This window comes from Pseudalkalibacillus sp. NRS-1564, assembly GCF_050467905.1.
GTDB classification, from domain to species: domain Bacteria; phylum Bacillota; class Bacilli; order Bacillales; family Guptibacillaceae; genus Guptibacillus; species Guptibacillus hwajinpoensis_B.
The window spans coordinates 1-57671 of record NZ_JBITPM010000003.1 but is presented as its reverse complement, the minus strand read 5'-3'; the positions used below and the strand labels follow the sequence as shown (position 1 = coordinate 57671).

The window sequence follows — 57671 nt, the reverse complement described above, 5'->3', positions numbered from 1 at the left end:
TTTGTAAAAGCTCATCTAACTGATTGCGAACAGCTTCATTGATTCGTTTTGCACCAAGACTTCCGCCCATAATTAACATAACAGGCTTTGTCCCAGTGAATCCGGCAAAAGAAAGGCCAGTGGAGCGTTTGCCACTTTTCAGTTCATCACGAACAACTGCGCCGATATATTCCGCTTTGCTTTCAGGTAAATGGTTTACCGTTTCAGGGAAAGTTGTACATACCTTTGAGGCGAAAGGGATGGCTACTTTGTTAGCGAGTCCCGGTGTTAAATCAGATTCATGAATAATGACAGGAACTCCATTCATCTTTCCGGCGATTACGACAGGTACAGATACAAATCCCCCTTTAGAGAAAATGACAGAAGGCTTTTCACGTTTAATAATGGAAAAAGCCTCTCCTACGCCTTTAATTACTTTAAAAGGATCTTTGAAGTTATTCCAGTCAAAATATCTTCTTAGCTTTCCGGTAGCAACATGATGATAAGTAACCCCTTTGACAGGTTCAATTAACTGACGTTCAATGCCGTTCTCAGAACCGATATAATGGATATCCCAGTCGTCTTTTAAAAAACGAGGAATTAGTGCTAAATTAACTGTAACGTGCCCGGCAGAGCCGCCACCTGTAAATAAGATTTTCTTTTTCAACGAGATTTCCTCACCTTCAACAATTGTCTTGCATATACTCTTTGTTATTCTTATTGTATCATGATTGAAAAATCAACCAAGAGTTTGATGAAAAACCAGAAGATTCACAGTTTATATGAGGAATGATACAATTAGCTCACAATTTACATTTACATAAAGGAGAGAACATCAGTGGGAACGCTTTGGTTTGGTGGTAAGATCTATACGCTTGAACATGAAAATGAAACGGTAGAAGCCGTCTATACAGAAAATGGCCGTATCAAAAAGGTCGGGTCTAAATCAGAACTAACCTCTATGTTTGAGAAAGAAATGACAGAAAAGCATGATTTAAAAGGGAATGTCATGATTCCAGGTTTTGTGGATAGTCATCTCCACATGATTGGACATGGAGAAAAACTTCTGCGTCTCGATTTATCGGAGGCTACGTCAGCGGAAGAGATGAAAAGACATCTGATTAACAAAGTGAATGATACAGCCTCATTTGACTGGGTGATTGGGGAAGGTTGGAATGAAAACAACTTTCAGGATCGCAAAATCTTCCACCGTGATGAATTAGATGATATTGCTCCAAATAATCCAATGATGTTAACAAGAGTGTGTAGACATGCCATACTTGCGAATTCGATAGCCCTTGATCTTGCAGGTATAACGGATGATACACCAGATCCTGAAGGTGGCGTAATCATGAGGGATAATGAAGGCAGAGCAACTGGTTATTTATTGGATCGTGCCCAGGAACTAGTAAAGGATGCTATGCCTGAAGTAAGTGTTGAATACCTTGAAAAAGCTCTATCTTGCTCAGTCGATGACCTTGTAGCGAAAGGCGTTACAGGTGGCCATAGTGAAGATCTAAATTACTATGGTGGTTTTAAACGTACTTATGAGACCTTCGTAAATGTCATCAACGGACAACGTAAATTTAGAGCTAATTTATTAGTCCATCATGAAGTAATCGAGCAGATGCGCAAGCAAGGGTTAGGTTTCGGTGATGGAACAAATTATGTAGAGCTAGGTGCGATGAAGATTTTTGCTGATGGCGCACTTGGTGGACGTACTGCTCTATTGAGCGATCCATACAATGATTCTCCTGATACGTCAGGAGTTGCGATTCATAGCATTGAAGGACTTACCGAACTTGTGAAGAAAGCAAGGGTTCATGATATGCCTGTGGCTATTCATGTGATTGGTGATTTGGCACTCGAGTATGCAATTGAAGCGATTGAACAGTATCCTGCTCCACATGGGCTTAGAGATCGCCTTATCCATACGCAGGTCATGCGTGATGATTTGTTAAAACGATTAAAAGAACTTTCAGTTATTCTTGATATTCAGCCAAGGTTTGTCGCTTCGGATTTTCCATGGGTAATGGAGCGTCTCGGCGAAGCAAGAATGACACGGTCATTTGCGTGGAAAACGCTGCTTGATAGTGGCGTTCCAATTGCAGGTGGATCAGATGCTCCGATTGAACCTGTGAATCCATTGTTAGGTATTCATGCAGCAGTTACGCGAAAGCGTCCTGAGGAAACACATGGTGGATATTATCCTGAACAGAAATTATCTGTGTTTGAGAGCGTCTCACTTTTTACTAAAGGAAGTGCGTTTGCAATTGGAAGAGAACGTGAAAGAGGTATGATTAAAGAGAACTTTGCAGCGGATTTCACTGTATTAAATCGCGATATTTTTAATTGTGATCCAGACCTTATTATTCAAACAGATGCTGTTATGACAGTCATTGATGAAACAATCGTTTATCAAAAAGAGCGTGGTTCTCTCTCATAAAAAATTCTTTACTAATAAAAACCTATGTGAATTTATATTGTTGATAACTCGTTTTTTTAGCTCAAGACGATTGGTTATTACAGATCGTAAATGAGCCGAAGTTCAACGATGTTCGTTAACATAGTCAATAAAAAAAGAAGCGCCGCACACTTTTGTGGCGCTTCTTTCGTTTAGAGGAAGCTTCTTTGAACTTTATGCCAGAAAGAATTGTTTTTAAGCTTAACCGTTTTAATGCGTTTTTCTGGGATATGAATTTGAATTTCTTGAGCATGCTGAATGCTCATTGCTTCATTGTCAATACCAATAACAGGATAATCATTACCATCCTGAATAACTTGAAGAGAAAGCGTTCTCTCATCACTTAATATAAAAGGAGAGCCGAGCGTGCGGTAATGATTATTGTTTAGTGAAGCGAGTTCACTTACTTGCATACAAGCAAGCTTAGGATCTACCACTGCACCGTTTACGGACTTATTATACGCCGTGCTTCCTGTTGGTGTGGAAACAATGAGACCATCTCCACGAAATGTTTCAAAGTGAAAATCTTCCACATAAACTTCCATGGCAAGTGTCTTAATAATTGACGAACGAATGGTGCACTCGTTCAAGCAATAGAAGGATGATTCATTGTTCACTTTTACTTCAATCGTCGGGTAGCGACGAACTTCAATGCCTTCTGACAAAATGTCTCCCACCATATTTTGGATGTTATCGATGTGGAAATCACAATAAAATCCGAGCTCACCAGTAGAAATTCCTACATAAAGGCAATCTTCTCTGAAACCTGTTTTTCTTACGGCTTGAAGGAAAGCACCATCTCCTCCAATACTTGCAATAATACTAGCTTCTTCAGGGTTTTCTACGATATGAAAATCGTTTTTTTCTGCTAGTGCCTTTAACGGTTCTACTTTCTCCTGAATTTCTTTTGACTGCTTATAGAAAAAAACAAATTACGTCGATTTGGCATGTGAATTCCTCCCTGTCTATCTGTTTGTCTTCTTTACTTTATCATTATCGCTTTTTAGAAAAAAGAAAAAATTATGATTTCGCTCATTTATTCAAGACTATGAACGATTGCGGAAAGAAGAGTAAAGTGTACTTTCTATGGTTCCCTCTCTCGTCACATTAAATTTGTTCAAAAGCTTCTAAGGAGTGCGATTCCTTATTTTGTATGGTATTCTCAAAAATATGAAACCAATAAGTTGGCTTCATCGTACATAAGATAGCATCAGGATATAGAGGAGGCTTACTATGAATGGAAAACGATGGATCGCCCTCGGCATTACCGTTGTTCTGATTATCGTATCAATCGGGTTTAATTTTGTTTCTAGTCTGGCATTTGGAGGATGGCAGGAAGAAATGAACACAACAGACCAATTTGCAGAGACGGTTATTGAGGAAGGTAGTAGTTCGAATAAGATTGCGGTTTTGAATGTGGAAGGAGTTATTCAAGATACTGGAACAAACACTAGTTTCCTTCCACAGTCTGGATACAATCATGCTGTGTTTATGAAACGTTTGGAGCATGCTGGGGAAGACAACAGTGTTAAAGGCATCATTTTAAGACTTAATACGCCGGGCGGCGGGGTAGTAGAAAGTGAAGAAATTCATGATAAGCTCTTAGAGATTAAAGAGAAAACGGATAAACCCATTTATGTTTCAATGGGAAGCATGACGGCTTCTGCGGGTTATTATGTTTCAGCTCCAGCTGATAAAATCGTTGCGAGTCCTTCCACGATTACAGGTTCCATCGGTGTTATTATGCAGTCGATGAACTATGCAGAACTAGCTGAGAAGGTAGGAGTGAAATGGGAGACAATTAAGAGCGGTCCACATAAAGATATTATGTCTCCTAGTCGTGAAATGACTGATGAAGAACGGGACATTCTCCAATCAATGATTGATAATTCATATGATGAATTCGTTCGGGTAGTTAGTGAAGGTAGAGGAATGGATGAAAGCAAAGTAAGGGAGCTTGCTGACGGAAGAATTTATGATGGCAGGCAAGCGAAGGAAGTTAACCTTGTTGATGACCTGGGAAATCTTGAAGATACAATTGCCGGTATGAAAGAAGACGTGGGGGATCGTAAGTTACAAGTGGTGCAATATAAGCAAAATTTAGGATTAAACTCTCTCTTTGAAATCACGGCCGCTAAGCTCATGGGGCCAGATAAAGATCTCTTAGGCATCCAGCAGTTATTATCCACTCCACAATCCCCTGAGTTAATGTATTTATATTCTGAATAAGGAGGCAGGCAGAATGGATGAAACAATGAGTACGACTGCCTCTCCCGCATCTTTAGAGAAAGAAGTGAAGCACGAGCGTTTTGCTGGCTTCTGGATGCGCTTTTGGGCATATTTAGTTGATATTATTGTTGTAGCAAGTTTGAATGGAATTTTGATTACTCCTATGATCAAGGGGTTTGATCTTCCTGCTAATGAACCTGCCTATCTGCCGCTACAGGCGATATTAACAGGTATCGTGTATTACGCTTATTTTATACTGATGACTAAGTTCTTATCTCAAACGCTAGGGAAAATGCTTTTTGGTTTAAGGGTAGCCTCTGTTAAAAGCACGACTTTAACATGGGGAACGGTTATTTTTAGAGAAGGCATTGGACGATTTATTAGTAAAACAATCTTATTTGTTGGTTTCCTTGTCGTTGCTTTTACGAAAAAAAAACAAGGAATCCATGATTTGTTTGCTGATACAATTGTTGTGCACGAAGAATAAGAACATACTGAATGAATAAACCTGTCCATATTGGGCAGGTTTATTTTATACTCTATTTTCATGAATACTGTCTCAAAATAGAAAGGTATATGGGAGGAGGCTATTCATTGATTATTATTCTTGTTGCTATATTTGGCTTATTAGTGATCGCCTCCTTACCCCTTATTGTTTTTTCGACAGTAAGAGTAACGTTCACAATAGAACACTCTTCTTCAGTTGAAGAAATTCAAATAGCTGTGAAAGCCCTCTTCGGATTAGTTATTTATGAGACAACCATACCACTTGAAACGTTATTAGAAGGTGGGGAAGAGGCTGTCAAAGCAAGCAAAGAAGAAGAGGGGCTGAAAGGTGACCTCAAAGAGGTCATCCAGTTACTGAAAAAAACGCTTGGGGCTAAAACATCTGTTTTGTTTTTTCTTAGGAAGACACGATTTCGAACGATTCAATGGGAAACAAATTTTGGAATGGGAAACGCTGCAAGTACTGCAGTAGTAGCTGAACTTATTATGAATACAAAAGTCGCTATCTTCACACTTTTATCACATTACTCTAATCTTCATTCAGTCCCTCAACTCATCGTAACACCAATTTATGAAGTGAAAACGATTCAAACTTATATACGATGCATGATTACATTTAAACTGGGGCATGCTATGATCGCGGCAATTAAATTAATGAAGTCTCAAAAGAATGTGCAGGAGGCTTAGCGGTTTAGTAAGTGAAGGAGGAAAACACAAAATGCCTGAACATCCAATTGAAGGACTTATGCAGACTGCAATGGAAAATCTGAAAGACATGATTGATGTAAACACGATTATAGGTGATCCTGTCGAAACCCCTGATGGAAGCGTCATTCTAACGGTGTCAAAGGTTGGATTTGGATTTGCTGCTGGTGGTAGTGAATTTATGCTAAAGCAACAGTCCAATCAGCGTGATCAGCAAGGGCAAAGCAAAGGCGATCCTTTTGGTGGAGGTAGTGGTGGTGGTGTTTCCATAACGCCAATTGCGTTTTTAATTGTAAGTGCTGGCGATATAAAGATGATACACCTTGATAACACCACACATCTTTATGAGAGATTGCTCGATCTTGCCCCACAGGCAATTGAAAAAGTACAAAGCATTCTTCAGAATATGAATCATGAGACTAAGGGAAGAAGAGGAAACGATCACCAAAGCGATTCACAATCTTCGCGACATACATCCCAAGGAAAACACCTCTTCCGTGGTCATAAGAGACAGCAGGATGACGATAAGCAGGATTTGGATTTTTAAGCTACTTTTAATTAAAGTAGCTTTTTTATATGGTCTTTAGATTCGATTCTTCTGCCATTGTGGGTTATTCTAGAAAACTAAGTTGCATTAATCGAACATAAATACCTCTGATTCATAAAAACTGAGCTAGAAAGCCTTAGCTGATTTCTTGAAATCAGAAGCGATGGCATATATGATGAAAACAGTCGTACATACGACCAATTATGAAGGAGGTATGAACATGGCTAATATTACATTTAAAGAAACGCCGATGACACTTTTAGGGGAAGAAGTAAAAGCGGGGGACAAAGCGCCTGATTTTACTGTTCTTGCTAATGATCTATCTGAAAAAACGCTTGATGATTATGCAGGTATTCGTCTCATTAGTGTCGTACCATCACTAGATACAGGCGTTTGTGATGCTCAAACACGTAAATTTAACGAAGAAGCTGCTAAGCTTGATAACGTGAAAGTGTTAACAATTAGCGCTGACCTCCCATTTGCACAGAAGCGCTGGTGCGGTGCTGCTGGAATTGAAGATGCTATTACTTTATCTGATCATCGCGATCTTTCATTTGGTAAAGCTTTTGGCGTAGCGATGGAAGAGCTTCGTTTATTAGCAAGAGCTGTTTTTGTAGTAAACAGTAAGGACGAAGTTGTATACACAGAATATGTTAGTGAAGCAACAAATCACCCAGATTATGACGCTGCACTTAACGCCGCTAAGCAAGCTGAATAATGTAAACAAACATGGCAAGGACTTCGATGACGTGATCGGAGTCCTTTTTTAACGGAATTGTATTGTGATCTATAATTCATAGACGTTAGTGTAGAAAACTCTCGATTAGCCATAAACTTTTGCAAAGTATAAAAAGTCTCTCTCGTAACAGATGATCTTCCGATGTTGCGAAAGAACTCAAGACTGTTTACAATAGAGACGGCGAACTGATAGGAGGCCAATCAATGACCGAACTAACTGTAGAAAATTTATATAACGTGCTTGATGAATCGACGCTAGTTATTCAAAATAAATTGGAAATGTCGTATCTTGAAGCTCTCGTTGAGACAGGTTTAAACATATTCGAAAATAAAGTATTACAAGAGGAACTAGATACGGATACCGTTGTCCGTCTTAAAGCTCTTTATGATTCATGTGATCTTGAGGATGCTAAGAAAGAAACAGTGCGTAAAGGGATCCAGCTTGCACTTCTGAAAGGGATGAAGAAAGGAATTCAGCCTCATCATGCCATGACTCCAGATAGTGTTGCGCATTTAATCGGTTATCTTGTGAAAAAATATAAAGATGTATTAAATATAGAGGAAATGAAAATTCTTGATCCTGCAGTAGGAACAGGAAATTTACTCACTTCTGTTTTAAACCAATTAGAAGGTGAGAAAGTTGAAGCATTCGGGGCGGAACCAGATGATCTTTTATTACATTTAGGTTTTGTTAATGCGAATTTGCAAAAACACCAGGTAGAATTTCTTCACCAGGATAGCGTAAAGCCACTTTATATTCCCCAGGTTAATACGATCGTAACTGATTTACCTGTTGGTTACTATCCCCATGAGGAAGCATCTGCAAAATACGAATTAAAAGCAGAAGAAGGGATGTCTTACGTTCACCATCTTCTTATCGAACAAAGCTTAAATATGACGGAAGAGTCTGGCATGCTCTTCTTTATGATTCCAAACTTTCTCTTTGGAGATGATGGAGCCAAGCAAGTGAGGAATTTGCTAAATGATCGCTCTGTTATCCACGGCATTATTCAATTGCCTACAAGTTTATTTGCGAATGAGTCGCAAGCTAAAAGTATTCTTGTTACTCAGAAAAAAGGAGAACATACGTTAAAACCTAAACAAGTTATGATGGCAAAGCTTCCATCCTTCTCCAATCGTGAAGCGATGTTGAACATGATGCAGCAGATTAACGGTTGGTTTTCACAGCTTTCTTAAAGGTTATGAAACGTTTACAAATCTGAATTGGCGGAATACTTGAATGTAAGCGGTTTTCACCTTGAATAAAGTAATGGACGATGTTTAAATAATAAGAGTGCTAAAGATAGAAGGGTCTTACCCTTCTATTTTCGTGTCGTATTCTAATTTTATTGAATTAAAGGAGCTGTCACATATGGCGAAAATAATCGCAATCAACGCCGGTAGTTCTTCGTTGAAGTTTCAACTATTAAATATGCCGGAAGAAACTGTTATCACTAAAGGACTCGTGGAGAGAATCGGCCTTGATGACGCCATTTTTACAATAGAAGTGAACGGTGAAAAGAAAGAAGAAATTACTGATATTCCTGATCATGGAGTTGCGGTTAAAATGCTATTAGATAAGCTGATTAGCTTCTCCATTATCTCTTCCTATAATGAAATTGAAGGTGTTGGACACCGTGTGGTTCACGGCGGTGAGAAATTTGATGACTCTGCATTGATTACGGATGATGTACTAGCTAGCATTGAAGAAGTATCAGAGCTTGCGCCATTGCATAACCCCGCTCACCTTGTTGGGATTCGTGCATTCCGTGAAATTCTACCAGATGTTCCATCTGTAGCCGTATTTGATACAGCTTTCCATCAGTCTATGCCTGAGCAGTCGTTCCTATATAGTCTCCCTTACGATTATTATAAAGATTATGGTATTCGTAAGTACGGCTTCCACGGTACTTCTCACCAGTATGTTTCAGAGAGAGCGGCAGAGATGCTTGGTCGTCCGCTTGATCAATTGCGTCTCCTTTCTTGCCACCTTGGTAACGGTGCAAGTATTGCAGCTATTCAAGGCGGAAAGTCAATTGATACATCAATGGGCTTCACTCCACTAGCTGGTGTAACAATGGGAACTCGTTCAGGTAACATTGACCCTGCTTTGATTCCATTTATTATGGATAAGACTGGTCAAACAGCAGAAGAAGTAATGAATACATTGAATAAGAAAAGTGGTCTTCTTGGAGTGTCTGGTTTCTCAAGTGATCTTCGCGATATCACTAGTAAAGCAGAAGCTGGAAATGAACGTGCTGAATTAGCACTAGAAGTATTTACTTCTCGTATTCATAAATACATTGGGTCTTATGCAGCTCGCATGTCAGGACTAGACGCTATTATTTTCACAGCAGGTATCGGTGAAAATAGTGATGCTGTTCGTGCACGTGTACTTCGTGGCCTTGAATTTATGGGCGTATATTGGGATCCAGCTCTAAATAAGGTGAAGGGGAAAGAAGCTTTCATTAGCTACCCTCACTCACCTGTCAAAGTAATGATTATTCCTACTAATGAGGAAGTCGTCATTGCGCGTGATACAGTTAGGCTTTCAAAATAAACTTTAGAGAAACAGCGTATCTTAACAGATGTGCTGTTCTTTTTTTACTCCTTATTCCACCTTTGTTGGAAGTTTTTGATTGGAAAAGCTACAATATAAGAAAGAGTTGTAAGGGAGTGAATTTGAATGGTGTGGACAGATAGAGAACAAAAAAGAATGAACGGCATAATTCAATGGGAGGAAGAGCACTTTACGCATCATGCAACGGACGTAGAGCGCACTTTCCAGAAATGGTATGACTATCAGCTTAATCAGCTAGAGTCACCAACGAAAAACCGTTTGTATGCTGTAATTGATTCAGCTCTTTTTCATATGCATTCGCTTATACAAAACTCACAATCGCAAGTGGATGCCAGTCATCGATTGTTAACGGATGCAAGGTTATTTGATCCTAAAATTGAACAAATTCAGGATATGAAAAACCTCTCGATTGATCACCTTGTTTACATAGCAGATCAACAAATTGCCCGTCAGCGAATGGTATCATTTGCTCAAGGGGGACTTGCTGGAACGGGGAGTTTTCTACTGCTGGGTCTTGATATACCTGCTGTACTTGCTATTAACTTGCGTACTGTTCAGCTAATAGCGATGACATATGGCTATCCAGTAAACTATCCTTCCGAAATGATGATCGCTCTTAAAGTATTTCACATGGCAACATTACCGAAAGTGCTACAAGAACAAGCCTGGAAAACGTTAGAGGAAGAGATAAAGCATGAGCAAACGCATCCTTATTTTTATGAAGGGCCTGAAGAAATTGCAGACGGAAATTGGCTACAAGGACCAATGAAGCAAATTATAAAGGGAACTGTTCTTATGATGTTAAGGAAAAAAGTAATTCAAGGAATACCGCTTCTTGGAATTGCCATGGGAGCGGGAGTGAACTATAGATTTGCGCGAACTGTAAGTGAAACCGCACATAAATTTTATCAGAAACGTTTCTTGAATGAGCTTGAAAAGGGGGACGTAGGATGAGTGCAGAAGATCACAAAAAAGATGCACCATTGATTCGAGCTCTCATTGTAACCGTGAGCGATACAAGGACAGTTGAAACGGATAAAAGCGGAGATGTTATTTATTCCTTACTTGAAGAAAACAATCATATGGTGGGGCAAAGGAAAATCGTAATAGATGAACAAGAAGAAATCCGCCAGGCGATTCAAAAAGGTATAGATGATAAAGACGTTGATGTTGTGCTATTAAATGGTGGAACTGGAATATCCAAAAGAGATGTTACGTATGAAGTTGTTGAAGCTATACTCGAAAAGGAGCTTGCGGGATTTGGAGAACTATTCCGCATGATTAGCTATACAGATGATATTGGTACTCCAGCGATGCTTAGTAGAGCCATTGGTGGGGTGACAGGTGAAACGGCAATATTTGCTATGCCTGGGTCTTCAGGAGCAGTCAAATTAGCAATGTCGCGATTACTGCTACCGGAGTTGCCGCATATTGTCCGTGAGCTCCATAAATAAAGAATCTCTTGTAACGAAATTTATGTGACCATCCATTCCGATTTCAGATTCAATCATCCTATTTTTAGGAGCATTTTTCATCCTTGCTTTGGAAACAATATAAGCGCAAGTCCGAAATGATAGGAGGATGTCTTATGGCTGATAAGAAAAAGGAACTGATTTACGATGAGAATGGCGAAATGGCCGTGCATCAGCAGTTGAGTGAATCATACCAGAGTGGTGTCATTGATCAAGAAGAAACTAAAAAAACAAAAGAATTACCACGGAAAGCTGACAGGAAAAGTTATTATTAAAAAGCAAAAAGTTCATGCTGAGCGCATGAACTTTTTTTATTTATGATCGTTTTGAATTGCTGTTTCTAATGGAACTTCACCATGATTAACGAACTGGGAAGTAACGAAAAGCGAGATAACATCCACCAGTTAGGAAAAATGAGAGAAAACCTGGTGAATAGGATGCAGGAAGAATAATGTAAAAGATAAGACCAATTAAAATCGCGACAAACCCAGGTCGATTCAAGAGATTGGCCTTCTCAGATAATTCCTGGAGCATCGCTGAAGTAAATCTTCCTTTTTTCACAATAATAAAATCAGTCACGATTACAGCTGATAACGGGATAACGAAGGATCCAAGAAGTGAAATAAATGACTCGGCCTGGTTAACAAAAGTAGGGAATCCACTTAATATAACAGCGGCACAACCTAGTAATACCGCACTTTTTACTCGACCAAGAGAGGGGAATGTATTAAGCAGACTATATCCTCCTGTATAAGCATTGCTAATGTTAATCATAATCATCGAGCAAAGGGCTGAAGCAAAAATGAGTATCAATAGGAGTGGTGACTGTGTTTGTTGACTCGTGATTAAAAATGGGTTCCACGTACTAGCTACTGAAGCGGTGTAGGCTCCGAGTAGTGCTGTTAATGTGAAACCAATCGTATTTCCTGAGAAGATTCCCCAGAATGCATGCTGAGTGGATTTTGCGTACCTTGCCATGTCTGAAGAACTACTAACACCTGATACATACTGCACAAAAGCGAGGCTGGCAAAGAAAAAGAAAGAGCCTAGTTCAGGACCGTGTTTAACTGATAGAACGGTTGAGTAACTCTTCCCGTTAATAGGAGTCTGAGAATACACAAACAACATGGCAACTCCTCCGGCAAATAGAAGAGGGAGAAAGTACCTTGTGGCTTTTTTGACGGCATTGAATCCTATTAATGCAAGTAAAGCCATTACTGAAGCGAGAAATAGAGATGTTGGTAGAAAAAGAAGGTCGATTGAAAAAGCACGTTTCATCAGCTCTACAACCATATAAGTACCTCCAATGGTTTGTACAGAAAACCAATAGAGCGACGTGATGGTTCTTACGGGAGAGGCGAAGTATTGAGCTCCTTTCAGACCAACAAAAGCTCTTACTGCATACTGTGAAGGGATACCTCGACGTGCCCCTGGAAAAGAAAGGTAAGACACGAAAAGGAATGCAAGACTTGCTCCAAATACAGTGGCGAGAACTGCCCATACAAAACTAAGGCCGCCTTCGAGGACGGCGAGAGCTGGGACGAGAAAGTTACCGGCATTGACAGAAACGGTCATTTGAATCATGGCATACTCATACCATCTTGTTGTGCGTAATTTTTCTGGGACTGATTCAAGCCCATAACGCTCAATTTGAATAGTAGAAGAGGTTTTGCTTAGACTGCTCATATGATCTCCTTTAAAGTTACGGACTTATCTTTATTTTAGTTCGCAAAAAAGAATGAAGCAATCCTGATTGCTCGGTTAGGAATAATATTTGCTGTTTACACTCAGCATAAGGGTGAGGTGATTAATAATGAAAAAGTTTGTTGTCATAACCTTTGCTATTTACTTGTGTCTATTTACAATTCGAGCAGAGGCTTCTACATTAGAAAACAGCTTCTCATTTAAATGTATGGTAGTAACAAATGGAGTTGAACATGAATGGGAATTTTCCAGTCCGAACGAATTTGAGGTAGAGAATGGAACGGTCGTTGAGAAAGGTGATCGTGCAAAAGACGAAGTAGAGGCGTTATTTCAGCATTTGGAAGTAACTGAAATCGCGCGCGTAGAAGAATTAGTAAAGAAAATGGACACCTTTGGTTATAAAAATGCAGAGCGATTTGAGTTGAAATGGATGGATGCAAGTGGAAGATTATATACTTGGGTCTGGAACCAAAACGATCGGTAGACTTTGAATAGCGGTTTCGTTAAGATGAGGAAAGACGTGAAAGGAGCCGCATTCAAGTGAAGAATAGTTTTGCAGTCGTTTTAGGTGGTGCAATTGGTGCTACACTACGAGCGGTGGTGGGAACCATATTGAATGGCAGTCCATTATCGACTTTTATAGTAAATATAGTAGGTTCCATTATCCTTGGGTTTTTCTATCAATACAATCATTCAAACAATCGCTTTTCAGAGCCAGCAAAAAAAAATGATTGCAACTGGCATGATAGGATCATTTACGACTTTTTCAACCTACTCCCTTGATCTTTTGGTCTACATAAAAGATGGTCAGTTTATTAAGATGGGCCTTTATGGGGGCGGCACTATTGTAAGTGGAATTCTAAGTGTCTTCCTTGGAGTCTTACTAGCTAAAAGAACGAGGAAGGTGACGTAATGGAGTGGTTAATGATTGCCATCGGTGGAGGTATAGGAGCGTGGCTTCGATATATAACGGCATTATTGGTTAACCGATGGAACACTTCTCAATTCCCGCTAGCCACTCTACTTGTTAACCTCATAGGAAGTTTTATACTAGGGATGGCTTTCGGAGCAGGCGATTGGGGGCCTGGGATATCGACTGGATTTCTCGGAGCACTAACGACTTTTTCCACCTTTATGTACGAGGCTTTTGAACTAGGCTCAATAAAGCTTTGGCTTTCTGTCACATATATATCAATTAGCTTAATTGGCGGGTTATTAATGGTGGCAGTGGGGTATATGATAATGGTGTAAAAATATTCGGATAACTAATACGATCTATTTATGAAATAGATTCACCCCTTAAGTCATTCCCTCATTTAATGGTATTAAATGTTATACAATAGAGGTAACAGTATATGGCTCGTTAGAGATAAAGGAGGAGTATCAATGCATATTGGAGTGCCTGTTGAGGTTAAAAACAATGAGAACCGTGTAGCAATGACCCCTGCTGGAGTACTGACCTTAAAGCGATTAGGTCATGAAGTTTATATCGAAAAAGGAGCGGGCGTTGGATCTGGTTTTGGGGATGACCAATATCTTGAAGCTGGAGCTCATCTGGTAGAGACGGCCGCTGAAGCGTGGTCGAAGGAAATGGTCATGAAAGTAAAGGAACCACTTCGAGAGGAGTATGTCTACTTTCGTGAGGGTTTGATTTTATTTACATATCTTCATCTTGCTGCAGAATCAGAATTAACAAGGGCTCTTGTAGAAAAAAAAGTTATTGGAATTGCCTATGAAACCGTTCAGTTACCAAATGGCTCGCTACCTCTTTTGACACCCATGAGTGAAGTTGCTGGTCGGATGGCGGCTCAAATAGGGGCTCAATTTCTTGAGAAACCTAAAGGAGGACTCGGTATTCTCCTGGGCGGTGTCCCTGGGGTTAAAAGAGGTAAAGTAACGGTTATTGGTGGAGGAGTCGTCGGAACGAACGCAGCGAAAATTGCGATGGGGCTTGGTGCCGATGTGACAATTATGGATTTAAGTCCAGAACGAATGCGTCAGCTTGATGACATTTTTGGTACTGAAATTAATACGATGATGTCCAATCCACTTAATATAACAGAAGCCGTGAAAGAATCAGATTTAGTGATTGGTGCAGTGCTTATTCCAGGTGCAAAAGCACCGAAGCTTGTAACAGAAGAGATGATCAAAGAAATGAAGGCGGGCTCTGTTATTGTTGATGTAGCAATTGATCAGGGAGGTATTTTCGAAACGACCGATCGTATCACAACTCATGACAACCCGACATACACAAAATATGATGTTGTTCACTATGCGGTAGCGAATATGCCTGGAGCTGTTCCGCGTACATCAACCATTGCCTTAACGAATGTGACTGTACCTTATGCCGCTCAGCTTGCGAATAAAGGTTATAAAAGAGCATGTCTAGAAAATGAACCATTGCTAAGAGGAATTAATACGATGGACGGATTTGTAACGTACGAAGCAGTAGCTGAAGCCCATCAGCTCACATATAAAAATGCTCGCTCACTCCTTGAAAAATAGAAGTAGAAATAAAGCAGCTAACCGTTAGCTGCTTTATTTTTTTATCGTATTAAAAAGCTTAGAAATTTTCATCAGCGTTGAAGGGTTTTTATATAGTTATACGAATCATAAGAGAGGGAGGTGAATCATCAAATGGCTTTTTGGAGTAAAAAAAGCATTAAAAACAATCCGCAACATTCAATCGGGATAATAGATGCAAGCCTTCATGAGATACGACAGGCTGTCGGAGCATTTGCTGATAAGAAAAGAGATGGGATCTCATTGAAAGTATTGGTAAAAGAAAATAATGAACTTGATTCTTCTCTCCTCGCTCCCCATCTTGGAGGCATTCCTTCTAAATCATTTTATATGTCAAAAGAGACATTCGAACTCTTTGAAGAGGAAAACCGTCACATTCCTTTTTGGATTGATGCAGTGCAAAGAGCGGTAGATGCATACATTCGTTCTGAAAAAGCACCTCCAATTATTGAAGGAGACCCGTATAAAAAAATTAGTTTTTTTAAGCTAGAGAAAAAAGCTCTTTTAACAGAACGACCGCCACTGGATTTCTATTTTACAGAACAGGAAAGTATGGTTACACATAGAAAACGGGAAAAATAACGGGAACATTTTTCTCGATCATTCGTATGAAAGAGAGGATGGGAGGTCGCGGTATGAGTTTTTTATCAAAGTTTTTTGGAAAGAAAGAAGAGAAGAAGGTAGAAGAAAGAACGGTTTTTACGATTCAGGTAGGAGATATCATCACATATGATCTTGAGGATTATGAGGTTGTGGGGACGCTAACATATCATAATAAAGGTTACGAATGGCAAGCATACCAGTTAATTTCAGGATCATCTTCGATCTGGCTTAGTGTTGAAATGGATGATGAACTAGAGCTAGGCATTTATCGAAATGTAAAAGAAAAAATCTCGAAACCAATTCCTGAAGAAATAAGCATTGATTCCGTTATTTATTATAAAGAGGAACATGGTTACGCAAAGGTGACGGGCAATGGACGAGGAAGTAATCTAGATGGACAGGAAGTCGAGTATTATGATTTTTCCAATGAAGATGAATCAAGTTATCTATCCATTGAAGTCTGGGGTTCCGAAGTAGAAGTGAGTAAAGGTTACGCGATTGAAGATTATGAAATCAAAATTCTTGCTGGAAGCAAATGAGAGGATGAAAGCGAATGTTTAAAATGTTTAAAAGAGTAAAAACGATTATGTCTTCTGAATTAAACGCTGCACTTGATAAAGCGGAGGATCCCGTAAAAATGCTAGAGCAATTTATGAGGGATATGGAAGCGGATATAAGAGAAGCAGAAACCGCTGTTGCAAAACAAATCTCTAATGAAAAGATGTTAAAGAAAAAATGGGACGATGCTAATTCTATGGTGACTAAGCGTCAGGGGCAAGCTGAGAAAGCTCTCCAAACTGATAACGATGATCTTGCAAGAAGAGCGCTTCAGGATAAGAAAGATCATGAAGCCAAAGCGGAAACATTAAAGGTATCGTACGAAAGAGCAAAAGCTGACGCCGACTCTCTTCGCTCAAAATTAGATGAAATGAAAGAAGAATATCGTCAAATGCAACTGAAGAAAGATAGTTTGAAGGCTCGAGCTGAGTCAGCTAAAACAAAAACAAAAATGAATCGCGCCATGTCTGATATTGGTGGTGATGATTCTAAACGAGGATTTGAGCGTATGGAAGAAAAGGTCCTTCAATATGAGGCAGAAGCAGAAACAAGTGAAGATATGCGTTCCAAAAATCGTTCGCTTGATGATGAGCTTGAGGCCCTCGATAAAAATAATGGAATCGATGATGAATTAGCTGAGCTAAAGAAAAAAATGGGGAAAGAATAACCTTTCCCCTTAAATGGGGTGGAAGAATGAAATGGCTAATAGGATTGCTGACAGCATTCATTCTGCTCTTATCGGCATGTGGGATTACGAAGGATATTCTCGAAATTGTTGAAGACCGCTATCAGCTTGAAGATGTTGTAGCGAGTAGCGTGGATTCAAACGATACCTCAAAGGTCTATCTTGCTGAGGAAGATATTCCTTCTGTTGCCACCTATCTTAAGGAACAAATAAAGCCGAATGAAGTCAGTGAATTAAAAGAAGGTAAGCAAATTATTGTTTATGATGACTATATCGTTACATTAGAAGAAAGTGATGAGCCATCAAACACACTAGTTGAAGTTGCGACAGTTGGCTTTGTGAGAGATAATTACCAGCCGGATTTCTTTGATGGGTTGCTAGCTTACTACATTCTTGATGAAATACTTGATGTAGACGACTGGGGCAAGAAGCAGAAGAACCGCTGTCAGAACGCTAGCGGAAATTGTTATGGCGGTTATGGATCTACTGGAGGTTCATATAAAGGACCGTCCACGATTCCATCATTCCGAGGATCTAATCGTGGGGGCGGACCTGGAACAGGAAAATAAACAAAGGAGGATCATGACATGGGGCCATTTCTATTAACATTTTTTTATTTTATAGCGGCGATTGTCGTTGTTGTAGTTGGATTGATTGTGTTTGAATTGATCACGACGAAATATAAGGACTGGGAACAGATTGAGAACGGGAACACGGCCGTTGCACTTTCAATAGGTGGTAAGATAATCGGGATTTGTTTAATACTAGCATTCTCTATATACCATAGTTCGGATGTTCTCGAAACAATTATTTGGGGAGCGTATGGTGTAGTGCTTCAATTAGTTGCCTATTATATTTTTGATTTTCTTACTAGACGATTTTCGGTTGAACAGAAGCTTAGTGAAGGTGTCGTATCAATAGGCATTCTATCGATGTGTGTTTCAATAGGCCTGGGCTTAGTAGTAGGAGCATCAATTACGTAAAAAGAAATGATCAGCTGAAGGTGGAAGTCATGAGCAAGACGTTAAGTAAAAGCAGTCAATTGTACTGGGCTTCAGGAATTGTATCCATTTGCGGTATTATTTTTGAAGTGCTGTTCGGCGCACTGGGTTCTTACATACTCGGAGACGGGGTTAAGCAATACACGTTAACTATTTCGCTCTTTCTAACAGGTATGGGTATTGGCGCATCATTGAGTGAAAAGGTAGTTAAAAACCTGATTACGAGATTCATTGCAATTGAGCTTCTTATTGGCTTAATTGGAGGATTTTCAAGTTTTGCTGTGTTTGGAATTACAGCTTTTGCGGGAGAAGAAGCAACAGCCATTGTACTCTATTCCATTATTCTCATTGTTGGTGGACTAACTGGTCTTGAATTACCCATTCTTATTCGGAAAGCGAATGAGATTGGCGTGGAAATGAACAAAAGCACGGCCAGGGTGCTCTTCTCTGACTATGCTGGGGGACTTATAGGAGGAATGTTATTTGCTTTTTACCTTCGTCCGGAATTCGGTCTAGTAAAATCAGCCTTCCTTGTAGCTATTGTAAACATTCTCGTTGCATTTTGGATGATTTATTCATTTAGAAAAGAGATCGTCTATCAAGGAATCTATATTGGAGTAGCCTTTCTTCTGTTTGTACTAATGATTGGTGGGACTTTATTTGGAGAGGAGATGGCGTTCTCATTTGAGCAGCGCCTATACAAAGACCCCATCATTTACTCTGAGGAAACATCCTATCAGAAAATCACCTTAACGAAGGAGCAGGGAGATCTAAGACTTTATTTGGATGGACAGCTTCAGTTTAGCTCAAGTGATGAACATAGGTACCATGAAACACTTGTCCATATTCCTATGGCTGCTGTTAAAGAAGCGGAGGATGTTCTTATACTTGGAGGTGGAGATGGACTTGCGGTTAGAGAGCTACTTAAATATGACGATCTGAAATCCATTACGGTAGTGGATCTAGATCCGGAAATGGTAAAACTAGCGAAGAATCATCATTTATTAATGGAATTAAATGAGCATTCACTTGAGGATAAACGTGTCGATATTCATAATGAAGATGCCTTTCAATACATTGAAAAACAGAAAAAAATGTTTGATGTCATCATATCTGATCTCCCAGATCCAAATAATGAGTCTTTGAATAAGCTTTACACGTGGGAGTTCTACTCTTTATTGCGCAATCATTTAGATGTAGATGGGGCGCTAATGGTGCAGGCGACTAGTCCTTTATTTGCGAGGGAAGCTTATTGGACGATTGATCGAACGATTTCAGAAACTGGACTACGAACGTCAAATTATCACGTTGATATTCCAATTTTCGGGAACTGGGGTTTTGTTATGGCAACAAGGAATCCTGTAGCTCAAGAGAAATTGGATATTTCAGTTCAAACCGATTATCTTTCAGACGAGATGATTCCATCTCTTACTGTATTTGGTAAAGATGAGGACAGTCACATGGTGAAAGATGGCAATAAAATCAGCTTTGAACCTAATACTCTAATTCGCCCTCATTTAATTGAAAAATATGAGAATGCCTGGTTGTATTATTAGTTTAGATCGTTTATCAAAGGGAACGTAATAAGTAGAGAACCCACTTCCTAGCGTTTTAGGGAAGGTAATGAAACCCAATTGTTAAAGGAGCGATAACAAATGAAAGTTACATTTCATGGTCATTCAGTTGTAGAAGTTGTTACGAACAAAGCAAAAATTTTAATTGATCCTTTTATTTCCGGTAATGGTCAATGTGATTTAGATGCGGATCAAGTTACTTGCGATGTGATATTGCTAACACATGGACACAATGATCACGTTGGTGACACAGTTGAAATTGCAAAGCGAAACGATGCATTAGTCGTAGCTCCATTCGAACTTGCTACATATCTTGGTTTTAAAGGTGTTAACACGCATCCTATGGCAATCGGTGGGGCACATGAGTTTGAGTTTGGTAATGTGAAGCTAACTCAGGCATTCCATGGTTCGAGCTACACTGAGGAAGAAAACCAGCAAATCATTTACACAGGGATGCCAGCGGGTATTCTCTTTAGCGCAGAAGGTAAGACGGTCTACCACGCGGGTGATACTGGGCTTTATTCTGATATGAAGCTATTATCTAATAAGCAAATTGATCTTGCGTTTCTACCAATTGGTGATAATTTTACTATGGGTCCTGAAGATGCAGCTATCGCTGCAAAATGGATAGGAGCTGAAATAACCGTACCAATTCACTACAATACTTTCCCGCTTATTGAACAAAATGGCGAGGCGTTTACTGAAAGTCTTGAAGGTACAAAAGGTAAGGTTCTTCAAACAGGAGAAACAATCGAATTGTAATCAAACACAAAACCGATGCCCTGCATCGGTTTTGTGTTTGATAAGCGTATTAAATACGCGGACTTGAACATACCCTTTTAGAAAGACTATGAGGGGGAATCATTGTGAAACAACGATTGTTTTTATCCGTCTTGTGCATTCTGTTTTTGATGTATGATGCTATGCCGCGCTTTCAAATTGATTTAACGCTAGAAGGTGCTTTTTTTAGTCTCTGGCTTTTATTTGCCATTATGGCACTTGGTGGAAATCTTTCTGGATTATTTTTTGGAAAGCAAGAGAGAAAACCTATGACAGTTAATGATTCAGTAGAAGAATTAAGAAAAAAACAATACGGTCGTTGAAGTTATAGGTCTGTGTTATGTATAATGAAGTCAATTCAAACACCACTATAACAGAAGTAGTTTAGCTACTGATACAGATGTGCATGTAGAAAGTATGGTGAAAGAAATTGACAACGAAACATGAACAGATCCTCTCTTACATTGAAACGCTAGAAGTAGGAAGTAAAATATCCGTGCGTCAAATTGCTAGAGAATTAAAAGTTAGTGAGGGTACAGCATACAGAGCGATTAAGGATGCTGAAAACAAAGGGACGGTCAGCACGATTGAACGGGTTGGGACGATCCGAATCACAAAAAAAGAGAAAGAAAATATCGAAAAACTCACGTATGCTGAAGTAGTGAACGTCGTCGATGGGCAGGTGCTTGGAGGAAGAAATGGTTTACATAAAACCCTTCATAAGTTTGTTATCGGTGCGATGAAGCTAGAGGCTATGATGCGTTACGTCGATCCTGGTAGTTTGCTCATAGTCGGTAATCGCGACAACGTGCATAAAATTGCACTAGAAGCCGGGGCGGCTGTCCTTATTACTGGTGGTTTTGATGCGCAGGATGATGTGAAGAAAATGGCGGATGCATATGATTTGCCAATTATATCTACCTCCTATGACTCCTTTACAGTGGCAACAATGATTAATCGTGCGATATATGATCGATTAATTAAGAAAGAAATAGCTCTAGTAAGTGACATATTAACGCCGCTTACGAAAACGAGCTTTCTAGTGACAACAGAAAGTGTAGGTCGCTGGCATGAGCTAAATGAATCAACATTGCATAGTCGCTATCCGGTTGTGGATCCAAATATGAAGGTTCAAGGCATTGTGACATCTAAAGATATTTTAGGTGAACAGCATGAAACGTCAATAGCTAAGGTGATGACAAAACACCCGCTCACTGTTAATGAGCAAACGTCCGTCGCTTCTGCAGCTCATACAATGATCTGGGAAGGGATAGAGATGCTTCCTGTTCTCGATCAATATCAGCGACTTATCGGTATTATTAGTAGACAGGATGTACTTAAGGCTCTTCAAATGATTCAGCAGCAACCACAGATAGGGGAAACCTTTGACGACCTTATTACGAGTCAAATCAAAGATATTTCCACTGGATCGGAAAGTCGCTATAGCTGTGAGGTAACACCTCAAATGACGAGCCTACTTGGAACGTTATCTTATGGTGTTGTAACAACCCTAGTCACTGAAGCTGGGAGTCGAGTTTTGAAGAAATACAAAAAGGGTGATTTAGTAGTAGAAAACATTACACTTTATTTCATCAAACCGGTTCAAATTGATCATACAATTGAAATTGTGCCTAAAGTTCTCGAGGTATCAAGGAAATTTGGTAAAGTAGATGTTGAAATTTATCATGAAGGTGCGGTCGTAGGAAAGGCTCTTATGATGGCGCAATTGATTGATCGATAAAAAAACCGCCAGAAATAAATCCGTGGCGGTTTTACAAGTAAACATAGCGCTGTTAGTTTAGTTTCATATCCTTTGCTTCTTCGATTGCAAATGGAAGATAGTGTCGATACTTTTTATAGCCGACTGTAACGTTTACAAGACCAAGTAAAATAAAGACAGCGGCAACAATCACAGTGACCGTTGATAAAGAAACGGTAAGCGTATTAATGGCAAAAAAGACAAGGAAAAGTCCGAGTGCAATGCTTGCTTTTGAATTAAGCCATTGAGTTGTTGCGACACCGTTATGTCGAACAGCTTTTACTCGATAAAACAAATAGAAAACGATTGAAAAGACAATTAATATGACAAAGATAGGCATGACTGTTTTCCTCCATAATTCAAGGTTCTTTTCTATTGTATAGAATTTAGTACTGAAAATCTATGACATATACGTAACAATTGGGAAGCGGTCGAAAGGAGAAAGTTGATGAAGGAACAAATATTAGATGCTATCGAACAATATGAGACCATTATAATTCATCGTCATGTGCGCCCAGATCCTGATGCACTTGGCTCGCAGGGAGGACTTGCCGAGCTTATACAAACTTCTTTTCCAAAGAAGCGTGTGTTTACGGTTGGTGAAGAAGAACCATCACTTACATTCCTGAACCGAATGGATGAGGTTCAGGATGAAACATATCATAACGCACTTGTCATTGTTTGTGATACGGCGAATCAGCCTAGGGTTAGTGATAACCGATACCGTAATGGCAAGCTCTTAATTAAAATCGATCATCATCCAAATGAAGACCCTTATGGTGATCTTCTCTGGGTGGACACTTCTTCAAGCTCTGTTAGTGAAATGATTGTCGATTTGTACCTTACTGCTAAGGAACGAGGGTACAAGCTTTCTGAAAAAGGAGCTTTTCTTCTTTATGCAGGTATAGTAGGTGATACCGGACGTTTTATGTTTTCTAATACGACTCAGCGTACCTTTATGTATGCAGGTGAGCTCTTGAAGTTTGGTGTAGATACAGGCTCTTTATATAAGGAACTATACAAAACGGAACAGCATATCGCTCGCTTAAACGGATATGTCTTACAGCATTTTGAAACATCAGAAACTGGTGCTGGATGGATGAAAATCACAAAAGAAACAGTTGCTTCATATGGCGTAACGGTTAGTGAGGCATCACAGCTAGTGAATACTTTCTCTAATGTAGCGGGTTTGAAGGCGTGGGTTTTCTTCATTGAGGAACCAGATCAAATTCGTGTTCGTCTTCGTTCAAAAGGGCCTGTTGTGAATACAATTGCTGCTCAATTTAATGGTGGCGGACATCCAATGGCTGCGGGGGCAACTGTTTATTCGTGGGCAGAGGCTGATGACGTTCTTGCGGAGCTAGACAAAGTGTGCGAAGAAGTATAATAACAAGTTAAAAGACCGGGGTCTCCTTTATTGAGAGAGCGCCGGTCTTTGTTGTTACCACATTTACACTTGATCATGCGATTTAGGTATAAACCACGAACCAAAGCTTGTCACGTCTTCGTGCACGTCGATGTTAAGTGATTGCAATTCCTTTTTAGTTAGAGCAGTCATTTCGTGTGACTCTGCGTAAGCGGATCGCCCATTCATTAAATCAGCAATTTTCGCTCTCGCGATTTGTTTGCGATCAATAACCATCGCGCCACCTCCCAATTTTCTATACTCTTATCATATACTACACCTAAGAAAATTGCGACTTGTCTGACAAAAGGTCACAAAATAGTTTTATTTTCGCTATTGAACGAGTTCAATTGTAAGCACCACCTCGACTGTTGTCCAAAGAATAAATTGCTTCACTTTAAAACCATATTTAATATTGTCAATCATGAGCGTTTTGTTTTCGAGGGATTGAATGATAAAGCTTCTGGTTCTAGAAATCGCTCCGAGATCCTTGTTGAGAAGATCATTTAATTCGGTTTGAATTTCTTTCTTTAACTCGTGGCGCGTTAATGAGTTTAATGGTAGATCATTATCTTTCTCGAAAGTGACTTCGATTTTTTTGACGAGAAGAGTTTTTTCGATTTCTTTATTATTATAATTTACTTGATCATCGAGCAATGTTTGATTTTGGGTTTTTAAGTCCGAGATTTCAATTTTTTGTTCTTTAATCGTTGTGATCTGCTTTTCGTACATAATGCCGAATAGCATCAGAAAGAATAACCACCCAAAGATGACCCCTACAGAAAGACCTGCAAGAAATCGTTGCCACCCTTTTCTAGAATAAATTTGCGGAACTCTCATAAGGAAGAGCGTTCCTGAGTAAGCCAGTTAATGATCTCCATACCTGCCTGCGCCCCACCAAGCGCACAGAAAATCCATAAAAATTGGCGCATGATTTCATCTGGAGAACCACTGAGAAAACTTCTTTCCATGTTATTTATCGTATCAAATGTTCCGCCAATTGCTGCGGCAATCGCCCAGATTTTTAATCTTTGTGCAACGATATAGATCCAGTGTAGTGGTGGCTCACCAGAAAGGAATGCCCCGATTCCTCCGATAATTGACCCTCCAACAATCACACCAAATGCAACGAAAAACGCGATAATTAATGTTACGAGAGTTACTCTCTCCATTTTGATTCCTTCTTTCGTATCAAATTTCATGAAGTAACTTTTTCTGTCTTCACAGCACATAAAAAGTTGAAGAAAAAGTGTGTGATTATAAATCAGCCTATTTTTCGCTTTTAGTACAGCCTATGCAATTAGGAGAGAGGGATATGCTTGATAATGTTTGTTTGAGAAGGTGGAAGTATTTATAATAGAAAGTAATAGCAAATTGAGAGTGGGATTATATATGGAATTTGTGCATCTTCGTGTTTACAGTGAATATAGTCTGCTAGATAGCCCAAGTCGAATTGAATCACTTGTTGAATCTGCAATACAAAAAGGATTTCAGTCTATGGCTCTGACAGATAAAGGAACAATGTATGGGACAATTCCATTCTATAAAGCATGTCAAGCAAAGGGAATAAAGCCAATAATCGGACTAGAGGTAAGCGTTGGGGATGAGTCTTCTCTCCATCAGCGGGACCAACATTTGGATAACCTTGTTCTACTTGCTGTTAATACGGAAGGTTATGAGAACTTATTGAATATCAGTACGCAAATGCAAAGTACAGGGGGGCCACAACCATACATAGATAAAACAAATTTATTTGAAAGATCAGATGGTCTCATTGCCTTATCTGGGACCCTTCATAGTGAAATTGGAAAAGCCCTTCTTTATGAAGAAGATACGGTCGCCTTACAAATGGCAATGGAGTATCAACGTGTTTTCAAAGAGGGATTCTATCTCGAAATGCAGGATCATTCTCTTAGAGAAGAAAGACACCTTAACTTGTTAATTTCCAAGCTTGCCAATAAAGCGAACATTCCATTAACCGTTTCAAATGCGGTTCACTATATTAATCAAGAAGATGGGGAAGCACATGATTGCTTAAGGTGTATTGATACAGGGCAACGTTATGAAGAGAAAGACAAGGTGGCCTTACCTAATCATGAATATTATTTAACCTCTGAGGAAGAAATGAGAGAGCGGTTTAAGGGTTATGAGGAAGCTCTTGCAAACACAACTAAGATCGCCGCAAGATGTTCTGTCAAACTGAATTTCGAACAAACGCACTTACCCGTTTATCCAGTTCCTGACGGAAAATCGGCTTTTGAGTTCTTGAAGGAGATATGTATAAACCATTTAGCTGAGCGATATCACGATCCAGGTATACATGTGACGGACCGATTAGATTACGAACTTTCAATTATCAATGAGATGGGATTTAATGATTATTTCCTAATTGTTTGGGATTTCATGAAATATGCTCATGATCATCATATGATTACAGGTCCGGGGAGAGGATCGGCGGCTGGCTCTCTCGTTGCTTACTTATTGCATATAACAGATGTGGATCCTATCGAACACAACCTTCTATTTGAGCGCTTCTTGAATCCAGAACGAGTTACGATGCCAGATATTGACATCGACTTTCCTGATGTAAGAAGAGATGAGGTCATTGAATACGTTTACGAGAAATACGGACATGACCGAGTAGCCCAAATCGTAACATTCGGTACGCTTGCTGCAAAAGCTGCAATTCGTGACGTTGGAAAAGTATTAGAAGTAGATACGAAGCTTCTGGATGCGATGTCTAAAGCAGTTCCTTCAAGACCTGGAATGACGTTGAAACAGGCAAAAGAAGAGTCAAAAGCACTCATGGATCTCATATCATCTACCTCTGAAGGAAAACAGGTTTTTGACATAGCAAGTACGATTGAAGGGCTACCACGTCATACATCAACACATGCCGCAGGAATTGTTATTTCAGCTGAGCCGCTTACGAAACATGTACCTTTACTTGGTGGTCATCATATTAGTTTGACGCAGTTTCCCATGAACGATTTAGAAGAAGTAGGTCTTTTGAAAATGGACTTTCTTGGACTTCGAAATTTAACTTTAATTGAAGGGATATTAAATGATATCGAAAGTGAAACAGGCGTGCGCCCTTCGCTTTCTACAATTCCAATGGATGATCAACCTACCTTCTCACTGCTGCAAAAAGCTGATACAACAGGTGTTTTTCAACTTGAATCTGATGGCATGCGTCAAGTGCTGAGGAGGCTGAAGCCAACTGAATTTGAAGATATTGTTGCTGTTAATGCTTTATATAGGCCGGGTCCAATGGAAAACATTCCGCTCTTCATTTCAGGTAAACATAAAGAACGTTCAATTGATTATCTCCATCCAGATCTTGAACCAATTCTAAAATCAACTTATGGAGTTATCGTGTATCAAGAGCAAATCATGCAAATTGCATCAAAATTAGCAGGTTTTTCTCTTGGAGAAGCGGATTTATTAAGAAGGGCCGTATCTAAGAAGAAGCGTGAAGTTCTTGAATCTGAAAGAGAGCATTTCGTTAGTGGTTGTCTTGCAAAGGGATATCCTAGAGAAACTGCTGTTAAAGTATATGAGTACATTGTCCGATTTGCGGATTACGGATTTAATCGGAGTCATGCAGTAGCTTATAGCGTGATTGCTTATCAACTAGCTTATTTAAAAGCTAACTATTCACGTTACTTCTTTTCGAGTCTATTAACATCTGCAATCGGAAACCAAGATAGACTTGCTATGTATTTATCAGAAGCGAGACAGAAAGGCATGACGGTTCATCCGCCGTCAATCAACAAAAGCAAAGAAACCTTCACTGTTGAAAATGAGGCCTTGAGATTCGGTTTGCTTCCAGTAAAAAATGTCGGTAAAAATGCTATAGAAGAAATCTTAGATAAGAGGAATCACTTTTATAAAAGCCTTTTTGATTTATGTGCAAGAATTTCACTAAGAATAGTAAATAAGCGCGCACTTGAATCGTTGATATTTGCTGGTACGATGGATGAGTTCGGGGTAAGTCGTTCTTCGATGCTCGCTTCACTCGAAGGGGCCATGAACTATGGCTCTGAACAAAATGGACAAAAAGGTTTTTTTGAAGATGGTGAGGCTGAACCAGCTCACGAGAGCGTTCCCCCTTTTGATGAAAAAGAAATGCTTGCATTCGAGAAAGAAGCAATTGGGTTTTATTTAACAGCCCATCCTCTTGATCCCTATTTAGAAAATTTGAAGGGATACGTAAGAGATGTTACGAGGGACGCCATCAATGCTTCAGATCGAGCTCCATTAAGGTTAGCTGTAGAGGTATTGAAGGTCAGAAGTATTCGCACGAAGAAAGGACAAATGATGGCTTTTCTAACGTTGGGTGATGAAACGGGAGAAATAGAAGGAGTCGCCTTTCCTGATGTTTGGGAGCAATTGGAGAGTCTTTTATCGAGAGGGCAATTTCTTTACGTTGATGGTGTAGGGCAGAAACGAAATGATCAAACGAATATTATTATTTCTAGAGCGATGAAGCTAAGTGATGTTCAACCAAAGAAAGAGAAGAAAACCTTATTTCTGAAAGTTGAGCCTCACCATAAAAGTATGCTAAGTGAAGTGAAGGAAGTGCTTCGAAACTATGAGGGTGATGCAGAGGTCGTAGTTTATTATAGTGAAACAGATAAAACCGTAAAGCTCGGTAAAGAATGGCTTGTAAACCCTGATACTGACTGTCTTCACGCCTTGAAAAAATTACTTGGTGAAAACAATGTTGTGAAAAAGCCTCGATGAAAATCTTTACAGCTAATGGTGATTTGTTATAATGGTGAAAATAGAGTGGTCTGACCACTGCCCAATTGTACTAGGGAAATTGTTAACATCATCTAATGCTTCTGAAAAAAGGAGAGTGGGTTTATTGTCCATTACGAGAGAAGAAGCTCTACATATTCACAGAGTGAGACAAGGAAAACTAGAATCTAAATCGAAGGTGCCGGTTCGAAACGCTACGGATTTAAGTCTAGCTTATTCACCAGGTGTTGCAGAGCCTTGTAAAGAAATTTATGATGACAAGAATAAAGTATATGAATATACGATGAAAGGAAACATGGTTGCCGTCGTATCCGATGGCACAGCCGTTCTTGGACTTGGAAATATTGGGCCGGAAGCAGCACTTCCTGTAATGGAAGGGAAAGCAGTGCTTTTCAAAAGTTTTGCTGGTGTTGATGCATTTCCTATTTGCTTAAATACGACTGATGTAGATCAAATTGTGCAGACAGTAAAGTTAATGGAACCTACTTTTGGTGGTATTAACCTTGAAGATATTGCTGCCCCTAATTGTTTTGTAATCGAAGAAAGATTAAAAAAAGAAACAAATATCCCTATTTTCCATGATGATCAACACGGCACTGCCATTGTTACGGTAGCAGGGCTTGTCAATGCTTTGAAACTATCAGGTAAGAAAATGAGTGAAATTAAAGTCGTTATCAATGGTGCTGGAGCTGCAGGCATCGCCATTATTAAGCTTTTGAATCGTTTTGGTGTAAAGGATATCATTATGTGTGATTCGAAAGGTGCTATTTACGAAGGCCGTTCTTATGGAATGAACGACGTGAAGGCAGAAGTTGCGAAGTATACAAATCGTGACAAAGCAGAAGGGTCATTGAAAGAAGTTATTTCAGGCACAGATGTTTTCATTGGGGTTTCAGTTGAGGGAGCACTGACGAGAGAAATGGTCGAATCTATGAACGACGATCCAACTATTTTTGCAATGGCTAACCCTAATCCTGAAATCATGCCAAATGATGCAAGAGAAGCAGGAGCTAAGGTTATTGGTACTGGGCGATCAGATTTCCCAAATCAAATAAATAATGTTCTAGCGTTCCCTGGAATTTTCCGAGGCGCACTTGATGTTAGAGCAACTCATATTAACGAAGATATGAAGGTTGCTGCTGTACATGCTATTGCAGAACTTGTTGCTGAAGAAGATTTGAGCGCCGACTACGTTATTCCCGCACCGTTTGATCCACGAGTAGCACCTGCTGTTGCTGCTAGTGTAGCGAAAGCTGCGATGGAGACGGGTGTGGCTCGTATAAACGTAGATCCTGAATCAGTTAAAGAAAAGACACGTTCTCTCGCTATTATTGAAGAAGATAACGAGTAAGTGGGGAAGAGCTTGACTTTCTCACTTTTTTCTTGCATTTTATTTATGGAGAACATGAAAAACAGCTTATCTTCTAAACATTCATTTTGGTTAAGAGGCATTCACGGTTCCAAACCGCAAATGTCTACTTTTCCTATTTGTTTTCAGTCAGGAAAGGGTGTTGATTTCCCATGATGAGTCAGGGGAAAGTTTATCAGAATATCCTTCAGAAAATAAAAGCGATTATTTATAACGATGGTTTACAAACCGGTGATAAGCTCCCTTCGGAAAGGGAGCTTTCTGAGCGCTTAAATGCCGGAAGATCTTCCGTAAGAGAAGCGTTAAGATCAATGGAAATGCTTGGTCTAATTGAAACTCGTCGAGGAGAAGGGACATTTATTGCAAATGCTAGAGATCATCGACTTGTAGAAGTCATTGCCTCCTTTATTCTAAAAGATACTAAGTCTAAAGAAGATCTGTTAGAAACTAGAAGGTTAATTGAAAAAGATATTCTAAGGGTGGCGTGTGATCGAATCTCAGATGAATATCTTGATCGATTAAGAACTATGATGGAATATAAGGACAACTCTTCCGGTCGAAATATTTTTTCGACTGAATTTGATACAGCTTTCTTCCGAGTTATTGTTTCATCAACTCATAATCATCTACTCATGAGGTTATGGGGAGAGCTTGCGGATTACCATCAGACAATTTGGCACCAGTTAACTTTCCGCCCTAAAGAGTATTATGAATCCATGATTGATGCATTGACTTCTAGGAATAAGGAAAGTGCCATTTGTTTATTTGACACGTATGAAATAAAAAAAAGCGGAAGAATAGCAAATATGTTTGATATTGTGAAAGGGATGGTCAACTTTGTTAAAGGATCTATTCAACAAGAAGAAGAAGTATGCGACGGTTCCCTCAGATAAAATAAAACAAGATGTACCTGAAGGCATTATGACAAAGTGTCCAGGGTGTAAAAGTATTATTTATACGAAAGAGCTGGAAAAATCGCATAAGGTTTGTGTGAAATGTGGGTATCACCATCAAATGTCAGCCCCTGAAAGATTAAAGGATACGCTTGATACAGGTTCTTTTACAGAACTGGATGCAGATATGATTTCAGAAAACCCGCTCTCTTTTCCGGATTATGTTGAGCGTTTGGAGAAGGATCAAAAGAAATCCTCATTGAATGAAGCGGTTGTAACGGGTGAAGGAACAATAGATGGCTACCGAACAGCTATTGCAGTAATGGATGCACGTTTTCGAATGGGAAGCATGGGTTCAGTGGTAGGAGAAAAAATCACAAGAGCGATTGAGCATGCGCATAAAGAAAAAATCCCGTTTATTGTCTTTACTGCATCGGGCGGTGCTCGAATGCAAGAGGGTGTTTTGAGTTTGATGCAAATGGCGAAATCCAGCGTAGCGCTTAAAAGATTTAGTGATGACGGTGGACTATTCATTTCTATAATGACACATCCTACAACTGGTGGTGTATCAGCGAGTTTTGCTTCTGTAGGCGATTTTAATTTCGCTGAACCTAAGGCTTTGATTGGCTTCGCTGGTAGGCGAATTATTGAGCAAACGATTCGTGAAGATCTTCCAGAAGATTTTCAGACAGCTGAATTTCTCCTTCATCATGGTCAGTTGGATCGCGTGATTCATCGAGCTGATATGAAGAAGATACTCGGTCAGGTACTAATGATTCATGGAAATGGAGGTGAAGAATAATGGCACAGAGACTTGATTTTGAACGACCTCTCCAAGAGTTAGAAGATAAAATTACTGAATTACATTCTTTCATGGAAGAAAAGAATGTGGATCTTAATGATGAGGTTTCTCGTCTTCAAAAAAGACTTTCAAAAATGGAAGAAGAAATTTACGAGAATTTAACAGCGTGGAACCGTGTCCAATTGGCTAGACATCCTGAACGTCCCACAACTTCTGATTATATCGATCGTATTTTTGAGAACTTTCTTGAATTGCATGGTGATCGACTGTTTGGTGATGACGAAGCGATTGTAGGTGGTATTGCAACCTTTGAAGGAAAACCTGTTACGGTTATCGGCCATCAGCGTGGTAAAGATACAAAAGAGAATCTTAGACGAAATTTTGGAATGCCACATCCTGAAGGCTATCGTAAAGCGCTTCGTCTCATGAAACAAGCCGAAAAATTTCAACGTCCCGTTATTTTTCTCCTAGATACTAAAGGAGCGTTTCCTGGTAAGGCAGCGGAAGAAAGAGGGCAAAGTGAAGCGATTGCACGTAACTTGATTGAAATGGCGGGGCTAACCGTTCCAATCATTTGCATTGTTATTGGAGAAGGTGCGAGTGGAGGTGCGTTAGCGATTGGCGTAGGTAATCACGTGCACATGCTTGAAAATTCATGGTATTCCGTTATTTCTCCTGAAGGAGCTGCGGCTTTGTTGTGGAAGGATTCTGGTTTAGCTCAGCAGGCAGCTGATACTATGAAAATCACGGCGCCAGATTTGAAAGAACTAAATGTCATTGATGAGATTATCCCTGAAGTAAAGGGAGGGGCTCATCGGAATATGGAAGAACAGGCGAAGGCGATTCAATCGGCACTTGTCAAATCACTTGAAGAACTGACACAACTTTCCAAACAGGAGCTTGTGAATCAACGCTATGAAAAATACAGAAATATCGGACAATATACGTTTGTAACCGATACCATTGGCTTAAAATAAGGAAAGTGCTTTCTCGTTATAGAGAAAGCACTTTTTTGCGATGTAGCTTAGCTATTGTATTCAACGACCGTATTTGATATTTTAATAACACAAAGAATTAATGAGGTGAACAGTTATGAAACGTATTGGTGTACTAACCAGCGGAGGAGACTCACCAGGAATGAACGCTGCTATTCGAGCTGTCGTTCGAAAAGCAATCTACCATGATATTGAAGTTTATGGGATCTACCACGGATATACCGGGTTGATTAATGGAAATATAGAGAAAATGGAAATCGGTTCTGTAGCTGATATTATCCATCGTGGCGGTACAATGTTATATTCTGCTCGCTGCCCTGAATTTAAGACACTTGAAGGTCAACTGAAGGGTGTAGAGAACTTAAAGAAATTTGGTATTGAGGGTCTAGTCGTAATCGGAGGAGATGGATCCTACCGTGGAGCTCAGAAATTAACTGGTCATGGCTTCCCGACGATTGGAATTCCAGGAACGATTGATAATGACATCCCTGGAACAGACTTTACGATTGGTTTTGATACAGCACTAAATACAGTTATTCAAGCTATTGATAAAATTCGTGACACGGCGACATCTCATGAGCGTACATATGTGATCGAGGTAATGGGACGTGACGCAGGAGATATCGCTCTTTGGTCAGGTCTGGCTGACGGTGCTGAATCAATCCTCATTCCTGAGGAGAAGTTCGAGTTGTCCGATATCTTGAGTCGTCTGAAGCGCGGCCATGATCGCGGAAAACGTCACAGTATTATTGTTGTTGCTGAAGGTGTTGGAAGTGGTGTTGAAATTGGGAAACAAATCCAAGAAGAGATGAACATGGAAACACGTGTAACCGTTCTTGGTCACGTTCAACGTGGTGGTTCACCAACTGCTTCGGACCGAGTTCTAGCAAGCCGTCTTGGAGCACGTGCTGTTGAACTTCTACTTGAAGGAGCAGAAGGGCGAACAGTTGGTATTCAGAACAACCAAATTGTTGATATGGATATTAACGAAGCACTCGCTCTACCACATGAAGTCAATCAAAAAATGTGTCAGCTTGCAAAGGAATTATCTATTTAAAAAGACCTTAAGTGGTTCACCCCTTTAAACATAAGGGGTGTATCGTAATGTCTGAAAATGTTACATAACATAGTTGTTATGAAGAAAACTAATTGAAGCATAGCTTTTTAGGAGGAGACAGACCCATGCGCAAAACTAAGATTGTCTGTACGATTGGACCAGCAAGTGAAAATGAACAAACTCTAGAAAAATTGATTAATGCAGGGATGAACGTTGCTCGTTTGAATTTCTCACATGGTGATTTTGAAGAACACGGTAATCGTATTAAATCAATCCGTGCAGTTGCTGAAAAGCTCGGAAAAAACGTTGCGATCCTTTTAGATACAAAAGGCCCGGAAATCCGCACGAACAATATGGAGAACGGTGGGATCGATCTTGAGGCTGGTCAACAGCTTATCGTTTCTATGGAAGAAGTACTTGGTACAACAGAGAAAATCTCTGTCACATATCCTGACCTTGTTAATGATGTTCATGTTGGATCTAAGATTTTACTTGATGATGGATTGATTGAACTTGAAGTAAAGCAAATTGAGAAGAATGAACTTTATACTGAGGTTCTAAATAATGGAACATTGAAAAACAAAAAGGGTGTTAACGTACCAAACGTGAGCGTTAACCTTCCTGGTATTACAGATAAGGATGCTGCAGATATTGAATTCGGCATTGAACAGGGTGTAGACTTTATTGCTGCGTCATTCGTTCGTCGAGTATCCGATGTTCTTGATATCCGTAAACTTCTTGAGAAGCATAAAGCAACTGACATTCAAATTATCCCTAAGATTGAAAACCGTGAAGGTGTTGATAACATCGATTCCATCCTTGAGATTTCAGATGGTTTAATGGTTGCTCGTGGTGACCTAGGTGTTGAAATTCCTGCTGAAGAAGTACCTCTTGTACAAAAGCAGCTTATTAAAAAGTGTAATGCACTTGGAAAGCCTGTTATTACTGCAACACAAATGCTTGATTCTATGCAGCGTAATCCTCGTCCAACTCGTGCGGAAGCGAGTGACGTTGCCAATGCTATTCTTGATGGCACAGATGCAATCATGCTTTCAGGTGAAACAGCTGCAGGATCTTATCCGGTAGAAGCTGTTCAAACTATGCATAACATTGCTTCTTATACTGAAAAATCATTAAACTTCCGTGAGCTTCTTTCTGTAAGAAGTAAAGAAACAGAAACAAATACAACAAATGCGATTAGTGAATCAGTAGCTCACACAGCTTATAACTTAAACGTCCCAGCAATTATTACAGCTACTGAGAGCGGACATACAGCGCGTATGATTGCTAAATACCGTCCGAAGGCACCGATTGTAGCTGTAACAAATACGGCTAGCGTATGCCGCAAGCTTGCTCTTGTATGGGGCGTTCATGCACAAGAAGGACACAAAGTATCAACAACAGACGAAATGCTAGAAGTTGCAGTTGACGCTTCAATCCAGTCTGGAATTGTAAATCACGGAGATACAGTTGTTATTACTGCTGGTGTTCCAGTTGGAGAATCTGGTACAACGAACTTGATGAAAGTTCACGTTATCGGTGATATTCTTGCAAAAGCTCAAGGAATTGGGAAAACATCTATTTCAGGAAGAATCGCTATCGCAAAAAATGCTCAAGAGGCGATTGATAAAGCAGATGGAAACACAATTCTAGTTACGATTGGCTCTGATAAAGATATGGTTCCTGCTCTAGAGAAGGCAGCAGGACTTATTACAGAAGAAGGCGGACTTACTTGCCATGCTGCAGTTGTAGGTCTTAGTCTTGGACTACCTGTCGTAGTTGGTCTTGAAAATGCGACACAACTATTCGAAGAAGGTCAACAAGTAACACTTGATGCAACGACTGGAATTATTTACAACGGGAAAGCAAGCATTCTATAAGCAAGATTGAAACTTTTAAAAGGCTGTCGAGAAAATCGACAGCCTTTATTATTTAACTTATTTTGGGTATTCTTCACTGGGGATTAGGTTAATGGTGCAATTGAGTTCGAAAATTATTTCAAATCACGTATAATAGTGTTAACGGGACAATTTCCCGATTATGATTGAGGGAGCTATGTCATGTTTCGTATTTTGTTGCTTTTTATTATTATCGTTCCAGCTCTAGAGATCGCTTTGTTACTTCTGTCAGGAAGAACACTGGGACTTATTCCGACAGTATTATTGATTATTGGTACAGGGATTCTAGGGGCGTGGCTTGCGCGTAAAGAAGGGGCAGAAACGATCCAAAAGGTTAACAGACAAATGCAATCAGGCCAGATGCCTGGAGATGCTATTCTAGATGGTCTATGCATACTCGTAGGTGGTGTCGTTCTACTCACACCAGGCTTCATCACAGATGCAACAGGATTTTTACTTCTCATCCCGGCAACGAGAAAACCTTTTAAGAGATGGATTAAGAAATTCCTTGAACGTCGAATGAATAATGGTCAGTTTATGTTTATTAGAAGGTAAAAATTCTGCCTTAGAAACGTATAATGAAATGTCCTTAAGGAGCTTGAATACATATTCAAGCTCCTTTTCTATTGGAAGAAATAAAGTGTGATTTGACATTGTATAAACAAGTAAATTATATTAATTGATAGATCAATGGTTGACCTATCAATTAATTAAGGTTTTATTGTTGACATCAAGGAACTCATCTAGTATATTAGTTGATGAGTCAACGATTGACCCATCAACTGATTGAAGGAGGAGGATGCGTTGAAGAATTCTTGTTCAAATGAAGGCGAAATTTTATATCAGTTAAATGATATTTACAAGCAAATGAGCCCTAAATTCGAACGATGCACCGGCATCAGTCAGTCTCGCTTAGAGCTCCTGCATAAATTGTTTGAGGTTGATGAAATTAGCCAAACAGCATTGCAGAAAGAAGTGAATATTGATAGCGCTGCTGTAACGAGACATTTAAAGCAGTTGGAAGTGAAAAAAATGGTTGCTCGTCGTAAAAATCCAGATGATAACCGGTTTACCTTCGTGAGGTTAACAGAAGAAGGCAGAGATCGAATTGCATCTTTTCGGAAAGAGAAAGAGCAATTCATTCAAAAGGTACTAAAAGATTTTACTGAGCAGGAACAATCAGAATTATCGAATATGCTTAACCGTATTCAAAATAACATTAAAGATATTCAATACTAACTAGAAAAGTACTAAGGAGAATTAACGATGAATGCAACGAAAATAAATGACTTTAACGAAATTATTACAGGGCGCCGCTCAATCCGCCATTATGATCCATCCGTGAAAATAAGTAAAGAAGAGATGACTGAAATACTAACTGAAGCAACACTCGCACCCTCTTCAGTGAACCTTCAACCATGGCGTTTTGTCGTTATTGATAGCGAAGAAGGAAAGGCGACATTAGCACCACTTGCTAAATTCAACCAGTCTCAAGTTGAAACTTCTTCAGCAATGATTGCCGTTTTTGTTGATATGAACAGCCTGGACTATGCTGATGAAATTTATGACACTGCTGTACAAAAAGGGTATATGCCTGCAGAAGTTAGAGATCAGCAGCTTCCAGCGATTAAAGGGTTGTTAGAAGGAATGTCAACAGAGCAGTTTAGAGAAATGAACATCATTGATGGTGGTTTGGTATCCATGCAGTTAATGCTTGCTGCACGTGCACACGGTTATGACACCAATCCAATTGGAGGATATGAGAAAGCTCAAATCGCTGAAGCTTACGGTATGGATAAAGAGCGTTACTACCCAGTTATGTTGCTTTCAATTGGTAAAGCAGCAAATGAAGGCTACAAATCTGTACGCTTACCTATTGAATCGATTGCAGAGTGGAAATAAAAAATTTAAAATTGAAAAGAGGAAATGAACAATGATTATTATTCATGCAGGATTACAAATTAACCCGGCTAAAGAAGAAGAATTTCTTAAAGAAGTGACAACTTTGATTGAAGCGGCTAGAAATGAAGAAGGTAACATTTCTTATACACTTTCAAAAGAAGTTGAAAAAGAGAACACTTATAAAATGATTGAAGCTTATGAAGATATGGCTGCAGTCGATGCGCATAACCAAAGTGCTCATTTTCAAGCTTTTGTAGGTAAAGCACCAGAATATCTAGTTGCACCTTTAGATGTTAAAGTTTATGACGCTACTGAGATACAAAAATAATAATTAGTAGATAGCGAGAACCTTTCGGCTCTAGCATGGCAGTATCGTCTAAATGAGACGTTGCTGCCATGCTTTTTTTGCTTTTATTATTAAAGGAGATTTGATAAAGTCACCCAGGCCGATTTTTCTATTAGAGATTCATCTAATTGGTTGCGAGCAAAGGTTGTAAGAACCACTAAAGTTAACAGTGTAATTAAACTTATACTCCTTTGATAAAAACCCAAATGTCCTTAAAAACATTTGCGTGATAAAGAGTTTTTAGTACCACGAGAAGAACTGGGCCGATGATTAGACCAATGAATCCAAATAGTTGGAAGCCTACAAAGAGAGCAATCAATGTTGCGAGAGGATCAAGTCCAATATTCGATGATAGCACTTTAGGCTCCATGACTTGCCGCTGAATCACGACAATTCCATAAAGAATAGAAAGTCCTATGGTCAATCCGTAGTTTCCGATTAAAAAGGAATAAATCATCCATGGCACGAAAACTGCGCCTGTACCAAGGTATGGTAGTAAATCGACAAGCCCAATGATAATCGCTATGGTAATCGCATAATCTACTCGTAAAATAAAAAGACCAATTAAAACGATAATTGCTGTCATTGAAATAAGGGTAAGCTGTGCTTTCAAAAAACCAAAAAGAGCGCGTCTTAAGTCAATATAAACGGTGCTAATACTTTCTTGGATATCAGTTTTTACTTTTAGTTTCATCCAATTTATGAACTTATACCAGTCTTTACTAATAAAAAAAGTGGCAAGCATAGAAAAGATCAGAACTGTTAGGATCGTAGGTAAGCTGACAATAAACGAGCGGATTCCTTCAACAAGAGTTTGAAGTATATTCGTAAGGGTAGTTGTAATGGTTGTTCCAATGGACTGGATATTATCGAGTACTGTGGTTTGTTGATCTTTGTTCAAATCCTTAAATAATTCTTCAAGCTGATAATAAAGTGGCATGACGTGAGACACGAAAAGATCTTCTATGAATAAGACAATTTCTTGGAAATTTCCTGGTAATACATTTGCGAGGTATACAACGCCTTGTACAACTTCATTTACTAGCAGAGCAATAAAGGCAGCAAGGACTCCGATAAGGAATAGAATTGATAGGGCTACAGCGAGCGGCCTCGGTATTTTCGCTCGGTTTTCTAATAAGTCTACGAGAGGGTTAATTAGAAAAGCGAGCAAAAGAGCGATGACAAATGGATAAGCAAGATGCCAGATATAATAAAAGGAGATCAGAGAAACAATAATAAGAAGAATGACAAGTAGAAAGCGTAAGATTCTATGTATGTACTTCCAATTCATTTGAATCCCCCTTATGTCTTTCCTATATTTTACACCGGTTGCTTCGTGACAATCAATTGGGATTGAGGTGATCCGTGCTTAAATTCATAAAATTTGTTATACTATAAGAGTTCTGTTAGTGTGAAAGAGGGAGTTATATGACAATTATTTCACAGCCTACCATCTTTTTGCTTATCTTACTTGGGATCGCACTTGTAGCGAAGAATAGCTCACTGATCATTGCGGTAGTCGTTTTGTTACTAATCAAAGCAGTGGGATTAGGTGATAAAGTGTTTCCGATATTCCAATCCAAAGGCATTTCATGGGGCGTTACGATTATAACCATTGCCGTACTCGTTCCAATTGCTAGTGGTGAAATAGGATTTAAGCAACTTGGAGAAGCTGTCAAATCTTCCTATGCCTGGATTGCGATGGGGGCAGGAGTGTTTGTAGCCATCATAGCTTCAAAAGGCATCGTCTTACTTCAGAATGATCCGCATATTACGACAGCACTTGTATTTGGTACTATTCTTGCAGTTGCTGTTTTTCAAGGGATTGCTGTAGGTCCATTAATAGGAGCTGGAATTGCCTACATGGCTATGAAGATTGTCGAACTTTTTAACTGAACGACTGTTCAGGAAGGGGCGGTTGTGCAGTATTTCTTTGATTATCAATTCAGATTTTCGGCATGTGAGAAAAAAAGGAATTGATGAAATTATGCATATTCATTCACAAATATCAGAGAATTGTTTATAATGAGAACTGACGCACCAACTTGTACATAGGTTCTTATTTTTTTTGGAGCGTTTTAAAAGCGTTATCAAAGCAGAATTTTTAGAAAATATCAGAGCCAATAATATGGAAAAGGAGAGGGAGACGTATGACGACTACACGCGGATTAGAAGGCGTAGTTGCAACAACATCATCGATTAGTTCTATCGTTAATGATGTCTTAACATACAGAGGATATAACATCGATGACCTCGCTGAGAATGCTAGTTTTGAAGAAGTAATTTATCTTTTATGGAATGATAAACTTCCAAATAAGACAGAACTTGAGGAATTTACAGCTGATTTTGCCAAAAATGCAGCTATTCCTGAAGAAATCGTTGCTCAAATGAAGTCTTATCCAAGTGATAAAGTACATCCGATGGCAGCTCTTCGTACTGCTGTTTCTACACTTGCTTTATATGACGAAGAAGCAGATGATATGAGTGAAGAAGCGAATTATCGTAAGGCGATTCGTCTTCAAGCTAAAATACCTACTGTTGTAACCGCTTTTTCCCGGGTTCGTGAAGGAAAGGATCCAGTAGAACCTAAGAAAGATCTAAGCTTTGCAGCTAACTTTTTATACACATTAACTGGTGAGCTTCCGGTAGATGTGGCTGTGACAGCTATCAATAAAGCCCTAGTCCTTCATGCAGACCATGAACTGAACGCTTCCACTTTTACCGCTCGCGTATGTGTAGCTACTTTATCTGATATGTATTCAGGTGTCACAGCAGCGATTGGTGCTCTTAAGGGACCTCTTCACGGTGGGGCAAATGAACGCGTGATGGCTATGTTAAGTGAAATCGGCAGCGTTGATAATGTCGAACCTTATTTGCAAAATGCATTTGATAACAAAGAAAAGATCATGGGCTTTGGGCATCGCGTTTACAAGACAGGTGACCCGCGTGCGAAGCATTTACGAGAGATGTCACGTCAGTTAACTGACCTTACAGGTGAAACAAAATGGTATGAGATGTCAACGAAGATGGAAGAAATCGTTACAAGTGAGAAAGGTCTTCCACCTAACGTAGATTTCTATTCAGCTTCTGTTTACCATAGTCTTGGCATTGACCATGACCTGTTCACGCCACTTTTTGCAGTGAGTAGAGTTTCTGGTTGGATTGCTCATATTCTAGAGCAATATAGTAACAATCGCCTCATTCGTCCACGTGCAGAATATATTGGTTCAACGAATCAGACATATGTAAAAGTAGAAGACAGATAGAAGAAAACTCAGGGAGGATCATTTCTTCCCTGCTTAGCTAACATAAAAGTTATTTCAATAGGAGGAATACAGAATGGCAAATGGAGAGAAGATTACCGTAAATAATGGTGTACTAAATGTTCCAGATCACGCAATTATTCCGTATATTGAAGGAGATGGGACTGGTCCCGATATTTGGGCAGCTGCCTCTAAAGTTATCGAAGGTGCCGTAGACAAAGCTTACGGAGGAAAGAAGAAAATTGTATGGAAAGAAGTATATGCAGGTCAAAAAGCCTACGATAAAACAGGTGAATGGCTACCAGCAGCTACTCTTGATGCAATTCGTGAATACATAATTGCAATTAAAGGGCCACTTACAACACCTGTAGGAGGAGGCATTCGTTCTCTTAACGTTGCACTTCGTCAAGAGCTTGATTTATTTACTTGCCTTCGTCCAGTTCGTTATTTTAAAGGAGTTCCTTCTCCAGTAAAACGCCCTGAAGATACAGATATGGTTATTTTCCGAGAAAATACAGAAGATATCTATGCTGGAATCGAGTTCCAAAAAGGATCAGATGAAGTGAAAAAAGTGATTTCATTCCTTCAAGATGAAATGGGTGCAAAAAACATTCGTTTCCCTGAAACTTCAGGCATTGGTATTAAGCCAGTTTCTGAAGAAGGAACGAAGCGTCTTGTTCGCGCAGCGATTCAATACGCTCTTGACGAAGGTCGTAGAAATGTAACCCTTGTTCATAAAGGGAACATCATGAAGTTCACAGAAGGCGCATTTAAAAACTGGGGCTATGAAGTGGCTGAACAAGAATTTGGAGATAAAGTCTTTACTTGGGCTGAATACGATCGTATCGTTGAAGAAAAAGGTAAAGATGCTGCGAACGAAGCTCAATCTAAAGCAGAAGGTGAAGGCAAACTCATCGTGAAAGATGCGATTGCGGACATTTTCTTGCAACAAATTCTTACTCGTCCAGCTGAGTTCGACGTTGTCGCTACAATGAACCTTAATGGTGATTATGTATCGGATGCTCTTGCAGCGCAAGTTGGTGGAATTGGTATTGCTCCAGGAGCAAATATCAACTATGAAACTGGTCATGCTATTTTTGAAGCAACGCATGGTACAGCTCCAAAATATGCTGGTCTTGATAAAGTAAATCCATCATCTGTTATTTTGTCAGGCGTTCTTATGCTTGAGCACATTGGATGGAATGAAGCAGCTAAGCTAGTTCTTGATGCCATGGAAAAATCAATTGCGAATAAAGTTGTAACATATGATTTTGCGCGACTAATGGACGGCGCAACAGAAGTGAAAACATCTGAATTTGGTGATGAACTAATCAACAATATGGACTAATTCAACAGACCACCAATTTTGAACTGGATTAAAGGAGTGGCTATTAAATGACAATGAAACGTAAGAAAGTTTCCGTAATTGGTGCAGGATTTACAGGGGCAACGACGGCTTTTCTACTAGCTCAAAAAGAACTTGCTGATGTAGTACTTGTAGATATCCCAAATCAAGAAGGTCCGACAAAAGGAAAAGCTCTTGATATGTTTGAAGCAAGCCCAGTTCAAGGATTTGACTCTAAAATCACAGGGACTTCAAGCTATGAAGATACAGCTGATTCAGATATTGTTGTTATTACTGCTGGAATTGCAAGGAAACCAAGGATGAGTCGCGATGATCTTGTGAATACTAATGCCAAAATCATGAAGAGCGTTACTCAAGAAATCGTAAAATATTCTCCTGAAACGACAATAGTTGTTCTAACAAATCCTGTAGATGCCATGACGTATACGGTATTTAAGGAGTCAGGTCTCCCTAAAAACCGTGTCATCGGGCAATCAGGCATTCTTGATTCTGCACGATTCCGTTCATTTATTGCTGAAGAATTAAATCTTTCTGTGAAAGATATTACCGGTTTCGTACTTGGTGGTCATGGTGATGATATGGTACCACTTGTTCGCTATTCATTTGCTGGAGGCATTCCTCTTCAAAGCCTTATTTCTGAAGACCGGATTAATGAAATTGTAGAACGTACACGTAAAGGTGGCGGGGAAATTGTAAGTCTGCTTGGAAATGGTAGTGCTTATTATGCTCCTGCTGCATCTCTTGTTGAGATGGTTGAAGCCATTTTAAAAGATCAACGTCGTGTGCTTCCTACAATTGCTTATCTTGAGGGTGAATATGGCTATGATGGTCTATACCTTGGTGTGCCAACAATACTTGGTGGCGACGGGATTGAAGACATCATCGAATTAGATTTAACTGACGAAGAAAAGAAAGAGCTGGATAAATCAGCCGAGTCTGTTCGCAAAGTTATGACGGTATTAGGTTAATAATGCCATTAAAGTAGATCCGGTGTTAACCGGATCTCTTTTACAACATTATAAGAAAGCGCTTTCTTATATAAGGGGGAGTAGCTGTGCTTTTAGGGAAAAAACGAAAAATTGGACGAATGATTGAAGAGATTTCTGTTGGTGAAAAGCTTGAAGTATCAGAAAAAATAGAGGATCGAGATCTTCTTCTCTACCTTGGAATTTCCAACGATAACAATCCCCTATTCATTCAGCATGATTATGCCTCTATGACGCCTTTTAAAAAGCCGATTGTTCCGCAAATTATGCTCCTTGCTATCGTAACAGGTGCTATTTCTAAATATTTGCCAGGACCCGGAAGTAGTCTTAAGAAACATGAAGTGAAATATGAAAACCCGGTTCATCATTATGAGACGCTTCACTTCAAGTTTGAAGTCATAAACGTGTCTAAAGAAGCACATGAAGTCGTCATAGCTGTTAAGGGTGTAAACGAATCGGAGGATTCCATTTTAGACGGAACTTTCACTGTCAGCCCTCCATATCCTGCTAAACCACTAACAAAGTCAACTTCATTTGATAATTTTTAGAGCCCATTTTGGGCTCTTTTTTTGTAACGAAATTTCATACGTATGGAAAACGGTTAATATCGTGGATAGCTTAAGTTTTTCTTTTGCCTTTGTGAAAAAAATAGTATGATGAAAGTATTCAGGCTAAAATAAAGAAAACCGCCTGGTATAAGAATCGGTATTGATGAATGGGGAAATTCGTTAGGGGGATTTGACAATGGCTCAAAAAATACTAGTTGTTGATGATGAAATATCAATTTTAACATTGCTTCAATTTAATCTTGAACAGGCAGGATACGAAGTCGTCACTGCTGAAAACGGTGCTGAAGCTTTAGAAGTCGTGATTGAGGAAAAGCCGAATTGCATTATCCTTGATCTCATGCTACCTGAAATGGATGGATTAGAAGTATGTAAAGAATTGAGACAACGTCATATTCACACACCGGTGCTGATGTTAACTGCAAAGGATGATGAATTTGATAAAGTGCTTGGTCTTGAACTAGGTGCTGATGATTATATGACGAAGCCATTTAGTCCAAGGGAAGTAGTGGCCAGAATCAAAGCTATTCTCAGACGAGTGAAACAACTTGAGGAATCAAAGGCTGCTAGCCAAATGGAAGAATCCGAAAAAATCCAAGTTGGAGAATTGGAAGTATACCCTAATAATTATGAAGCATTCTTCCAAGAAGAAATTATGGAGGTAACCCCGAAAGAATTTGAGTTACTCGTTTATCTTTTACGTCATAAAGGACGTGTACTTACAAGAGAGCAGCTGTTAAGCGCTGTATGGAATTATGATTTTGTAGGAGATACGAGAATTGTTGATGTGCATGTTAGTCACTTACGTGAAAAGATCGAACAGAATACGCGCAAACCTGAATACATTAAAACAATCAGGGGTCTTGGGTATAAGTTAGAGGAGCCCTCAATTTAATGAAAAGATTTCGTTCACGCTTTCTTAATGCTCAATTTGTTATCCTCTTTATCGTATTTTCTATGATGATCGTTTTCCTTGGCAATTTATTTGAAGGAATTCTATTCGAGAGTGCTAGTCAGGAAGCTCTATCGAATATGTGGCTGATATTGATTTTTTCTTTTGCAGCTGCTTTTTTTATCATTATATATATTAGTCTTCGTATCTCCAATCAGTTAACGAAGCCCTTGGAGGGAGCATTAAAGGTTGCGAATGAACTAGCTTCTGGAAATTTCAAGGCAAGAACATATGAGTATAAACTAGACGAGACGGGACAACTTAGTCATGCTTTAAATATACTTGCTAGAAATTTGCAAACCATGACCACATCTTATGAAATTCAGCAAAATCGCTTAATGACACTCATTGAAAACATGGATAGCGGCTTAATTCTTATTGATTCAAAAGGTCATATTAATTTAGTAAACCGCTTTTATAAAGACACTTTTCAAATCCAAGTAAATGATTATATGGACCTGCTTTATTATGAGGCTATTCCTTATCGAGATATTATTCGTATTGTTGAGGAGACACTTCTTGTAGAACAAACAGTGCGTAAGCAGGTTGAGTTAGAAGTGGGAATTGAAATAAGGCATTTTGATGTGTCTGGTGCACCAATTCTTGATCAGGACAATAAGCTGAAAGGTGTTGTCCTTGTTTTTCACGATATTACAGAATTGAAGAAGCTCGAACAAATGCGCAAAGACTTCGTAGCGAACGTTTCTCATGAATTGAAAACGCCGGTGACTTCGCTCAAAGGGTTTGCTGAAACATTATTAGATGGCGCTATGGAAAATAAAGCTTTTAGAACTCGTTTTCTTACCATTATTCTAAATGAGAGTGATCGACTTCAAAGTTTAATTCAGGATCTTCTCGATTTATCTAAAATGGAACAAAAGCATTTCTCATTAAACTGGCAAGTTGTAGACTTAAAAGAGGTTATTGATGATTGTTTGTTAATGACTCAAAGCAAAGCAGAAAAAAAGGGCATTGAAGTGAATGTCCAATATGAGGGGAATCTTCATATTAAAGGAGATACAAATCGTTTAAAACAAGTGTTTCTGAATTTAATTGCCAATAGCATTACGTATACACCGGAAGAAGGCAAAATTACGATTTCTGTTCAAGAGTCAAGTGACATTGTTCAGTTCATCATTTCGGATAACGGAATTGGCATTCGTAAAGAAGAACTTCCTAGGATATTTGAACGTTTCTATCGAGTGGACCGGGCTAGAAGTAGAAATTCAGGCGGAACGGGTCTTGGGCTTGCTATAGTGAAACACCTTGTTGAAGCACATCATGGTCGTATTGATGTGAAGAGCGAACTTGGAGATGGGACAACATTCGTGATTACACTTAACAAAGAGAGACATTTCTAAACTTTACGATTTCTTTACACTCTATTTATATGTCCTTTAAACTATTTCTGTAAAGTAACAATTGACCCCTTCATCATGACGAGAGCATATTTTTGAGACGAGTATAACTCGTCTCCTTTTTTTTAGATCATATTATGGAATGCCTTCTATACAAAATCAAAACTTTATTGAAAATGTTAAGTCGTGATTTTATTATGCTTTATTTGTTTATTGGCGCTTGTTTTTCTTTCTTTTTGCCATCGTGGTAAAATGAAAGGAGCAGGCGTCGCTTTTTATAATTTTAGCGATAATAAAACGTCTATATGAATGAAACGGGAGGATTTCGATTGAAAAACAAATTAGTATTAATTGATGGAAATAGTATTGCTTATCGTGCATTTTTCGCATTGCCATTGCTAAACAATGATAAGGGTGTATATACGAATGCGGTGTTAGGTTTTACAACGATGTTGCTGAAGATTATTGAAAATGAATCACCAACTCATATGCTCGTAGCGTTTGATGCAGGAAAAACCACGTTCCGTCATAAGACATATACAGAATACAAAGGTGGTAGACAAAAGACTCCTTCTGAATTGAGTGAACAGTTTCCTGTCATTCGTGAGGTGCTAGATGCCTTTAATATTAAGAGATATGAAATTAAGAACTATGAAGCAGATGACATTATTGGAACGGTATCAACCATTGCGAGTAAGGAAGATTGGGAAGTTAAAATATACTCCGGTGATAAGGATCTTCTTCAGCTAGTTTCAGATAACGTTCATGTTGCTTTAACTCGTAAAGGGATTACAGATATTGATACATATGACCCTGCATTTCTTAATGAAAAATATGGACTTTCTCCAGATCAAATTATCGATATGAAGGCGCTAATGGGTGATAACTCGGATAATATCCCTGGGGTACCAGGGGTTGGAGAAAAAACGGCTCTTAAATTATTGAAGCAGTTTGGCACAGTTGATGCGGTTTATGAGTCGCTTGATAAAGTGTCGGGCAAAAAGCTTAAGGAAAAACTTGAAGAGAACCGTGATCAGGCCATGATGAGTAAGGAACTCGTAACAATATTTAAGGAGACGCCTCTTGAGCTTGGAATAAATGATCTGTCATATAGAGGATATGAACATGATGCTGTAGTTTCATTATTTAATGAGCTCGGCTTTAAAAACCTTCTTAATCGAATTGGTGGAGAGCAAAATGAGGAACAAGCAATAGATGAATTGTCTTTTGATTTGGTTAAAGAAATTGAAGAGCATCATTTAATCAGTCCTTCTGCCATGATCGTTGAGGTAATGGAAGAAAATTATCACAATGCGGAAATACAAGGTATTTCTATTGTGAATGAAAATGGGAATTATTTCATACCAACCGAAGTCGCAATGTCTTCTAAGCTATTAAAAAACTTCCTTGAAGATCGATCTCAGAAGAAGTGGGTGTTTGATGCGAAGCGAGCAGTTGTTGCTCTAGGGTGGAAAGGGATTGCGCTAGAAGGCATTACGTTTGATTTAGTAATTGCTTCTTATTTACTGAATCCCTCTGAGTCAACGCATGATATATCTGCTATTTCTCGTCGAGAAGGCTTTTCAATCGTTTCCTCTGATGAATCGGTTTATGGTAAAGGGGCAAAACGGAAACTTCCAGAACGAGACGAGCTTGCAGACCACCTTGTTCGAAAAGCTTTCGCTGTTTTCCAATTAAAAGAGACACTTGAAGAACAGTTAAAAAAGAATGAACAATATGAGCTATTTCACGATCTTGAAATGCCGTTAACCCTTGTTCTTGGTGAAATGGAAACAAAAGGTGTATCCGTTGATACGAAATTCCTTGAGAAAATGGGTGCAGAGTTAAATGAGAAATTAAGCAAAATCGAAGCAAGGATTTTTGAACTTGCAGGTACAGAGTTTAACATCAATTCGCCTAAGCAACTTGGTGAGGTTCTATTTGATAAGCTAGAGCTTCCGGTGATTAAGAAAACAAAAACTGGATATTCAACTTCAGCTGATGTACTCGAAAAGCTTGAAAGTAAACACGATGTTATTCCAGAAATTCTTCTTTACCGTCAATTAGGGAAGTTGAATTCAACATATGTAGAAGGTTTACTAAAAGTGATCTATTCTGATACTGGGAAAATTCATACAAGGTTTAACCAGGCTCTCACGCAAACAGGTCGACTTAGCTCTACAGACCCTAACTTACAGAACATTCCGATTCGTTTAGAAGAAGGCCGTAAGATTAGAAAAGCTTTCATTCCATCTAATGAAAACTGGGTTATGTTTGCGGCAGACTATTCGCAAATTGAACTAAGAGTCCTTGCACACATCGCTCAGGATCAAAATTTAATCGAAGCTTTCCAACAGGATGAGGATATTCATACGAAAACAGCGATGAATGTGTTCAACGTTAACAAGGATGACGTTACGTCGAATATGAGAAGACACGCGAAAGCTGTTAATTTCGGAATTGTTTATGGTATTAGTGATTATGGTCTTTCTCAAAGTATTGACGTTTCGAGAAAGGAAGCTGGCGAATTCATCGATCGGTACTTAGAGAGTTTCCCAGGGGTGAAAAATTACATGGAAGATGTAGTTGTTAAGGCGAAAGAAGAGGGGTATGTATCAACAATGCTCCAGCGAAGAAGATATCTGCCCGAAATTAACTCAAGGAACTTTAATCAAAGAGGGTTTGCTGAAAGAACGGCAATGAACACACCGATTCAAGGAACGGCTGCTGATATTATTAAGCTTGCGATGGTTCAAATGGATACGCGATTAAAAGAAGAAAATCTAAAAACGCGTATGCTACTTCAAGTACACGATGAATTAATTTTTGAGGCACCAGAAGAAGAAATTGAAACGTTAAAACGGATCGTACCTGAAGTGATGGAATCTGCAATCAAACTGGATGTACCGCTGAAAGTTGATTATGAATATGGCTCCACCTGGTATGATGCGAAGTAGGCATCAAAGGAGAGGGAATAATGCCTGAATTACCAGAAGTAGAAACAGTTAAACGCACGCTCGAAGAATTAATCGTAGGGAAACGAATTACAAATGTATTAGTAAAATGGCCAAAAATCATCAAGAAACCTGATGATGTCGAAGCATTTAAAATGAAGGTGATTGGACAGACATTTAAGGGTGTAAGAAGAAGAGGGAAGTTTCTAAAGCTTATACTCGAGGATGATGTGATCGTTTCGCATCTTCGAATGGAAGGGAAATATAAGTTAACATCTATAGAAGAAGAGTTTGATCATCATACTCACGTATTCTTCACTTTTGATGATGGGACAGAACTTCGATACCATGATGTACGTAAATTTGGCACGATGCACTTGTTTCCGATTGGAATAGAAGAAAATGAGTTGCCGCTTGCTCAGCTAGGTTATGAACCATTTTCTGATCAGTTTACCCCAGAAGTTTTACAACAGGGGTTTAAAAAGACTTCTAGGAAAGTAAAAACGGTATTATTAGATCAAACAATCGTTGTGGGATTAGGAAATATTTATGTGGATGAGGCATTGTTTAAAGCTGGTATTCATCCTGAGCGAGTGGCTTCAACGTTAAAAGAAAACGAAATTGAAGAGCTTCATGCTGAGATTGTGAATACGTTAAAAGATGCTGTAAACAAAGGTGGAAGTACAATACGTTCCTATGTAAATAGTCAGGGAAAAGTTGGAACTTATCAGGACAGTTTATTTGTCTATGGTAGAGCAGGTCAAGAGTGTAAGAGGTGCAATGGAGAACTTTCCAAAATCGTAGTCGGTGGGCGCGGTACGACATTTTGTCCTGACTGTCAGATAAATGAGTGATTCGTAGCGTTGGATGGGCTGCTTTCATATACTGTTTAAGATTTTAGTATGGAAGGAGCTCGCCTATGTACTGGGTTTCTCTTTGTTTCTTAGCACTTGCAGTAAGTGTAGATGGATTTGGGGTCGGCTTAACTTATGGCTTGCGAAGAATGAGGATTCCTTTTAAGTCAATTCTCATTATTTCAATCTTTTCGGCGGTCTCCATGTTGGTCGCTATGGGGTTTGGGTCCCTTTTACAATTATGGATATCAGATATATTAGCCCAGCGTATTGGAGGCGGCATCCTTATTGCGCTTGGTGGCTGGGTGCTGTATCAAATGTTTCGTAACAATAAAGAAGCAGAAAAAACTGTTTCAGAGCGAATCCTTCTTCATTATGAAATTCGCTCGCTTGGAGTGGTCATCAGTATATTAAGAAAGCCGACAACAGCCGATTTTGATGACTCCGGTACGATTACAGGTATTGAAGCTATCATGCTCGGTGCAGCATTGTCGCTTGATGCCTTTGGAGCAGGGATTGGTGCGTCAATGGTTGGGTTTCCACCAATTGAAACTTCTCTTTTAATCGCATGTATGAGTTCGTTATTCCTGCTTTTAGGTCTTAAGTTTGGTAACTTCACTTCAAATATTAAATGGATGGATAAACTTTCTTTTTTACCAGGGTGTTTACTCATCATTCTGGGCTTTATGAGAATGTAGGAAAGGAGAAGATACGATGGATATAGGACTTACCGGTGGAATTGCTAGTGGAAAAAGTACTGTGGCAGAAATGATTCGCCGATATAACATACCAATAATTGATGCAGATGTGATGGCAAGAAAAGTGGTTGAACCTGGTGAGCCAGCTCTAGAAGAGATTTTTCGTTTGTTTGGAGAGGAAATGAAGGATGATAATGGTGGGCTTGATCGGAAGAAGCTTGGCTCTGTTATCTTTAAGGACGATGACAAGCGTAAGCAATTAAATCGTGTTCTTCATCCCGCTATTCGAAAAGGAATGCTTGACGAAGCTGCAGCTTATAAAGAACAAGGAAACGCTCACGTGGTATTCGATATTCCGCTGTTATTTGAAAGTAAACTGACTCATATGGTAGATCAAACACTTCTTGTCTATGTTAATGCTGACGTCCAGTTGAAACGATTAGTGGAGCGAGACGGTAGTACAGAAGAAGAGGCAACTGATCGCATACATTCTCAATTGCCTATCGAACAGAAGAAAAAGCTTGCTGATGAAGTGATTGATAATATGGGAACACGTGAAGAAACAGATAAGCAGCTTAGGAACATTCTAACTAAATGGAAAATCATTTAAAAAAATACGCCTTTCTGGCGTGTTTTTTTGTATTTATTTAGACGATTGCTCAGATATATGACGATTTACAAAAATAGTGTAAATTAATCTTTTCAATTGCATATTATATGTTATACTAATTTTGTGATAGGGGAAATAAGTATAACACATATATGGCGGGAGGAACGCTGGATGAAATCAAGAGTAGCGATTAATGGCTTTGGAAGAATTGGGCGTATGGTATTTAGAAAGGCAATTATGGAAGATAGTTTAGAAGTTGTGGCAATTAACGCTAGCTATCCGCCGGAAACGCTCAGCCATTTAATTAAATATGATAGCATTCACGGTACATTTGATGGAGAAGTAGTCCCTGTTGAAAACGGGATAAAAATTAATGGTAAAAAAGTTGTTGTTTTAAACAACCGTGATCCGAAAAGTCTTCCTTGGAAGGATATGGGGATCGATATTGTGATTGAAGCCACTGGTAAATTCCGTACAAGAGAAGAAGCAGCCTATCATATTGATGCGGGTGCTACCAAGGTAATCATAACAGCTCCTGGTAAAAATGAAGATCTTACAATTGTGATGGGCATAAATGAAAGCGAATACAATAATGAAAAACATCACGTTCTTTCAAACGCTTCTTGTACAACCAACTGTCTTGCTCCTGTAGTACAGGTGCTTGATAAATCCTTTGGTGTTGTCTCGGGAATGATGACAACTGTGCATGCGTATACGAATGACCAAAAAAATATCGACAACCCCCATAAAGATTTGAGAAGAGCTCGCGCTTGTGGTCAGTCAATCATACCGACTTCGACAGGAGCGGCAAAAGCAATTTCTAAAGTTTTACCACACCTTGAGGGGAAACTTAACGGCATGTCACTTCGTGTACCTACACCAAATGTCTCACTTGTAGATCTTGTAGTAGATCTTGAGAAGGATGTGACAATTGATCAGGTTAATGATGCTTTAAAGGCTGCTTCCGAGGGACCGCTTCGAGGAATTCTTGGCTACTCTGATGAACCTCTCGTTTCCATTGATTACAACGGAAATGATCATTCATCGATTGTTGATGGACTTTCTACAATGGTCGTTGAGAATAAGAAAGTAAAGGTCCTTGCCTGGTACGATAATGAGTGGGGTTACTCATGCCGAGTTGTTGATATGGCGAAGTATGTGGGAGAAAGAATACCCGAGAGATTGAAAGCAATCGTATAGAAAGTGGGAGAAGAGGCGGTATCTCACCGCTTCTTTTTTTATAAGCTTGTGTTATTGATAGCTCGATTTTTGTTCGAATCAATGGGTTGACACAGCGCGTAAATACTACAAAAATCAACAAGGCTCGTTAATATAGTCGGTATGTAAAATAACGTAATGATAGTACTCGCGAAATTCACATCTTAGTTAAAGGAGCAGTTAACGATAAACCAAATATATTTGAATGATTGAATCATACTACAGTTAATAGGATAAAATTAGTCATATAAGAATATAATGAGCTTTAATGCTCAATAACGACGAACTAACAAAAAGGTTCTTTAATTTATTCTTGCAAATCTATTTTAAAAGCCTTATACTATTTTTCGTGAACTTCTTTTATAGCAATTTGGCATTGAAAACTACTTAAAGGGTTAGGACCTCATCGGACTAACTTTCCCCCGTGGTGGATTTTCGATACCGCATGCTAATCAATGCATGAGTAAATTTAAAGGGGGAATTTTGCTATGGATACAATGGGTCGTCACGTCATTGCTGAACTATGGGGCTGTGACATTGAAAAATTAAACAACATGAAATTTATTGAAGAAACGTTTGTTGAAGCTGCTCTTAAGTCCGGTGCTGAGGTTCGTGAAGTTGCATTTCATAAATTCGCTCCACAAGGCGTTAGTGGTGTTGTTATTATTTCTGAATCACACTTAACGATTCACAGTTTTCCTGAACATGGTTATGCAAGTATTGATGTATATACTTGTGGAGATCTTGATCCGAACGTCGCGGCTAACTATATTGCTGATGCTCTCGGTGCAGATTCACGAGAAAACATTGAACTTCCTCGAGGCATGGGTCCGGTCAAACCTAAAGTTAGAGAAGAACAGTCAGCGTTTACTTCATAATAATACAATGATTGAAAAGGGTGCTCAGTGCACTCTTTTTTTATATTCACTAAGAAGACATCTCGCTTTTCCTATCGGTCCTATTCCTTTCAATGTGATTGATTTATCAGTCATTTATTGCTATTCTTAAAAAAAATAGAGGAGGACCTGGGGTGGGAATAAAAGAATTTTTTAGCAACCGTTCTGAAACTGGGGAAAGACATCCGAATGATGCTCTTAAAACCCATTATTTTAAAGCGACAAAGGAACAGGCTTTTACAGAAGCGAAAGCCGTCCTTCAACAACACTATAAAGGTGAAATCGTTACGAATTCTCCGGAGCGTGGAGAATTTGTTTTTCAAGTGAAAGGTCCTAAAAAGGCCCTTATTGTTGTAATAGTTGTCACGGTTCGTGCTTATAGAACTGCCGTTGATTTCTCTGTTTCAACAGAGACGCCACTTCCAGTTGATTTCGGATACAGTAAGAAAGTCATTGCAACCATTTATAATGATTTAAAAAAGAAACTTACGTTAATCGGAACAGGGATTTCTGAGCAGTTTTAAGGGTAGGTGTGTCATGACACATTTTATGCTAAAATAGTAGTAGAAATCTTGTTCGTTTAGTGGAGATGATCTTATGCGTTGTCCCAACTGCAATCACAATGGTACAAGGGTGCTTGATTCTCGGCCGGTTCACGAGGGCCGTTCGATTCGTAGGCGCCGTGAGTGTGAATCGTGTACGTATCGATTTACGACATTTGAAACAGTTGAAGAAATACCGCTTATTGTAGTGAAAAAAGAAGGAACTAGAGAAGAGTTTAGCAGGGATAAAATTCTTAGAGGTTTAATTAAAGCCTGTGAAAAAAGGCCTGTTCCACTTGAAACTCTAGAAACAATTGTTAATGAAATCGAACGTGATCTTCGTAATCAGGGAGCTTCCGAGATCAGTAGTGATGTTGTGGGAGAGCTTGTTATGGATCAGCTGGCAAAGGTTGATGAAGTTGCTTATGTTCGATTTGCTTCTGTCTATCGTCAATTTAAAGATATTAATGTCTTTATCCGCGAATTAAAAGAATTAATTAACAGAGCAGAATAACAAAGGGGGAGCTTCGCGTAAGCTCTTTTTTTGTACGGTTTCAAAAATTATGAGGAATACAAAGGTGAAGCATATGCATTGGAAAGAACTTCTTCCTGTTGATACGCTTCAGATTGAAGCATCCGGACTTTTGCACGAGTATGATCGAAGAGTACTAACATTGTTATATCAACCTTTAATCGGGGCTCCGGCCTACAGTCTTTATATGACTCTCTGGAGTGCTCATGAGCAGCAGAATCATTTTGTTACAACAATGACTCATCATAATTTGCTACTTATGATGAGATGGGATTTGAAGAGAGTACTTGAAGAGAGACGTAAATTAGAAGGAATTGGCCTGTTGAAAACATATGTAAAAGACAGTGGAGATCCTAGACATTTTACTTATGAATTGCAAGCTCCTCTCACACCGGAACGCTTCTTCAATGATGGCGTACTGAATATTTATTTATTCAATCGATTAGGACGTAATCGATACAATGATCTAAAAAAGCACTTCACAGTGGAAAAGGCAGATCTAGCTGAGTATAGTGACGTGACTGCATCATTTAATGAAGTATACGATTCTCTTCACCCGTCTGAAATGACTGGTATGAGCGAAGTAGAAGAGGAAGTAACGATAGAGAAACGTGATGAAAATAAAGGCCTTGTTTTTACTTCTTCGCAATTCGACTTCGATATGATGAAGCAGCACATTTCTGATATGATTGTCACTGAGAAAATGTTTACAGAGTCTGTTAAGAAAACGATTGAGCGACTTGCTTTTGTGTATAAAATTGAACCATATGAAATGGGCCGGATTGTGGAACAAGCTGCAATTCACCATGACGAACTTTCTGATGATCTACTGCGCAAGGAAGTAAGCAGTTGGTTCGCGCTTGAAAATCGTGGCAAAGTGCCTGCTCTCCAATATAGAAGTCAACCTGTTTCTTTACAAGAGTTTCATAAGAAAGAACCTGAGACAGAAGAAGAGAAAGCGGCGCAGAGATATGAACAGATGACGCCATATGATATTCTTCAGCGGGCAGCTGAAGGGGGAAAACCTTCTGAAGCAGATATGAAGCTTGTGGAGCGAATAATGGATGAACAAAAGCTGACTCCTGGTGTTATGAATGTCTTACTTGATTTCATTCTAGAAACGCAGGATAAGAAGTTATCGAAGAATTATGTAGAAAAGTTTGCGAGTCACTGGGCAAGGGCAAGGGTAAAGACAGTAAGAGAAGCAATGAACCTTGCCATTAAAGAGCTTCAGCAACCGGCCAAGAAAAAAACAGGCTCTTCCAATCGTGGGAAACCTGCCGCTAGAAAAGACAAAGTGCCTGAATGGATTTCAGATCAAAAAGAACCGGATATGTCTCATGAGGAGCGATCTGAGAAACAGGATCAGCTTAAAAAGATGCTAAGTAAATATAAGAAATAAGCGGGGTGAACAAGAATGGAATCAATCCAGGAATCATTTAACAAGATGCCAGGCAATAAGAAATTCCAGGAACAGTACCAAGAGATGAAGAAGGCTATTATGGCCGATGAAGATATTCGTGCATTTATTGAAGAGCATGACGAGGTCGATGACAAAATAATTGATAGAAGTCTTGCAAGACTATATGAATATACAACACAAGCAAAGCGATGTGAAGGATGCCCTGGTCTCTCGAACTGCATTAATATGATGGAGGGGTACGAGCCTGAGCTATTTATTAATCGTTCGGTGATTGATATTCGCTACAACCGTTGTCCAACAAGAATTGAAGATGATAAGAACAAAAAGCGTAATCAGATGATTCAAAGCTACTATATTCCGAAAGAAATTCTTCAGGCTACCTTCGCGGATTTGGATGATGAAGATCCTGTTAGAATTGAAGCGATTGGGACGGCGATTCAATATGTAGAAGATTTCGTTCCTGGTGAAACCACTAAAGGGCTTTATATTCATGGAGGTTTTGGGGTAGGGAAAACGTTTATTCTCGGGGCTATTGCAAACCAGCTGGCGAAAGAAAAAGGGGTTCGTTCTCAGTTTATTTATACTCCGGATTTCTTCCGTCAAATGAAAAGCGCCATTCAAGATCAATCTATTGATGAAAAGCTTGATTATTTAAAAGAAACACCGCTCTTGATACTTGATGATATTGGAGCGGAAAATATCTCAAGTTGGGTACGAGATGATATTCTTGGAGCTTTATTACAATATCGTATGACTGAGGGGTTACCAACTCTGTATTCATCTAACCTGGACTATGCTTTGCTTGAAGATCATTTAGCTTATTCCCATAAAAGTGGAATTGAAGAAACGAAAGCTAAGCGGATTATGGAGCGAATTAAGCACTTTACCACGCCTGTATTTTTAGAGGGTAAAAATAGACGAGTTTAAAGTCTTCCATTACGGAAGGCTTTTTTTTTGGTTCTATACATCATTTCGCATATTCTGCCATATAGATTCTAATGAGAAGGTAGTGGACAGGAGGGAATGCGTTGGTTTCGATAACATTTACTGATATAGATGACTTCCAATTTGTATTCGATCAATTGAACAAGTTCATTAAAATCGGTGACTCAGTCATTGTAAATGAAGAAGAGTTAAGTCTTTCTGTTGCGATAGGCCCATATGATACAAAACTGTGTTATCAGATTTCTCAATGCATTGCTAACTGTGTGAGTACCTTCTATGAGAAGCGTTGGATGGAACAGCTATTAACTTCAACGTATTATTATCAAGATAAAGATGAAATTGGTGAAATTACATCCATTGCTCGAAGTATTGGAGATGGGGATAAAGAAGACTATCCAGGTGCTCATCGCTATGCTAATCGAAGGGACGTACTGCTTCAGTCAACATTATCGTGTATTGAACAGGGTGGAACCATTTTGTTTGATTCTTTTTTAAGATTTCGAACGGGTCCTTATCGTGCTTTGCTAAATGAATTGATTGGAGAAGCGATTGACGAATATAAACTTGAACAAGAATATCAAAACTTCGTTGAAGGTTTAAGAATTCTATTGCGATCCAGGCAATCTCTTCAGAAAAAAGTAGTTCTTGTTTATGATAAAACATATCAA

61 protein-coding genes and 1 pseudogene (1 of these 62 running past the window's edge) are annotated in these 57671 nt (G+C 39.2%); 54 read left to right on the top strand and 8 right to left on the bottom strand.

From position 1 onward, the window contains the following. Window positions 1–646 carry the 5' portion of an undecaprenyldiphospho-muramoylpentapeptide beta-N-acetylglucosaminyltransferase gene (locus ACIFPW_RS01395; protein ID WP_430241464.1) on the bottom strand. The gene continues 425 nt to the left of window position 1, outside the view, so the window shows 646 of its 1071 coding nt (coding positions 1–646); it begins with the start codon at window positions 644–646; its stop codon lies off the left edge, out of view. Window positions 647–817: 171 nt separating this feature from the next. Between ACIFPW_RS01395 and ACIFPW_RS01390 the strand changes: the two genes are divergently transcribed. Then, window positions 818–2425, top strand: coding sequence for an amidohydrolase (locus ACIFPW_RS01390; protein WP_430241461.1), 1608 nt, complete (start codon window positions 818–820; stop codon window positions 2423–2425). A gap of 170 nt (window positions 2426–2595) precedes the next feature. Here ACIFPW_RS01390 and ACIFPW_RS01385 read toward each other — a convergent pair whose 3' ends face one another. Beyond that, window positions 2596–3345 (bottom strand): NAD kinase, encoded by a 750-nt coding sequence (locus ACIFPW_RS01385; protein ID WP_430241483.1) that lies wholly within the window; start codon window positions 3343–3345, stop codon window positions 2596–2598. Between the two features lie 331 nt (window positions 3346–3676). Between ACIFPW_RS01385 and sppA the strand changes: the two genes are divergently transcribed. The 10 genes from sppA (at window position 3677) to ACIFPW_RS01335 (ending at window position 11497) form a co-directional block, all read left to right on the top strand. Beyond that, window positions 3677–4672, top strand: a complete 996-nt coding sequence (sppA, locus tag ACIFPW_RS01380; protein WP_430241459.1) for a signal peptide peptidase SppA — start codon at window positions 3677–3679, stop codon at window positions 4670–4672. A gap of 13 nt (window positions 4673–4685) precedes the next feature. Further along, complete coding sequence (locus ACIFPW_RS01375) at window positions 4686–5159, top strand: RDD family protein (RefSeq protein WP_430241457.1); 474 nt, start codon at window positions 4686–4688, stop codon at window positions 5157–5159. A 107-nt stretch (window positions 5160–5266) separates the two neighbouring features. Then, window positions 5267–5866 carry a DUF2953 domain-containing protein gene (locus ACIFPW_RS01370; protein WP_430241455.1) on the top strand — a complete coding sequence of 200 codons (600 nt, stop codon included), beginning with the start codon at window positions 5267–5269 and terminating at the stop codon, window positions 5864–5866. Between the two features lie 31 nt (window positions 5867–5897). Beyond that, entirely contained in the window at window positions 5898–6431 is a 534-nt protein-coding gene (ytfJ, locus tag ACIFPW_RS01365) for a GerW family sporulation protein (protein WP_194219270.1), read from the top strand. A 220-nt stretch (window positions 6432–6651) separates the two neighbouring features. Next, window positions 6652–7149 (top strand): thiol peroxidase, encoded by a 498-nt coding sequence (gene tpx, locus ACIFPW_RS01360; protein WP_194219271.1) that lies wholly within the window; start codon window positions 6652–6654, stop codon window positions 7147–7149. 224 nt (window positions 7150–7373) lie between these two features. Next, window positions 7374–8366, top strand: a complete 993-nt coding sequence (locus ACIFPW_RS01355; RefSeq protein WP_430241452.1) for a class I SAM-dependent methyltransferase — start codon at window positions 7374–7376, stop codon at window positions 8364–8366. Window positions 8367–8541: 175 nt separating this feature from the next. Next, on the top strand, window positions 8542–9729 hold the full coding sequence (locus ACIFPW_RS01350) for an acetate kinase (RefSeq protein ID WP_430241450.1): 1188 nt from the start codon (window positions 8542–8544) through the stop codon (window positions 9727–9729). Window positions 9730–9855: 126 nt separating this feature from the next. Further along, window positions 9856–10704, top strand: coding sequence for an EcsC family protein (locus ACIFPW_RS01345; protein ID WP_430241447.1), 849 nt, complete (start codon window positions 9856–9858; stop codon window positions 10702–10704). Beyond that, complete coding sequence (locus tag ACIFPW_RS01340; protein ID WP_430241445.1) at window positions 10701–11204, top strand: MogA/MoaB family molybdenum cofactor biosynthesis protein; 504 nt, start codon at window positions 10701–10703, stop codon at window positions 11202–11204. The genes ACIFPW_RS01345 and ACIFPW_RS01340 overlap by 4 nt, the downstream gene beginning before the upstream one ends. 134 nt (window positions 11205–11338) lie before the next feature. After that, window positions 11339–11497: a hypothetical protein gene (locus ACIFPW_RS01335; RefSeq protein WP_226614667.1), complete on the top strand. Its 159-nt coding sequence runs from the start codon at window positions 11339–11341 to the stop codon at window positions 11495–11497. An 85-nt stretch (window positions 11498–11582) separates the two neighbouring features. On the opposite strand, the gene ACIFPW_RS01330 is transcribed toward ACIFPW_RS01335, so the two are convergent. Further along, complete coding sequence (locus ACIFPW_RS01330; RefSeq protein ID WP_430241443.1) at window positions 11583–12908, bottom strand: purine-cytosine permease family protein; 1326 nt, start codon at window positions 12906–12908, stop codon at window positions 11583–11585. Between the two features lie 127 nt (window positions 12909–13035). Between ACIFPW_RS01330 and ACIFPW_RS01325 the strand changes: the two genes are divergently transcribed. The 13 genes and pseudogenes from ACIFPW_RS01325 (at window position 13036) to ACIFPW_RS01265 (ending at window position 22391) form a co-directional block, all read left to right on the top strand. Then, entirely contained in the window at window positions 13036–13410 is a 375-nt protein-coding gene (locus ACIFPW_RS01325) for a hypothetical protein (RefSeq protein WP_194219278.1), read from the top strand. 56 nt (window positions 13411–13466) lie between these two features. Then, window positions 13467–13839: pseudogene (locus ACIFPW_RS01320) on the top strand (fluoride efflux transporter FluC). After that, window positions 13839–14177 carry a fluoride efflux transporter FluC gene (locus tag ACIFPW_RS01315; RefSeq protein ID WP_430241441.1) on the top strand — a complete coding sequence of 113 codons (339 nt, stop codon included), beginning with the start codon at window positions 13839–13841 and terminating at the stop codon, window positions 14175–14177. The pseudogene ACIFPW_RS01320 and the gene ACIFPW_RS01315 overlap by 1 nt, the downstream one beginning before the upstream one ends. A 135-nt stretch (window positions 14178–14312) precedes the next feature. Beyond that, entirely contained in the window at window positions 14313–15431 is a 1119-nt protein-coding gene (gene ald / locus ACIFPW_RS01310) for an alanine dehydrogenase (protein ID WP_430241439.1), read from the top strand. Window positions 15432–15563: 132 nt separating this feature from the next. Beyond that, complete coding sequence (locus ACIFPW_RS01305; protein WP_430241438.1) at window positions 15564–16031, top strand: DUF3939 domain-containing protein; 468 nt, start codon at window positions 15564–15566, stop codon at window positions 16029–16031. 53 nt (window positions 16032–16084) lie between these two features. Continuing rightward, on the top strand, window positions 16085–16591 hold the full coding sequence (locus tag ACIFPW_RS01300; RefSeq protein ID WP_430241437.1) for a DUF4178 domain-containing protein: 507 nt from the start codon (window positions 16085–16087) through the stop codon (window positions 16589–16591). 14 nt (window positions 16592–16605) lie between these two features. Beyond that, entirely contained in the window at window positions 16606–17277 is a 672-nt protein-coding gene (locus ACIFPW_RS01295) for a PspA/IM30 family protein (protein ID WP_430241435.1), read from the top strand. 26 nt (window positions 17278–17303) lie between these two features. Further along, window positions 17304–17864: a DUF4247 domain-containing protein gene (locus ACIFPW_RS01290; RefSeq protein WP_430241433.1), complete on the top strand. Its 561-nt coding sequence runs from the start codon at window positions 17304–17306 to the stop codon at window positions 17862–17864. An 18-nt stretch (window positions 17865–17882) separates the two neighbouring features. Beyond that, a complete protein-coding gene (locus tag ACIFPW_RS01285; protein ID WP_430241431.1) occupies window positions 17883–18278 on the top strand; it encodes a DUF350 domain-containing protein in 396 nt (131 codons plus the stop codon). A gap of 29 nt (window positions 18279–18307) precedes the next feature. Beyond that, window positions 18308–19852 carry a polyamine aminopropyltransferase gene (locus ACIFPW_RS01280; protein ID WP_430241429.1) on the top strand — a complete coding sequence of 515 codons (1545 nt, stop codon included), beginning with the start codon at window positions 18308–18310 and terminating at the stop codon, window positions 19850–19852. Between the two features lie 99 nt (window positions 19853–19951). Continuing rightward, window positions 19952–20632: a metal-dependent hydrolase gene (locus ACIFPW_RS01275; protein ID WP_194219288.1), complete on the top strand. Its 681-nt coding sequence runs from the start codon at window positions 19952–19954 to the stop codon at window positions 20630–20632. Window positions 20633–20736: 104 nt separating this feature from the next. Then, on the top strand, window positions 20737–20973 hold the full coding sequence (locus ACIFPW_RS01270; RefSeq protein ID WP_194219289.1) for a hypothetical protein: 237 nt from the start codon (window positions 20737–20739) through the stop codon (window positions 20971–20973). Window positions 20974–21080: 107 nt separating this feature from the next. Continuing rightward, window positions 21081–22391 (top strand): DRTGG domain-containing protein, encoded by a 1311-nt coding sequence (locus ACIFPW_RS01265; protein WP_194219290.1) that lies wholly within the window; start codon window positions 21081–21083, stop codon window positions 22389–22391. 52 nt (window positions 22392–22443) lie between these two features. Here the strand turns inward: ACIFPW_RS01265 and ACIFPW_RS01260 are convergent, their stop codons facing one another. Next, window positions 22444–22749 (bottom strand): YtpI family protein, encoded by a 306-nt coding sequence (locus tag ACIFPW_RS01260; protein WP_430241427.1) that lies wholly within the window; start codon window positions 22747–22749, stop codon window positions 22444–22446. 108 nt (window positions 22750–22857) lie between these two features. Between ACIFPW_RS01260 and ACIFPW_RS01255 the strand changes: the two genes are divergently transcribed. Then, window positions 22858–23796, top strand: coding sequence for a DHH family phosphoesterase (locus ACIFPW_RS01255; protein ID WP_430241425.1), 939 nt, complete (start codon window positions 22858–22860; stop codon window positions 23794–23796). Window positions 23797–23859: 63 nt separating this feature from the next. Here the strand turns inward: ACIFPW_RS01255 and ACIFPW_RS01250 are convergent, their stop codons facing one another. The 3 genes from ACIFPW_RS01250 to ACIFPW_RS01240 form a co-directional block, all read right to left on the bottom strand. After that, a complete protein-coding gene (locus ACIFPW_RS01250) occupies window positions 23860–24051 on the bottom strand; it encodes a hypothetical protein (RefSeq protein ID WP_430241422.1) in 192 nt (63 codons plus the stop codon). A 96-nt stretch (window positions 24052–24147) separates the two neighbouring features. Further along, a complete protein-coding gene (ytrI, locus tag ACIFPW_RS01245) occupies window positions 24148–24654 on the bottom strand; it encodes a sporulation membrane protein YtrI (protein ID WP_194219293.1) in 507 nt (168 codons plus the stop codon). Next, window positions 24651–24986 carry a YtrH family sporulation protein gene (locus tag ACIFPW_RS01240; protein ID WP_194219635.1) on the bottom strand — a complete coding sequence of 112 codons (336 nt, stop codon included), beginning with the start codon at window positions 24984–24986 and terminating at the stop codon, window positions 24651–24653. The genes ytrI and ACIFPW_RS01240 overlap by 4 nt, the downstream gene beginning before the upstream one ends. Window positions 24987–25206: 220 nt before the next feature. On the opposite strand from ACIFPW_RS01240, the gene ACIFPW_RS01235 reads away from it, so the two are divergent. From ACIFPW_RS01235 to ACIFPW_RS01185, 11 genes are all read left to right on the top strand, one after another. Continuing rightward, window positions 25207–28560: a DNA polymerase III subunit alpha gene (locus ACIFPW_RS01235; RefSeq protein ID WP_430241420.1), complete on the top strand. Its 3354-nt coding sequence runs from the start codon at window positions 25207–25209 to the stop codon at window positions 28558–28560. Between the two features lie 124 nt (window positions 28561–28684). Further along, window positions 28685–29929, top strand: coding sequence for an NAD(P)-dependent malic enzyme (locus ACIFPW_RS01230; RefSeq protein WP_430241481.1), 1245 nt, complete (start codon window positions 28685–28687; stop codon window positions 29927–29929). Between the two features lie 173 nt (window positions 29930–30102). After that, window positions 30103–30840 carry a FadR/GntR family transcriptional regulator gene (locus ACIFPW_RS01225; protein ID WP_430241418.1) on the top strand — a complete coding sequence of 246 codons (738 nt, stop codon included), beginning with the start codon at window positions 30103–30105 and terminating at the stop codon, window positions 30838–30840. After that, window positions 30785–31642 carry an acetyl-CoA carboxylase, carboxyltransferase subunit beta gene (gene accD, locus ACIFPW_RS01220; RefSeq protein ID WP_430241416.1) on the top strand — a complete coding sequence of 286 codons (858 nt, stop codon included), beginning with the start codon at window positions 30785–30787 and terminating at the stop codon, window positions 31640–31642. The genes ACIFPW_RS01225 and accD overlap by 56 nt, the downstream gene beginning before the upstream one ends. After that, window positions 31642–32619 (top strand): acetyl-CoA carboxylase carboxyl transferase subunit alpha, encoded by a 978-nt coding sequence (gene accA / locus ACIFPW_RS01215; RefSeq protein WP_404681375.1) that lies wholly within the window; start codon window positions 31642–31644, stop codon window positions 32617–32619. Before accD ends, accA begins: the two co-directional genes overlap by 1 nt. 115 nt (window positions 32620–32734) lie before the next feature. Next, window positions 32735–33694, top strand: coding sequence for a 6-phosphofructokinase (gene pfkA / locus ACIFPW_RS01210; RefSeq protein ID WP_226614638.1), 960 nt, complete (start codon window positions 32735–32737; stop codon window positions 33692–33694). A 125-nt stretch (window positions 33695–33819) separates the two neighbouring features. After that, window positions 33820–35574: a pyruvate kinase gene (gene pyk, locus ACIFPW_RS01205; protein WP_430241414.1), complete on the top strand. Its 1755-nt coding sequence runs from the start codon at window positions 33820–33822 to the stop codon at window positions 35572–35574. 180 nt (window positions 35575–35754) lie between these two features. Then, the gene (locus ACIFPW_RS01200; RefSeq protein ID WP_194219301.1) at window positions 35755–36147 is read left to right on the top strand and encodes an FxsA family protein; all 393 of its coding nucleotides are present in this window, start codon (window positions 35755–35757) and stop codon (window positions 36145–36147) included. 249 nt (window positions 36148–36396) lie between these two features. Beyond that, on the top strand, window positions 36397–36831 hold the full coding sequence (locus ACIFPW_RS01195; protein WP_430241413.1) for a MarR family winged helix-turn-helix transcriptional regulator: 435 nt from the start codon (window positions 36397–36399) through the stop codon (window positions 36829–36831). 27 nt (window positions 36832–36858) lie between these two features. Further along, window positions 36859–37494, top strand: a complete 636-nt coding sequence (locus ACIFPW_RS01190; RefSeq protein ID WP_430241411.1) for a nitroreductase family protein — start codon at window positions 36859–36861, stop codon at window positions 37492–37494. Window positions 37495–37525: 31 nt separating this feature from the next. Beyond that, the gene (locus tag ACIFPW_RS01185) at window positions 37526–37822 is read left to right on the top strand and encodes a putative quinol monooxygenase (RefSeq protein WP_430241409.1); all 297 of its coding nucleotides are present in this window, start codon (window positions 37526–37528) and stop codon (window positions 37820–37822) included. Window positions 37823–38021: 199 nt separating this feature from the next. Here the strand turns inward: ACIFPW_RS01185 and ytvI are convergent, their stop codons facing one another. Further along, a complete protein-coding gene (gene ytvI / locus ACIFPW_RS01180; protein WP_430241407.1) occupies window positions 38022–39131 on the bottom strand; it encodes a sporulation integral membrane protein YtvI in 1110 nt (369 codons plus the stop codon). A gap of 137 nt (window positions 39132–39268) precedes the next feature. On the opposite strand from ytvI, the gene ACIFPW_RS01175 reads away from it, so the two are divergent. From ACIFPW_RS01175 to ytxC, 18 genes are all read left to right on the top strand, one after another. Beyond that, the gene (locus ACIFPW_RS01175) at window positions 39269–39736 is read left to right on the top strand and encodes a DUF441 domain-containing protein (protein WP_306558417.1); all 468 of its coding nucleotides are present in this window, start codon (window positions 39269–39271) and stop codon (window positions 39734–39736) included. A 254-nt stretch (window positions 39737–39990) separates the two neighbouring features. Further along, complete coding sequence (gene citZ / locus ACIFPW_RS01170; RefSeq protein ID WP_430241405.1) at window positions 39991–41106, top strand: citrate synthase; 1116 nt, start codon at window positions 39991–39993, stop codon at window positions 41104–41106. Between the two features lie 73 nt (window positions 41107–41179). Beyond that, window positions 41180–42451 (top strand): NADP-dependent isocitrate dehydrogenase, encoded by a 1272-nt coding sequence (icd, locus tag ACIFPW_RS01165; protein WP_430241403.1) that lies wholly within the window; start codon window positions 41180–41182, stop codon window positions 42449–42451. Window positions 42452–42498: 47 nt separating this feature from the next. Next, window positions 42499–43437: a malate dehydrogenase gene (gene mdh / locus ACIFPW_RS01160; protein ID WP_430241401.1), complete on the top strand. Its 939-nt coding sequence runs from the start codon at window positions 42499–42501 to the stop codon at window positions 43435–43437. An 86-nt stretch (window positions 43438–43523) separates the two neighbouring features. Further along, on the top strand, window positions 43524–44003 hold the full coding sequence (locus ACIFPW_RS01155; protein WP_430241399.1) for a MaoC family dehydratase: 480 nt from the start codon (window positions 43524–43526) through the stop codon (window positions 44001–44003). 196 nt (window positions 44004–44199) lie between these two features. Next, window positions 44200–44916, top strand: coding sequence for a response regulator transcription factor (locus ACIFPW_RS01150; RefSeq protein ID WP_283153890.1), 717 nt, complete (start codon window positions 44200–44202; stop codon window positions 44914–44916). Then, window positions 44916–46334 carry a two-component system histidine kinase PnpS gene (pnpS, locus tag ACIFPW_RS01145; protein WP_430241397.1) on the top strand — a complete coding sequence of 473 codons (1419 nt, stop codon included), beginning with the start codon at window positions 44916–44918 and terminating at the stop codon, window positions 46332–46334. The genes ACIFPW_RS01150 and pnpS overlap by 1 nt, the downstream gene beginning before the upstream one ends. Before the next feature lie 326 nt (window positions 46335–46660). After that, window positions 46661–49288, top strand: coding sequence for a DNA polymerase I (gene polA, locus ACIFPW_RS01140; protein ID WP_430241395.1), 2628 nt, complete (start codon window positions 46661–46663; stop codon window positions 49286–49288). A 20-nt stretch (window positions 49289–49308) separates the two neighbouring features. Then, on the top strand, window positions 49309–50139 hold the full coding sequence (gene mutM, locus ACIFPW_RS01135) for a DNA-formamidopyrimidine glycosylase (RefSeq protein ID WP_430241394.1): 831 nt from the start codon (window positions 49309–49311) through the stop codon (window positions 50137–50139). A gap of 65 nt (window positions 50140–50204) precedes the next feature. Further along, window positions 50205–50837, top strand: a complete 633-nt coding sequence (ytaF, locus tag ACIFPW_RS01130) for a sporulation membrane protein YtaF (protein WP_194219314.1) — start codon at window positions 50205–50207, stop codon at window positions 50835–50837. Between the two features lie 16 nt (window positions 50838–50853). Beyond that, entirely contained in the window at window positions 50854–51447 is a 594-nt protein-coding gene (coaE, locus tag ACIFPW_RS01125) for a dephospho-CoA kinase (RefSeq protein ID WP_194219315.1), read from the top strand. Between the two features lie 171 nt (window positions 51448–51618). Beyond that, entirely contained in the window at window positions 51619–52647 is a 1029-nt protein-coding gene (locus tag ACIFPW_RS01120; protein ID WP_430241391.1) for a glyceraldehyde-3-phosphate dehydrogenase, read from the top strand. A 506-nt stretch (window positions 52648–53153) separates the two neighbouring features. Next, entirely contained in the window at window positions 53154–53543 is a 390-nt protein-coding gene (gene speD, locus ACIFPW_RS01115) for an adenosylmethionine decarboxylase (RefSeq protein WP_194219317.1), read from the top strand. Window positions 53544–53695: 152 nt separating this feature from the next. Further along, entirely contained in the window at window positions 53696–54085 is a 390-nt protein-coding gene (locus ACIFPW_RS01110) for a hypothetical protein (protein ID WP_430241389.1), read from the top strand. Between the two features lie 73 nt (window positions 54086–54158). Next, window positions 54159–54617 (top strand): transcriptional regulator NrdR, encoded by a 459-nt coding sequence (nrdR, locus tag ACIFPW_RS01105; protein WP_404681390.1) that lies wholly within the window; start codon window positions 54159–54161, stop codon window positions 54615–54617. A gap of 73 nt (window positions 54618–54690) precedes the next feature. Further along, window positions 54691–56037, top strand: coding sequence for a replication initiation and membrane attachment family protein (locus tag ACIFPW_RS01100; protein WP_283154270.1), 1347 nt, complete (start codon window positions 54691–54693; stop codon window positions 56035–56037). 15 nt (window positions 56038–56052) lie between these two features. Further along, a complete protein-coding gene (gene dnaI, locus ACIFPW_RS01095) occupies window positions 56053–56985 on the top strand; it encodes a primosomal protein DnaI (protein ID WP_194219321.1) in 933 nt (310 codons plus the stop codon). 101 nt (window positions 56986–57086) lie between these two features. Beyond that, window positions 57087–57671, top strand: a 585-nt coding sequence (ytxC, locus tag ACIFPW_RS01090; protein ID WP_430241386.1) for a sporulation protein YtxC, incomplete at its 3' end; no start/stop codon positions are given.

Coding starts and splice junctions, on each gene's coding strand:
- ACIFPW_RS01345 (WP_430241447.1), top strand. CDS start 9,856: ATGGTGTGGACAGATAGAGAACAAAAAAGAATGAACGGCATAATTCAA.
- ACIFPW_RS01120 (WP_430241391.1), top strand. CDS start 51,619: ATGAAATCAAGAGTAGCGATTAATGGCTTTGGAAGAATTGGGCGTATG.
- pfkA (WP_226614638.1), top strand. CDS start 32,735: ATGAAACGTATTGGTGTACTAACCAGCGGAGGAGACTCACCAGGAATG.
- coaE (WP_194219315.1), top strand. CDS start 50,854: ATGGATATAGGACTTACCGGTGGAATTGCTAGTGGAAAAAGTACTGTG.
- ACIFPW_RS01300 (WP_430241437.1), top strand. CDS start 16,085: ATGAGTTTTTTATCAAAGTTTTTTGGAAAGAAAGAAGAGAAGAAGGTA.
- pyk (WP_430241414.1), top strand. CDS start 33,820: ATGCGCAAAACTAAGATTGTCTGTACGATTGGACCAGCAAGTGAAAAT.
- speD (WP_194219317.1), top strand. CDS start 53,154: ATGGATACAATGGGTCGTCACGTCATTGCTGAACTATGGGGCTGTGAC.
- ACIFPW_RS01185 (WP_430241409.1), top strand. CDS start 37,526: ATGATTATTATTCATGCAGGATTACAAATTAACCCGGCTAAAGAAGAA.
- ytvI (WP_430241407.1), bottom strand. CDS start 39,131: ATGAATTGGAAGTACATACATAGAATCTTACGCTTTCTACTTGTCATT.
- ytfJ (WP_194219270.1), top strand. CDS start 5,898: ATGCCTGAACATCCAATTGAAGGACTTATGCAGACTGCAATGGAAAAT.
- ACIFPW_RS01260 (WP_430241427.1), bottom strand. CDS start 22,749: ATGCCTATCTTTGTCATATTAATTGTCTTTTCAATCGTTTTCTATTTG.
- ACIFPW_RS01330 (WP_430241443.1), bottom strand. CDS start 12,908: ATGAGCAGTCTAAGCAAAACCTCTTCTACTATTCAAATTGAGCGTTAT.
- dnaI (WP_194219321.1), top strand. CDS start 56,053: ATGGAATCAATCCAGGAATCATTTAACAAGATGCCAGGCAATAAGAAA.
- ACIFPW_RS01290 (WP_430241433.1), top strand. CDS start 17,304: ATGAAATGGCTAATAGGATTGCTGACAGCATTCATTCTGCTCTTATCG.
- ACIFPW_RS01200 (WP_194219301.1), top strand. CDS start 35,755: ATGTTTCGTATTTTGTTGCTTTTTATTATTATCGTTCCAGCTCTAGAG.
- ACIFPW_RS01375 (WP_430241457.1), top strand. CDS start 4,686: ATGGATGAAACAATGAGTACGACTGCCTCTCCCGCATCTTTAGAGAAA.
- ACIFPW_RS01350 (WP_430241450.1), top strand. CDS start 8,542: ATGGCGAAAATAATCGCAATCAACGCCGGTAGTTCTTCGTTGAAGTTT.
- mutM (WP_430241394.1), top strand. CDS start 49,309: ATGCCTGAATTACCAGAAGTAGAAACAGTTAAACGCACGCTCGAAGAA.
- tpx (WP_194219271.1), top strand. CDS start 6,652: ATGGCTAATATTACATTTAAAGAAACGCCGATGACACTTTTAGGGGAA.
- ACIFPW_RS01175 (WP_306558417.1), top strand. CDS start 39,269: ATGACAATTATTTCACAGCCTACCATCTTTTTGCTTATCTTACTTGGG.
- ACIFPW_RS01285 (WP_430241431.1), top strand. CDS start 17,883: ATGGGGCCATTTCTATTAACATTTTTTTATTTTATAGCGGCGATTGTC.
- ACIFPW_RS01305 (WP_430241438.1), top strand. CDS start 15,564: ATGGCTTTTTGGAGTAAAAAAAGCATTAAAAACAATCCGCAACATTCA.
- sppA (WP_430241459.1), top strand. CDS start 3,677: ATGAATGGAAAACGATGGATCGCCCTCGGCATTACCGTTGTTCTGATT.
- ACIFPW_RS01325 (WP_194219278.1), top strand. CDS start 13,036: ATGAAAAAGTTTGTTGTCATAACCTTTGCTATTTACTTGTGTCTATTT.
- ACIFPW_RS01150 (WP_283153890.1), top strand. CDS start 44,200: ATGGCTCAAAAAATACTAGTTGTTGATGATGAAATATCAATTTTAACA.
- ACIFPW_RS01355 (WP_430241452.1), top strand. CDS start 7,374: ATGACCGAACTAACTGTAGAAAATTTATATAACGTGCTTGATGAATCG.
- mdh (WP_430241401.1), top strand. CDS start 42,499: ATGACAATGAAACGTAAGAAAGTTTCCGTAATTGGTGCAGGATTTACA.
- ACIFPW_RS01280 (WP_430241429.1), top strand. CDS start 18,308: ATGAGCAAGACGTTAAGTAAAAGCAGTCAATTGTACTGGGCTTCAGGA.
- ACIFPW_RS01100 (WP_283154270.1), top strand. CDS start 54,691: ATGCATTGGAAAGAACTTCTTCCTGTTGATACGCTTCAGATTGAAGCA.
- ytaF (WP_194219314.1), top strand. CDS start 50,205: ATGTACTGGGTTTCTCTTTGTTTCTTAGCACTTGCAGTAAGTGTAGAT.
- accA (WP_404681375.1), top strand. CDS start 31,642: ATGGCACAGAGACTTGATTTTGAACGACCTCTCCAAGAGTTAGAAGAT.
- ACIFPW_RS01240 (WP_194219635.1), bottom strand. CDS start 24,986: ATGGAGAGAGTAACTCTCGTAACATTAATTATCGCGTTTTTCGTTGCA.
- ACIFPW_RS01315 (WP_430241441.1), top strand. CDS start 13,839: ATGGAGTGGTTAATGATTGCCATCGGTGGAGGTATAGGAGCGTGGCTT.
- ACIFPW_RS01275 (WP_194219288.1), top strand. CDS start 19,952: ATGAAAGTTACATTTCATGGTCATTCAGTTGTAGAAGTTGTTACGAAC.
- pnpS (WP_430241397.1), top strand. CDS start 44,916: ATGAAAAGATTTCGTTCACGCTTTCTTAATGCTCAATTTGTTATCCTC.
- ytrI (WP_194219293.1), bottom strand. CDS start 24,654: ATGAGAGTTCCGCAAATTTATTCTAGAAAAGGGTGGCAACGATTTCTT.
- icd (WP_430241403.1), top strand. CDS start 41,180: ATGGCAAATGGAGAGAAGATTACCGTAAATAATGGTGTACTAAATGTT.
- ACIFPW_RS01250 (WP_430241422.1), bottom strand. CDS start 24,051: ATGGTTATTGATCGCAAACAAATCGCGAGAGCGAAAATTGCTGATTTA.
- nrdR (WP_404681390.1), top strand. CDS start 54,159: ATGCGTTGTCCCAACTGCAATCACAATGGTACAAGGGTGCTTGATTCT.
- ACIFPW_RS01225 (WP_430241418.1), top strand. CDS start 30,103: ATGAGTCAGGGGAAAGTTTATCAGAATATCCTTCAGAAAATAAAAGCG.
- ACIFPW_RS01340 (WP_430241445.1), top strand. CDS start 10,701: ATGAGTGCAGAAGATCACAAAAAAGATGCACCATTGATTCGAGCTCTC.
- ACIFPW_RS01255 (WP_430241425.1), top strand. CDS start 22,858: ATGAAGGAACAAATATTAGATGCTATCGAACAATATGAGACCATTATA.
- ald (WP_430241439.1), top strand. CDS start 14,313: ATGCATATTGGAGTGCCTGTTGAGGTTAAAAACAATGAGAACCGTGTA.
- ACIFPW_RS01190 (WP_430241411.1), top strand. CDS start 36,859: ATGAATGCAACGAAAATAAATGACTTTAACGAAATTATTACAGGGCGC.
- ACIFPW_RS01235 (WP_430241420.1), top strand. CDS start 25,207: ATGGAATTTGTGCATCTTCGTGTTTACAGTGAATATAGTCTGCTAGAT.
- citZ (WP_430241405.1), top strand. CDS start 39,991: ATGACGACTACACGCGGATTAGAAGGCGTAGTTGCAACAACATCATCG.
- ACIFPW_RS01295 (WP_430241435.1), top strand. CDS start 16,606: ATGTTTAAAATGTTTAAAAGAGTAAAAACGATTATGTCTTCTGAATTA.
- ACIFPW_RS01335 (WP_226614667.1), top strand. CDS start 11,339: ATGGCTGATAAGAAAAAGGAACTGATTTACGATGAGAATGGCGAAATG.